Origin of the sequence: Pseudomonas sp. LS.1a, from assembly GCF_022533585.1 — a bacterium.
Classification (GTDB): domain Bacteria; phylum Pseudomonadota; class Gammaproteobacteria; order Pseudomonadales; family Pseudomonadaceae; genus Aquipseudomonas.
The window spans coordinates 660,001-716,179 of sequence record NZ_CP092827.1 but is presented as its reverse complement, the minus strand read 5'-3'; the positions used below and the strand labels follow the sequence as shown (position 1 = coordinate 716,179).

Genomic DNA, 56,179 nt, shown 5'->3' with positions numbered 1-56,179 from the left:
GACCTGGGGGCCCTGCGCATGATTACCTACGGCACCGAGCCGATGCCCGAAAGCCTGCTGGGGGCCTTGCGCGAGAAACTGCCCAAGGTGAAATTCCTGCAAACCTTCGGCACCAGCGAAACCGGTATCATGAACACCAGCTCGCAGTCCTCCGACAGCCTGTTCATGCGCTTCCAGGAAGGCGATACCGAGTACCGTGTGGTCGACGGCGAACTGTGGCTGCGCAGCGCTACCCAGGTGATGGGCTACCTCAACCACAGCATGGACAGCTTCACCGATGACGGCTGGTTCAAGACCGGCGACCTGGTCGAAGTCAATGCTGATGGCTACCTGAAGATCCTTGGCCGCAGCAAGGAGATCATCAATGTCGGTGGCGAGAAGGTGTACCCCGCCGAGGTCGAATCGGTGCTGATGCAGCACCCGCGCATCAAGGACTGCAAGGCCTATGGCGAGCGCAACGGCCTGACCGGGCAGTTCGTCGCCGCCGAGGTGGTACTCGATGGCGACTATGGCGATGCCACCGCCGAGGTCCTGCGGGCTATACGCCAGTACAGCCGCGAACGCATGGACAGCTACAAAGTGCCGGTCCGGCTCAAGGTGGTCGAGGCTATCCGTTACTCGGCGCGCTTCAAGAAGCTGTTGATTGCCTGACCTGCGTGATGCAACGCCAGCTGGTTTGCTCAGCTGGCGTTGGTCATCAGGTCAGTCTCGCCCAAGAAGTCGATGAAGGCGCGTGTTTTGGGTGACAGCAGCCTGGTCGGCGACCAGACGATCCAGAAGTCACCCGGCAGACTCAGTTCACGCATGACCAGAGTCAACTCGTTACTGGCGATGTACTCCTGGATCACAAAGTCGGGAAGGTAGGCCACGCCCATGGCATTTCGGCAGGCCGCCAGCACCGCCTCGACACTGTTCATGACCATCGCCGTTTCTACCTGCACTTGAACCCGCTCGCCCTGCGCCTGCAACGTCCATGGCTGCAGCTTGCCGCTCGACGGCAGCTTGTAGCCGATACCCCGATAGCTGCTCAGGTCCTGAAGGGTGCGGGCGACGCCATAGCGCTGCAGGTATTCGGGTGCCGCGCATAGCACGAAGCGGAAGGTGCAGATCTTGCGGGCGGCCAGGCTCGAGTCCGGCAGCGCACCGCTACGGATTACCGCGTCAAAACCTTCTTCCACCACATCGACCATCCGGTCGCTGAAGTCCAGGTCCAGTTCTATTTCGGGATAGCGCCGGTAGAATTCGCGCATGCTTCCGGAAATCAGACGGTAGCCTACTGCCGGCAGGCTAACCCGTAGCACGCCCTTGGGCCTTTGCTTGGAGTTGGCCAAGGCCGCCTCGGCGTCCTGCAATTGCTGCAGCAGGGTGCGGCAACGGGCGAAGAAGTCCAGCCCCTCGCTGGTCAGGCTGATCTGTCGGGTGCTGCGATGGAACAAACGCACGCCAAGGCGCTCCTCCAGGCGGCTAACGCTCTTGCCCACGGCAGAGGAGGAAATACCCAAACCACGCCCCGCCAAGGTGAAGCTCTGCGACTCAGCCGCACGTACAAACGCGATCAAACCGCTCAAGCTGTCCTTCGACACCATCTAGATCAGATCCTTCTCAATCTAAAGCACTAAGTAAAACACCTAACCGGGCCAAAAGGATATCGCTCAGTTTTGACAGTTATACGCTGTGCCAGCGTTGCTCTGGTTGTTAACCGGGAGCATTTTGCCATACGCTGGAAATGGCAATAAGCCACCACCTGGCCAAGCAAGGAGTAGCCTGATGAAAATCGTTTCGCTGTTGATCGCTGCAGTCCTTTCGTTCTCATCGGTAGGCGCTTTTGCGCACAGTGGCGGTACTGACGCCCGGGGCTGCCACACCAATCACAAGACCGGTGACCATCACTGCCATTGAAATAGCTGAGCCTTGGCGTTCCTGCCCCTGGGACGCCAACGCTTCAGTGGCCTGTTAGACGCCATCTTCGCGCTCAACGTATCGTTCCCGATGGCCGCGCTGGCCGCTGCCCTCATTGGCTATGCGGGCGGACGATTGCTGCCGATCGTGTCCAGGAAGTGGTGTAACTGAACCAGCCGAAGGGTGATATCTCGTCCGCCATTCATCGATGATCTCGCCTAACGCTCAGGGGCCTGGCCGTTTCGCTCCATGACCTTCCCACACTGCTCACTGGCCAGACGGCTGATGATCCGGATCGCCTGATGGATATCGGCAGTGTTGCGAAAGCTCAGGCGAGGGTTGTGTTCGCATTCCAGCATTTCGTCGTGCTCGAGGGACTGGCGCGGTCCTTGTGGGAGCAACTGTCTTGCTCAATTTCTAAAGCTGGCGCGCCCCCTGTGGGAGCGGGCTTGCCCGCGAACATGGGCGAAGCCCGTGCCATCCACCACGAGGCCTTTAGCAGAGGGCCAGCCGCAAGGGTGATATCTGGCCCGCCGCTCATCAATGATCCTGCCTAACTAACAGGGTCCTGGCCGTTTCGCTCCATCACCTTCCCACACTGCTCACTGGCCAAACGGCTGATGATCCGGATCGCCTGATGGATACCGGCCGTGTTACGAAAACTCAGGTGTGGGTTGTGTTCGCACTCCAGCATTTCGTCGTGCTGAACCAGGGCTTCGCCTAGCAATTCGAGGGTCCAGGCGTAGCTTTGGATGGTGGATAGGCGTTCTTGGTCAGTCATGGCGTGCCTCCGTTGTTGCAGAGACGGAGCGAGATTGAGTGAAGGTGAAATCGCTGAGGGCCGCCGAGGAGCGACGGAGGGGAACGGATACGAGGATGCTGGATGGCATTGAGATAAGCATGCATGACACTCCAAGTTTTGGTTGGAGCTGCCACGATCCTTCCTACGGGATTGGGTGGCAGCTGTGCATGGGGTAGGAATACCGGGAAACTTGGAAACCCGGCCAGGCCGAAGCCTGCCCACACACAGCCGCCATGACACAGCATGGCAGGCACAAAAAAAGCGCCAGCTGTGGTGCAGGGGCGCCTAGTGCGTGCGCCAAGTTTACCAACGGGTTCCTACGCCCGGTCACGGAATTTTCCGCGACGGAGGAAATTTAGCCTCACACGTCTCGGCTGGGCAAGTGTAAAAGTTGTAGGAAACGTCTCTGAATAACGTGCGAACAGCGCCGAAATCCGTATTTAAGGCCAAATACAATCATCTGCATCCAAACCCCCATTTAGACTTCGAATGCAGCGACATAGGCTCAGGTGAGATCGCCAAGGTGGGATGAGGTGCACGATAGGAACATTGAAAGTGCTGCCAGGGCAGTTGAGCTAGAGTTTGGTGACACAGGGACTGACGGGGGTTCACCGTGGAGTCGAAACGGATAGCACTGCTGATTGACTGCGACAATGTGAGCCATGCCTCCATCGGGGGCGTGCTCGATGAGCTGGCCAAGTACGGCCTGGTCAACATCAGGCATGCACACGGGAACTGGAGTTCTCCCCTCCTCGCAGGCTGGGTCGAGAAGATCCACCCGTTCGCCATCCGCCCCATGCAGCAATTCGCTTTCACCAAGGGCAAGAATGCTACTGACTCAGCGATGATCATTGATGCGATGGATTTGCTATACAGCAAAAACGTCGATGCCTTTGCGCTCATGACAAGCGACAGCGATTTCACACCGTTGGTGCTTCGGCTGCTGGAAAGCGGCTTGCCGGTCTATGGCTTTGGGGAGAAGAAAACACCGAAGCCTTTTGTAGATGCGTGCTCGCAGTTCATCTACACAGAGAACCTGCTTGGCGATGATCAGGATAAAGCTGTTGAAGGAGAAGCGTCGAAATGCAGTAAACGCACCCGAAACGAGCTTCGCAGTGACACGGCACTAGTGCGCCTGCTGAGAACAGCAGCAGAGAAGACCGCCGATGATACAGGCTGGTCGCGCCTCAGCCAGGTCGGTAATTTTATCCGCAACAACAGTTCGTTTTCAGCCGTGAACTACGGGCATCGGACCCTTAGCGATCTCATCCGAACCTCAGAGTTGTTCGAGATCGATATGCGGCAAGGTGGAACGGCGATGTTCATCAAAGCGGCTCGGAAAGCAAACCCGGTAATGCATTCCCAAACTGAGATATCCATCTCATGAATCCGTGCTTCGGCTGCGGAGACAGGAATCGTATCAACACGAAACGCTCTGAATTCAATGGGTATTATTCTTTATGGTACAACTCTTTATCTCTAAAATTATCCTCAGCCTGTTTCCAGGCTCCCGGCCGCCGTGAAAATGCCTGACAGGATGATGGGAGGTGCTGAGGGGTTCTGCCATCCATTCGCCAAAGTCAGCCACTGGCTCTTCTGGGGGATGGCAGCTATCGACTCAGGCTGTGTGAAACCTCAGCTGAATTTCCAGGATCGCGGTCCTACACGGAATCTGGAAAAGCTTGGCTGCTCAACTAACCCAGAACACTCGTAGAAGCACGATTTTTAGGTTGTTTATTGAACAGCTCTATTACTCGGAGGATTTTCACACAGCCTGGACCCCTAGCGGTCGTTGGCGGTGAAGGCGCTAGCTCATTGGGTGGATTGAAAAGAGCAAAAAGATTTTAACCGTTTAACAATCCAGCGTTATGTCACTTCCGGGTACTGCTGCGCACAGGGATGCATAGCCAGCTTTCGTTATCGGAAAGTCAGTGAGAGCCTGAATTTCTCCGTCCAACACCGCGCACCCGCAGGTTTGGCATAAACCGGCACGACAATGGGCCGGAAGTACGAGCCCTTTGGCTTCTGCGAAGCTGAGGAGAGGGCCATCCGATGGATGCCAAGTCGCCGAAATGCCTGACCTGCTGAAAGTGACCTTGTATGGACCACACTCAGGAATTTTGCGCATCTCAACTGGACTGTCGGGGGTTGCGAAGGTGTCCATGTGCAGCCGATCGGCAGCGTCTGCCTGAATCACGCTGTTCTGTATCTGGCCCTGAAAACCTTCAGGCCCGCAAACATGGATTGCAGCTCCACTATTGGCAGCATCGGTGACCAACGCGGTGATGTCCGGCCTGCGTTGGATCGCGCCTTCTATTCCATTCTTCCCCTGAGTCACATGCAAAGCGATAGTACCTTTGCTTAGCCGCCCCACCAGCGTACTAACCTCATTCCACAGGGCTAGATCATCGCTGTATCTCACGGTGTGCACAACACGTACAGGATGCGGGTAGTTAGCTTCCGCGAGCGCTTTCAGCTTGGTGATCGTCGGGGTTATACCTATTCCCGCTGTAAGAAAGAGATTAGCTGGAGCGTCGAAACTGAAGGTATCTGGGCCTGAGGGGCCTGTCAGATGTATACGCTGCCCTACTTCTAAAGCATGTATAGCTTGGGAGCCGGCACCACTCCCCTGTTTCACCGTGATCCGTAGCCGATCACCCTCAATGCCTGAGACGGTGTAGCGGCGCCACGTGCCATCCTCTGTCAGGTGATGAACAGCAACATGCTGCCCAGCCACAAAGCTATCCAGCGAGCCAAGCACGGCCAGGGGATCTCGGAGCCATACTGAGCGAATGCCCGATGCTTCCTGAGAAATCTCAACGACTTCTGCAGGACGCGGCCAGGAAACCAACGCAGGTGCTCTTGGAACCTTGGCAGCTATTGCCAGCCTTTCGGTGTAATGCGCCTGCGTCGCTGAAATTCTATCCTTAGGTAATAGCGTTCCTGCTTGCTCGACCTGTGCATAGACACCGCAATACATGTGACCGAAATGTCGGTTCAGTTGGGCGGGAATGTTCATGTCCAAGTCGCCCGTCTGCGGGTTTACCGACGTCGCTCGGCAGCGCTTGATTGGCCGGACAATCGAGAGACGGGACTGACCAAAATCTACACCTTTGCCAAGCCATCCGAATTCCGAAAATGGTTCAGCATCGATATAGATGTTGCCTCGAAAACGCATGGGGTCGATCGTTACGCCCATTAGCGTAGCTAGTGCCTGTACTGTCCTCACATTGATAATGGACAGTGCCGAATCGTCAAAGTCCCAATGGCCGAGACAATCGTTTCGATGAACAACGCGTGCTTGCACACCAAAAAATTCGGCCAGTAGTTCTGGATCGGTCAACAAATCTCCACGAGGCACCGGCTGCCTTTCATAGAGCGTCGCTGCGCCCAGGCTTTTGCCAGGTAGAAAATGAACAAGCGCTGGATTTGTCGTGAGCTGTTGATACGGGGCGGCCCCAGCCGCCGTTCCACTTCGTGAAATGGCTACCGCACGGTCGCCTGGAAAACCTTTCCCGTATTCCAGCGAGACACTGTCCAGCTTTTCACCTTCAAAGCCCTTTATTGGATAGCGGAACAGCGAAACGACGTGAGCCATCTGACATGCCCTCTTCACAAATTCGTAGGAACCACTTGAAGCCCAGCGTGACCTGACGGGGCTGAATTGTTCGATACATGCAATGCCGATCACCCAGACGCTCGCCACTGATGCAAAAAAGCCACTGCCCGGAGGGGGCAGTGGCCGGGTCCGCACCGAACTCCGTCAGAACAGCGCGGATCAGGACGCAGGCGATTGCAACACCCGCGTCCCACCAGTCACGAAGCGTTGATCCAAATGGTCTTCAGCTCCGTATACTGATCATGGGCCCAGATGGACTTGTCCCGCCCACCGAAGCCAGACTCCTTGTAACCACCGAACGGCGTAGTCACATCCCCTTCGCCGAAGCAGTTGACCGTGACCACGCCCGCACGGATTTCACGCGACAGGCGCAGCGCATTGCGCAGGCTGCCGGTGTAGGCCGAAGCGGCTAGGCCGTAGACGGTATCGTTGGCCAACTCGATCGCCTCATCGATGGTCTCGAAGCTGGTCACGCTCAGCACCGGGCCAAAGATTTCCTCGACGAACAGCTTGTTACCGCGGCCAACGTTGTCGACGATGGTCGGTTGCACGAACACGCCTTCCTCGGTTTCGCCGCCCTGAACGATGCTGAGTTTCTGCTCGGCCGCGTATTCCAGGTACGACTTCACCTTTTCGAAGTGCGACTTGCTGACCATGGCGCCCAGGCGGTTGTCCGGGTCAAGCGGGTCGCCCAGCTTCCAGTCCTTCAGGTGCTTGGCGATCAGGCGCAGCAGTTCGTCTTTCACGTCCTTGTGGACGATCAGGCGCGACGAGGCCGAGCAGTTTTCGCCCATGTTCCAGAACGCACCGGCGGTGACGAACTGGGCCACCTCGTCGAGGTCTTCGCAGTCGTTCATGACCACGGCCGGGTTCTTGCCACCCAGCTCCAGGACAATGCGCTTGAGGTTGGACTCGGCGGCGTATTTCAGGAACAGGCGGCCGGTGTCGGTCGAACCGGTGAAGCTGACCATCGGGATGTCCATGTGGCGGCCAATGGCTTCGCCCACTTCACGGCCACCGCCAGGCACTAGGTTGAACACGCCCGCAGGAATGCCCGCCTCATGGGCCAGCTCGGCCACGCGCAGGGCGCTGAGGGTGGTTTCCTTGGCCGGCTTGACCACGATCGAGCAACCGGCGGCCAGCGACGGAGCGATCTTCCAGGCCAGCATCAGCAGCGGGAAGTTCCAAGGCAGCACCAGGCCGACCACGCCGATGGCTTCGCGCACGACCATGGTCACGGCAGCGTTGCCGGTCGGGGCAGTGGCGTCGTAGATCTTGTCGATCAGCTCAGCATGCCAGCGGATGGTGTGAATCGTTTCCGGCACGTCGACTGTCTGGCACTCGCTGACCGGCTTGCCGCTGTCCAGCGCTTCCAAGACCGCCAGCTCATGGGCGTTGTCTTCCAGCAGTTGGGCGAACTTCTGCAGCACGTGCTTACGGTCGTTCGGCTGCATCTTCGACCAGGTGCCTTCTTCGAACACGCGCTTGGCCGCGGCCACGGCGATGTTGACATCGTTGACGTCGCAGGCGGCGACTTCAGCCAGTTGCTTGCCGGTAGCCGGGTTGGTGGTGACAAACGTGCGGCCGGAGATGGCATCGCGGAACTCACCGTCGATGAACGCCTTGGTGCGCAGTTGCAGGTCGGCAGCGATGGCCGCGTATTGTGCCTTGCTCAGCAATTCAGCCATGTTCCAGTCTCCTTATTTGATCTGGGCGATGGTGGCTTTCAGTTCGGTGACCACACGCTTGAGTTCCTGCTTTTCGGCCTCGTCCAGGTCGTACAGCGGCTTGCGTACGCCACCGGTTTTCAGACCGTTCAGGGCAACGCCGTTCTTGATGGCCTGTACGAACTTGCCACCTTCGAGGAAGTCCATCAGCGGCATCATGGCGGCCATGATCTTGCGGCCTTTGTCGAAGTCCTTCTCGATCACGCAGGCTTCGTACAGGGCCACGTGCTCACGTGGGATGAAGTTCGAGCCGGCGCAAACCCAGCTCTTGGCACCCCAGGCGAAGAACTCCAGGGCCTGATCGTCCCAGCCGCACGAGAGCTGGATGTTCGGGCGCTTGATGGCCAGGCGGTGGAGCTGGGCCATGTCACCAGAGCTTTCCTTGATGGCAACAATGTTCTTCACATCAGCCACCGCGTCGAAGAACTCTTCACCCATGCTCACGCTCATGCGGCCTGGGTAGTTGTAGAGCATGATTGGCAGGCCGGCGGCGGCGTCGACTGCTTTGACGTGCAGTGCGATTTCCTGCTGGGTCGGCAACGCGTACGGCGGGGTACCGACCAGCAGCGCATCGGCCTTGATTTCCTTGGCGTGCTGGGCGAAAGCCACGGCGTCTTCGGTGCGAATGCCACCGGTACCAACGATCAGCGGCAAGCGACCATTGAGCACATCCTTGGCCTGGGCAGCCAGCTCGATGCGCTCTTGAGTGGTGTGGGCATAGTACTCACCCGTCGAGCCGCCGATGATCACGCCATGAATCTTCGATTCGACCAAGTACTCGAGCACCTCGGCGAAGGCCGCTTTGTCGATCGAGCCGTCCGCTGCCAGTGGAGTGATTGCCGGGGTGTAGATGCCTTCAAATTTCACGGTAGATTCTCCAAGGATACATTTGGTAGTGAAAGCCGCGACACAACGTGCCGCGGCGGCAGAGTTTCAGGTCAGGCGAGTGAGGCAGCCTGTTGCAGGTTCATCGATCGGGTTTCGGGTGCCAGCGCGAAGGAGAACGCCAGGCCTACGAAAGTCACTGCGGCGGCGGCATACATCGTTGCGCCGATTCCGTAGGTATCGAGGGCAATCGGGACCAACCAGGTACCGACCGCAGCGCCGACCCGCGACATGGAGGTGCCCACACCGACCGCGCCAGCGCGGATTTCGGTAGGGAAGAGTTCGTTGGGGTAAACAAGCTGCAGCACTTGGGCACCGCCGATAAACAGTGCATAGGCGCCGAACAAGGCCAGAATCAGCATTTCCGATCCGCTACTGAATGCGCCCAGGCCCAGCAACGCCAGCCCCGACCACAGGAAGCTGTGCAGCAGCGTGGTACGCCGTCCAAGCCCGTTGATCAGGCGTGTAGCAATGATGCAGCCGACTACGAACAGACAGGTGATGGCGACAGAGCCGATCGACGCCCACTCACCTTTGAGGTTGAGCGCGCCCAGAACCCTCGGGGCGAAGGCATAGACGGCGAATACCGGAATAACCGAGCACGTCCAGAACATGGTGACGAACAACATGCGCTTGCCATAGCCGGAGTGCAGCAGGCTGAGGAACGACAGTTTCCGTGTTTTAGGCTCTTCCGGCAGGTTGCGTAGAGAGAAATCATTGCCATACACACGCTTGATAATCTGCTCGGCCTCGGCGCTGCGGCCCTTGCTGATAAGCCAGCGTGGCGACTCAGGCGTACCAAGGCGCAACATGAACAACACGCTACCGACTATCGCTGCACTGGCCAGGACCATGCGCCAGGCATCATCGCCACCGTGATGAAGAATCGCTTCCCCAACCATGTAGGCCACAGCTGCGCCAGCGAACCACAGCACAGTGAGGGTGGCCAGGCGAGGCCCCCGATTCTTCTTGGGCAGGAACTCGACCAGCAGCGAAGTGGCCACCGGATATTCAATGCCGACTGCGATGCCAATGGCAAAACGCAGCAAGAACAGCGCAAGCGCCGACTCCACCCAGAACTGCGCGACTGAAGACAGAATGAACAGGGTCGGGCCGACGAAGAAAACGCGCTTGCGACCAAAGCGATCAGTCAACCAGCCGCCGAAGAAGCCACCGAAAAAAATACCGATCAGCGCCGAGGCCGCGATCATGCCCTGCCAGAAGCTGGACAGGCCAAGCCCGGCGGACATCTGCGCCATGGCCACGCCAACGATGCTAAGCACATAGCCGTCAACGAACGATCCGCCGCCAGAGCGTACCGTCAGAAACTGATGAAAACGATTAATAGGTACGTCTTCGATTGATACATTGGAATTTGTCATTGTTTTCTCCTGCCACGACCAAAGTGCAGCCTGTTTAAGGACGAACGGGTCCGCGAAGCTGAAAACCCTATTCAGCTCCGTCTCGTCGAAGTCCACTTCGCCCCTAAACAGCACGCAATAGAAACCGCAGGCCAAGCAAATTATTGCCCGGCAAATATCAATTAGTTATAGCGCTTTATATTAACTCAGCTTTCTTTTCCGGCGCGGTACTGTCCCCATTTCAGATTCAGGTTCAAACCCAGCGATACCAAGGGCGCCGGTGGGTTCGCGCACGGTCCTGGTGCCTGGCGAACAAAATCGATCAGTTCATTCTTCTCACCGGCCAGCCAGTCAGCCAAAAGTTTGCCGGTAGCGGTGCCGCGAGTAACACCCAAACCATTGCAGCAAAGGGCACCATAAACGTTAGGCGCCAACTCCCCAAAATACCCCATGTGATTTCGCGACATCGCCAGTGCACCGCCCCAGGTATATTCGAAGGGCATGTCTGGCAGCATCGGGAATCGACGTTCGAAGGCGTCACGATGACGAACCACGAAGCGTTCGAGGTATTTGCGATTGGCACGGCCGTCAGGGTTGAAACTGAAACTGTTACGGATCAACAAACGGTTGTCTGGCGTGCGACGCACAGTGGTGCCGAATGGATCAGCGGGAATGACGCCCCAGTATGGCTTGCCGCCTAACCTCGCCTGCTCCTCTTCGTTCATCGGACGGGTCAGGCTGGCATAAGTGAACACAGGCAACATGCGGCCTTTGAGGAAGCCGAAACTCATACCGAAAGCGTTGGTAGTGAGCACCAGCTTGTCAGCCGTGATCGAGCCATTGGCATGCTTGAGCACGGTCTTTGCGCCGTATTCGATATCAGTGATCGGCGTCTGCTCATACAGCGTGACATTCGGCGGCAGATTATCTGCCAACCCTTTTACCAACGCCGAGGGCTGAATAAGGGAAGTACCCGGAGTGAACAGGGCCTTGCGGTAGAAGTGGGTACCGATATGCTCTGGAAGCTGATCGGCGTCAATCATCTCGTAAGGCTGATCGAGCTTGTCCAAACCGCGCCGGTAGGCATCCAGGACGGCAATGCCGCGTGGCTCTACGGCAGCTTGGTACTTGCCGCAATGCTTCATCTGGCAATCGATCTGATAACGTTCCACCAGCTCCTTGAGGGATGACTGTCCGCTGAGATTGAGCTTCAGCGTGGTTCTGGCGATGGCGATGTCACCGATGTAGTCGTCGGCGCCGATGTCATGAGGCAGGTCGATGGCAAAACCAGCATTGCGTCCCGACGAACCGAACCCCACTTCCTGAGCTTCGAGCAGCACGACCTGGTCGTCCGGAAAATTCAACGCCAGCTGGCGTGCAGCGGCTAACCCGGTAAAGCCAGCGCCGACCACAACCCAACGTGCGGCGGTGTGCCCGTGGTGCGGAGCTTTGATCTGCCGTCCTTTGCTCAGGTGGTACCAACCACACGTGGTGTCGTCGGCGGGCAACGAGGTGATCTTTGTCATTTCAGGAACCAGATATTGTTGTTAGCGTCTGTTCCTCATCACGCCTCGCCATACCCGGCATCCTGCCGGATATTGGCGCGCGGTGAGCATTACTTCATAAGGCCAGTGCCACTTCCATCCCTTGGGGCGCCGCGTATTCGGCCATGCGGCGACGGGACAACTCGAAGTGCTCGCGCACAAGCTGTCCGGCAGTTTCAGGATCTCGACGCTCGATGGCCTCGATCATTTGATCGTGCTGCTGGCAGGCGAGCTCTAGGTCGCGCTGCATATCATCAGTGGTCGGATGTCGATAGAAGATCTTGCCCAGCCTTGTGTGGTCGATCAGAAGGCGCCGCAGGCTGGGCAACAAGTAGTCGTTATGCGCCATCCGGCCGATCTCCAGATGGAAGGCATCGTTGTAGAGCACACGGTTTTCTACATCACGCTGTTCAATGGCCTGACGGAACATCGCCTGAATGGCCTTGAGTCCCTCGATCTCACGCGTAGTTGCATGTGTAGCCGCCAACTGAGTGGTCGCTATGTAGATCAACGGCGCAGCCAAGAAAAAGCTATGCAAAGAATCGTGGTTCATCGCAGCCACGCGAGGCGCTCGATTAGCCTCCAATTCTATGTAGCCCTCAGCAGCGATCTGTCTCAGCAGCTCGCGAACCGGCGGGCGAGACAACCCAAACTCTTCACACAAGGCCAGCTCATCCACCACTGCGCCAGGTGCCAGCTCCATGCTCAGGATGCGTCGGCGCAAGGCATCAGCGAGGACGCCCTTGCGGTCCAGCGGCACTTCACCGATCAGTGGATGAGCCTCAGCGATTGCTTTCATGGCGGCTTTCTTGGTTTTCATGTTGTTCTGTCTACAATTTGTATAATGAATATAGGGGCCGTTAGACAATGTGTCTACTGGTTTTTCGACCATCGGTACAGCGTGATCATGATGGCTAAAAGCGCACATTTCTGTCCGCGACAATATCATGCCAACCCACGACCATAGCGATGCCCAACGCGCCCACCGCAAACCCGGATGTTCACTGGGCTCACGCGTATTCTTTTAAAATTATCTAGGTATACACAAAGAATACAATTGCGTTGACGGCGGTCTTGTCCCGTGCCAGTCTGCTTGAAACAGTGATCACTCCGGGTTTTCGTGAACGGTGGGGGGTTCCATGAGAGGCGGCAAAAATGAGCTGTACGAGGATCTGAAAGGCCAGATTCTGACCATGGAGCTCAGCCCCGACCAATTGCTGGACGAGCTGGGGCTAAGCGAACGATACGGGCTATCGCGTACCCCTGTCCGAGAGGTGTTTCGCCGCCTGGCGGGTGAAGGCTACCTGGACATACAGGAACATCGTGGCGCCCGAGTGGCACCGATGAACCACAACACCTTGCGTAACTTTTTCCTGGTGGCGCCCATGGTTTATGCCGCTATCGGTCGACTTGCTGTTCAAAACTACAAGCCCGCTCAACTGCGCGACCTGCATGCCACCCAGGAGCGCTTTCGCACGGCGAGCCAAGTTCGCGACCCTCGGGCGATGGTCGTTGAGAACAACCGCTTCCACGAGATCATGGGCGAGATGTCTGGCAACCCTTATCTCGAACCCAGTCTTGGTCGCCTGTTAATCGACCACGCACGTATCGGCCACACCTTCTTCCGCCCACGCAATAGTGACATGGAGCGCCACCTGTGCTTGGCCGTCGAGCATCACGACAGCTTCATTGAAGCTTTCAGCCGGCATGACGAAGGTGCCGTAGTCGATTTGGTGTTCGAACACTGGGAGCTTTCGCGCTGCAACATGCAGATGTTTATCGCCCCGCAAAGCCTGGTTGAAGACGTTGCACGCGATGTCAACAGCGGCTGACACGCGCTCGTAAGACCGTTTTGCAGTGCCCGCCATGGACGGACGATGACCGACCTGGGATGCACGCAGGTGAATTTCAACAAAAACAGGGCTTAACGCCCAGCCACCACAATGCAGGAGTGCAACATGAATCGTATCCGCAAGGCACTGTGCGCAATCGCGATGATCGGTTTAGGACTGTGTCAGGCCCATGCCGAAGAAAAGGTCATCAACATGGGCACCCTATCCTGGGAGGACCTCACGCCCATCACCGGTATCACCAAGAAAGTACTGGAGGACGCCGGCTACACCGTCAAGGTGACTTCGTTCTCGGAGTGGGGCATCGCTTACGCAGCCCTGAGCAAGGGTGACGTGCAGATCCTCGCCTCGCAGATCGACTACGTGGCCCAGGATTTCTGGAACCGTAACAAGAACCGGCTGGAAAAGATCTCGCCGGTTTCTCACGGGCTGTACCAGGCGATCGCGGTGCCCAAGTACGTGCCAATCGACTCGATTGAGCAGCTCAACGAAAACGCTGACAAGTTCGGCAACAAGATCGTCGGGATTGAACCCGGGTCGGGCTTGATGAGTGATGCCGCCAAAGCGGTCAAGGCTTATGACCTGAAACTCAACCTGCTCGAAGGCAGCACCGCAGCCATGACGGCGGCGCTGAAATCCGCAGTCGACCGCAAGGAATGGGTGGCCGTGACGCTCTGGGAGCCGACCTGGATGGCCCTCAAATACGACACCAAGTTCCTGAAGGATCCGAAAGGCGTGTTCGCTCCAGCGCAAGGCTACTACTGGATTGGTCAGAAAGGCTTCTCAGCGGAGAACCCACAAGCCCGGGAAGTCATCGCCAGCGTTTATGTACCCCTGGCGGACATCAGTGCGATCAACAGCGCAGTGAACGATGGCAAGACAATGGACCAGGCCGTGAAGGAATGGACCGACAGTCATGCTGATCTGCTCAAGCGCTGGGAAAACATCAAAAAATACTGACAGCAGCGTTTCACCTTGCCACTGCCGAACTTGAAACAAGAACACACCAGAAAAACTCTGGTTCGGGTGCACACATGAATACCAAGAATGTTGTTGAAACACTGGTCGATTGCCGCGGTGTCTGGAAGATCTTCGGCGACCGCGCGCCGGCCGCCATGCAGGCCTACCGCGAGCGCGGCCTGACAAAGACCCAAATTCTCCAGGATTATGGCTGCGTTGTAGGCGTCTCCAACGTCAATCTGCAGGTACGCCGTGGCGAGATCTTCTGCATCATGGGTCTCTCTGGCAGTGGCAAATCCACACTGATCCGGCTTCTCAATCGCCTGATCGTTCCTACAAGTGGCGAAATTCTGGTCAAGGGCCGCGACATCGCCCAACTGGACGCTGCCGCACTGCGGGAAGTACGTGCCAAGCATATCGGCATGGTGTTCCAGAGTGTCGCCTTGCTGCCACATCGCACTGTCTTGGAAAACGCAGCCTTCGGGCTGGAAGTGCAAGGCCTGTCCAAGGCCAAACGCCATGAGGTGGCCGGGCGCGCTTTGGCCAAGGTTGGCTTGAGCGATTGGGCCAACCGCTACCCCGCCGAACTCTCCGGCGGCATGCAACAGCGTGTCGGTCTTGCCCGGGCGATCGCTTCTGACCCGGAAGTGATCCTGATGGACGAGCCCTTCAGCGCCCTGGACCCGCTGATCCGTCGGCAGCTGCAGGACGAGTTCAGGGAACTGACCAAATCCTTGGGCAAATCCGCCGTGTTCATTACTCACGACCTGGAAGAGGCCATTCGCATCGGTGACCGTATCGCCATCATGAAAGATGGGGTGATCATCCAGGAAGGCACCGCCGAAGACATCGTGCTAAACCCGGCCGACGACTATGTAGCGGAGTTCGTCGCAGGGATCTCGCGCCTGCACTTGGTCAAAGCCCACTCCATCATGCAGCCGCTTGCCGAATACAGTGCCCGCCACCCGCACGAAAACCCCGAGCTCTTGCAATGTGCGGCCCCCGAAAGTGACCTGGATTCCCTTATCAACCTGTTGATTCGCTCAGGCCACGACGCCGTAGGCGTGCGCGAGAATGGAACATTGCTGGGAGTGATAAGCCAGCGTGACCTGCTGCGCGCTGTCCAAGGTGTCCGGGACGACGAATCCCATGCTCAGGCACGTACGTCTGTGGAGGGTCTCGTATGAACCCCGAAGACTTCGCTTCCGCCTTCGATGAACACGTCGACAATGCCTTGATGTGGCTGTCAGACAATGCCGCTGGCTTGTTCGACCTGTTCAACGACCTGCTGAAAGCTTTGTACCAGGCGGTCTATACGGTACTGGAAGTACCACCTTTTTATGCTGTGGCATTGCTGTTCGCCCTGCTGGCATGGCGCTTGGCAGGGTGGCGCTTTTCGCTGGGTACCTTTTTGGCGCTGCTGATGTGCGCGCTGATGGGATTGTGGCCGCAAACCATGAGCACCTTGGCTCTGGTGCTTACCGCTACCAGCCTTGCTCTGGTAATCGGTATTCCCTGCGGAGTAGCGGCCGGCCTGTCTCCAGCGGTGAATCGCATCTGTGAACCGGCCATGGACCTGGTTCAGACGTTACCGCCATACATCTATCTGCTGCCTGCCATCGCCTTGCTCGGCTACGGCACTGGCACAGCACTGGTGGCAACGGTCATCGTTGCCGTACCTCCAGTGCTACGGCTCACTGCGCTGGGCATCCGCATGACACCGAAAGCGTTTCTGGAACTGGGGAATGCAAGCGGCACAACCGGATGGCAACAATTCGTCAAAATCCGTTTGCCGTTCGCCATGCCAAGCATCATGACTGGTATCAACCAGAGCTTGATGATGGCCTTCGGCATGGTGGTCATCGCAGGGATTGTCGGTTCTGGAGGCCTTGGGGAAGTTATCTACAGCGCCATTCGGACATTGGACATCGCCCGCTCGATCAACGCAGCGATCGCGATCGTGGTCCTCACCCTGATCCTCGACCGGCTGGCACAGAGTGGCATCCGCACTGCCGAGGAGGCACGTCATGACGCTCACTGAAATGAACCTCTCCCCCGGCGCCTACCTCGCCCCCTTGTTCGACTGGCTGAACACCAACCTACATGGGCTGTTCGCCGTCATCAGCCGCTTCGTCGAGGCCATGCTAGGCGCGATCGAGGCGCTGCTGTTGCTACCACCGGCTTACGCCATGATTGCCGGTGTTTGCATTGTGACGGGGCTGTTGATCAACCTGCGCAGCGCAGGGCTTGCAGGCGTGCTACTGGGCTTTTGCTGGCTCAGTGGTTTCTGGACCGCTTCCATGCAGACCATCGCCTTGGTGTCCGTGGCTGTACTGATTGCGGTTGCCGTGGCCTTCCCGCTCGGCATCCTTGCAGCTCGGGTAAAACGTTTCGACAACGCCGTAAGTCCGCTGCTGAACGTGATGCAGACCGTCCCGCCATGGGTGTACCTCATCCCCGCAGTGATCATCTTCAGCCTGGGCAAAGTGCCGGCGATCATGGCGACGATCATTTATGGCATTCCGCCGATGCTGCGCCTGACCACGCTAGGCTTCCGCCAGGTACCCAAAGACCTGCTGGAACTCGGCCAGGCTACCGGTGCAAAACCCAGCACCATCTTGTTCAAGATCGAGCTTCCCAGTGCCATGCCTACCCTGCTAGTTGGCCTCAACCAGTGCATCCTCATGTCGCTGGCCATGGTCGTACTGGCCGGGTTGGTCGGTGCAGGCGGCCTGGGCGCCGAAGTTACCCGCGGCCTGACGCGCATGGAAATGGGGCTAGGCCTACGTGCGGGCTTGGCTATCGTCGCCGTGGCTCTATTGCTCGACCGGCTCTCACGAGGGCTGCTCAGCCGTCGGGCTGGGCCGCAACTTCAGTAAGCCCGGGAAAACACGGCGGGCCGTTCTGGCCCGCCACAACTTTTTGCATGATCAAAGAGAAACACCGTTGCGTCCGACTCGTAGCTTCAGCAATGCCCTGAATGGGCACAATTCGCGTTTCACCCACTCGGTCGAACAGCCCACCCATCAACAGACGCGCGTGGGCTTTCTCTTGCTCGAGCACTTCTCGCTGTTGGCGTTTACTCAGGCCCTGGACACTCTGGTTACTGCCAATCTGATTCAGCCAGAAACCTGTGTGAGTACCACCTTCAGCTTGGACGGCCAGTCAGTAATCAGTGACCTGGGTATCGATATCTCTCCAGCAGCATCATGGGAGAAAAGCCTCAAGCTACCCTTGGATTTGCTGGTGATTTGCGGTGGCCTGCGTACCGCGCTGGTAGCTTCCGCTGACTTGAGCGCTTGTCTGCAGGGCCTGGCAAGAAAGGGAGTTGCATTGGCCGGACTGTGGAACGGCGCCTGGTTCCTGGGGCAATCGGGGTTGCTTGACGGCTACCGCTGCGCGGTTCATCCGGAGCACCGTGGGGCCGTAGCAGAAATCGCCCATCACAGTCACGTAAGCACAGACAGCTTCGTCGTCGACCGTGACCGCTTGAGCGCGGCGAGTCCTGCAGGCGCGTTCAACATGGTGCTTGAGTGGTTGGGACAAAGAAGAGGCACGGCGTTGACCGATGGCGTTACCGCTATCCTGGCTTTCGAGGCGTCCCGCTACCGGCGTACTGTCCCGGCCCCACACACCAACATCAGTGAGCCGCTACGTGAAGCGATCAGCCTGATGGCCGCGAATATCGAAGAGCCCCTGAGCCAGGATCAGATAGCCGAATACGTAGGTCGCTCGAAGCGCCAGATCGGACGCTTGTTCCAGCATCAGCTGGGGACTACTCCTGTGCGCTACTACCTGGAGCTACGCATCACCGAAAGCCGACGGCTGCTGCAGTATTCCGACCTGCCTCTGTTGGGCGTTGCCGTGGCGTGCGGGTTCGTCTCTGCAAGCCACTTCAGCAAGTGTTATGCGTCGTTCTTCGGGTACAGTCCTTCAAAAGAAAAACGCTTTACCTGCGTGAAAAGCATGCAGCGCGAACCCAGTTGACGTAGAGCCCGCGCGCAGACGTTCTGCAAACGGGCTTTCCATGTCACGCAGCTTCTGTCGTCGACAGCGGCATCACCTGCCCATGGCGCCGGCTGTTGATCACACCTATTACCAGGATCACCAAGGCCAAGCCGATGGTTAGCGATACCTCCAATCGATGTTGGGGCATCACGAACATCACGCCCAAGGCGAAAATGATGAAGCCAATCACCCCATAGGTAAGCCATGGGTAGAGCCACATCTTGAAGGCAGTAGCTTGGTTCTGCTTCTCCAGCACGGCTCGCATGCGTAGCTGTGAGAAAGCGATGGCGAGATATACCAGCAGAGCAATTGACCCCGAACTGGCCAACAGAAATGCAAACACCTCGGAAGGTGCGAAGTAGTTGATGATGGTGGTCACCATGCCAATCAGTGTGCTGCCTATCACGGCAGCCCGTGGTACACCGGCTCCCGAAGTACGGCCTACGGCAGCCGGTGCATCTCCGCGCTTGGCAAGAGAGAACAACATGCGCGAAGCGATGTAGATCGACGAGTTCAGGCAGCTGGCCACCGCCACTAACACCACAATGTCTACCATCAGCTTGGCATAGGGAATGTTCATGATCTCCAATGCCCGTTGATAGGAACCATGAAGTGGCAGCAGCGGATCATTCCATGGCACCACCGATATGATGATGAAGATGGAAAGCAGGTAGAACACGCTTATCCGCCAGATCACCGAGCGTGTCGCCTTGGCGATATTTCGGGCGGGGTCGGCAGATTCGGAAGCGGCAATAGTGACCGCTTCGGTGCCGAGGTAGCTGAACATGGTGGTGAGCAAGGCACCAATGATGGCCGTCCAGCCATTAGGCATGAAACCACCATGGGCGCTCATCAGACTTGCCAGACCGCTGACCTCGCGTGCCGGCAGTGCCCCTGCCAAAGCGAATCCGCCAAGTGCGATGAAGGCGACGATCGCGATCACCTTGAGCATTGCGAACCAGAATTCGAACTCACCGTACTTGGCCACGCTGAACAGGTTTGTGGCGGTGAGTAGCACTGTCATCGACAACGCGAAGCACCAGGGTTGAACCCCGGGAAACCAGTTGTTGAGCACGACGCCGGCAGCAATCGCCTCGATCGGAATCACCAGCACCCAGAACCACCAATACAGCCAGCCAATGGTGAAACCGGCCCAGTGCCCGATTGCACGATCTGCATAAGTGGAAAAGGAACCGGTGTCAGGACTCGCCACCGCCATCTCGCCTAGCATGCGCATTACCAGCACTACGAGAGCGCCAGCAAGCGCATAGGCAATGATCGCTGCCGGACCTGCCGCAGCGATCGCTTGTCCGGAACCTACGAATAAACCCGCGCCGATCACACCGGCAATCGACAACATAGTCACATGTCGAGGCTTGAATCCCTGCGCCAACTGATCGCTGGCTTTCCCAGACGTCGTCATAGTCATTATGGTCCCTGCTTTTGCTCTTGTTATGGGTAGGGTGCAGTGCCAGGGCACGTCACCGCCTAACCATAGAGAGCGAAAACAGGGCTCAATTGACTGGTTCGGACACCAAATGGAGTGAGCCGGACATATCCCTGGGCTACACAGCGTCAGTGGGAGGATGATTTGCAGCGGGCGCTCAGTACAGTGGCCAGCACCACCAGCGCTGCTCCAGCGCACATGCGCAGCGAAGGCTGTTCGCCAAACAGCCACCAAGCACAGGCGATGGCATACACCGGCTCCAGCGCGATGATCATCCCAGCCGTGCGCGCCTGCAGGCCATCCAGACTCTTGACGAAAAGAAATTGTGAAAGCCCGGTGCAGAAAATTCCCAGCAGCGCTAGGTTAACCCAGTCATCAGCCCGCAGGCTGGCGTCGGCGAGGTGGCTGAACGCAAATGGCACCATCAGCGCGGCCACCACCACGTTCTGCCAGAATGCGATCTGCAAGGCGTTCATACCCGACGTGTGGCGACGGTTAGCCACCGCCAGCAGAGCGAATGACAACCCCGAAGCCAATCCCCAGACCAAACCGACTGTGCCCTTGTCGAGCAGGTCGAACGAAGGAACCACCAACACCAGCCCGGCTGTCACGATCAGCAGCAGGACGCTTTCGGTTTTCCCGATTCGCTCACGAAACAGGAGCAAGTCTATGAGAGCGATGAACGCGGGGAAGCTGGCGAAGCCAAGAGTAGCCACTGCTACGCCCCCCACTTTCACAGCAATGAAGAACGTAACCCAGTGGGCGGCCAATAAGGTGCCAGTGAGGCCAATAACCGGTAAGTTGCGCCAGCTCAGGGCGTCCAACAAACGAGTGCCTTTGAGACCAGCAACAAAACCAAGGGCAATGAAGGCAAATGCTGCCCGGCCGAAAGTGATTACGCTGGCATCGGCGAGAATCAACGCCCCGAGGATACCAGTAAGCCCAAAGAGCACCGCAGCGACGTGTGCGCAGAGCAAAGCATTACGATGACCGGTGGAAACACCGGCGCTAGAAGCAGAAGTAGCGATCATGGCAGTCAAGTCTTCAATAAGCGCGCGAGCGCGTTCCGCGCGGCGCGGCGCGGCGTTAGATACGTAATAGGTTCTATTTTTATAGGAGTGCTACCGGATTGCCGGTGCAAGGGGCGCCGCAGCATTGGAGTTGTAAGACGAGGCTGCTTACTCGCGAAACTGCAACAGCTGGCCTGTGGCGCGAAGCGAGCCGTTATGTGAATTATTGATGGTGGATGGCTTGATCAACCCTTCGGGTAAGACAGGATCTTGTCAAAATAGGACATTATTTATGTCATACGCCGCCAGTGTGCGAGTCACCCAAATCGAGTGAGCACTGAAGAAACGGTTTTAGCCGCAAAGCAGGCGACGTGATGGGACCATTCGCTGGTAACGCGTCTTCTCAAGGTCACGACTTCCTTCGAAAACTGAGTAAATCAAGGGTCTCGCCAATGACCGCTTTGGATCGAAGCTATGCGGAAACACTGACGGTTCTTTGAAAAGCGCGAGCGTACGTGAAATCTGTAAAAGCTTGGCTATTCAGCTAACCCAGAATTCGCGTAGAAGCGCGAAATTTTGGTTGTTTTCTAACCAGCCGGATCGCGCCAAAGGTTTTCACACAGCCTGGGTCCAAAGCGGTCAGTCGTGAAAATCGATCAGATCTCAGCTTGGAATTTGAAGATCCACGGCTTTTCTAAACGACGAGCTAGCAGCCGCACCGTTAGCAGGTAGTAGTACCGAGTCACCGCGCATCGCCCAGCTACTCGGTGTTCAAGAAACCAAGCCACATGCTTCCTCTGCCAATTCCAAGGTGTCTCTATCTGCCAGCGTTCTGCGATTTCAGCTTGGATAAACATCGCCTGCCGCAAATGCCGTTGCCGCGTCGCGTGCGATCCAGTCAGCGCGCCGGCCAAGAACAATTCCATATCGAATGTCTTGCTCATGTGCGTCCTCCAATGTAGGCACCCACCACGTCGATTCGACCGTGCCCAAGCTCATAGCTGATTTGCCTCCGGGCCTCACGATCAAGGGTCCTATCTACCTGGCAAAAGTGGCCGTCATTGATAGGCGTGCGGTGTTGGGTGATTTGCTCATAGCGCTCACAAGCGTATGCCGCTCGTAGCTCATGGAATCCTCTGAGGTTGTGTGCATGCAGGATGGCCCGCGCAGGGCGAATGACTTCTTGCAGAACATTCAGATAGCTTTCGTGTGGCGCAATTAGGTTGTGGCTAACTGCAGGCGACACCTGCTGTGCGAACCTAAGCGCACCTCGAATATGGCCGTCCACCGCAATCCAACGTGGCGCTGAGGCACCGGCGCGGCCACCTTTGGTGCCGTCCTGAATGTTTATCCTGCCTAGGTCGTTAGCCTCGCGGCTTAGCCGCGGCAGGTCAGCCAAGATGGCCTCACGCAAGCGCATGCCGGTGGCTCGCGCCAGCAGAACAATCGCGGCGGCCCGCATTTGGTGTTGGCTGCAAAGCGCGTCGACTATTTGTTTAACCTGTTCGCGGTCTTGGCCCTGCGGCACAGTGTGGCGAATTCCGGTGCGCTGCATACCCAACGCCTTGCTCGGGCTTGGCAATTTCACACACTGATCACCGCGAAGCGCCGCCATGGTCCTGTTAACGCTGCATAACCGGTTTTGTGCGGTGCTGACAGCGAGGTCACCGCGCCTAACCACGTCGCGCAGGTACGCCGCATAGTCCGCCAATACCTTCCGATCAATTTGCCGCGCATCGTTGATACCCGGTCCCTGTTCGGAGCGGCACCACTTCACGAATGCCTGCCACCGATCACAGTGCGCCTTGACCGTGCCGTAGTGGCCGCCGCCGAACATGTCTTTCAGCGCCTGCGGCCCTGCGTAACTCAATTGCCTGCCGTAGCCGAAATTGCGGCCATCGCGTTTACCCACCAGTCCCATATCGCTCACCTCATCTTTCGATCTCCGATCCTCGCCCCACGTCATCCCGCCAAGAATGCTGAGTGTTATCAGGGATCAAGGCCCCTGCGACCTGTGGGGATGTCCTCTAACGCGGGACGGCGGCTCCTTACGACCAAGAGCAAGGGCATCTCATGATCTGGCCTCCTGAGCACCGTTACCGGTGGGCGGGTGGAGGCTGCATTGGCTGACGAGACCAGTGCCGCGAGATCCTGAGCCAAGTGCAAGCAGCAATGCGATGACCGGGGCACGCCTGACTGTCAGTCAGGTGCAGTCCATTCCCTGGGCTGCGGCACCATCATCTACATGGCTGTTGCTGGTGACATCGGCGTTTGTCACGCCGATTGTCACGAGTTGAGAAGCCGCAAAGCCAAGTGCAATGAGGGCTGCAGCAGTGTTAGAAGCGCCCGTCTCTTTCCAGGAGAAAGAGACGGGCGCAGGTTGGCGCAAGACTCGGCCAAGCGAATAGGTTGCTGCAGGACAGCGAGGTAAGGTGTGTCTGGCGCACGAGGGCCATATGTAGAAGAGCATCCATCACATGGGTAGTGACCGGGCGAGCTGCCGGATGCGAATCGCCCTTGGGTAGAACCACCGCAGGAGCGGCGTGACCTTGAAGGCTCTGTTTGGATGGACCCGCATGGAAAGCGGATCACCGAAATTTCAAAGCCGCGCGCTCACTCGACTGCGCCACGCCTTGCTCTTAGGCTAGAAACGTTTGCACCGGTCTCATTCGCGAACTCATGCGGCGAGATATGCTCCTGCCGGTTCGCTTCGAGGTAACGGCTCCACCAACTCATGATCATTCGCCGTTCCTCCAGGAACTCTGCCTTGTGGATGTACGCCTCCCGAACGTTGTTGCGCTCTCTGTGACTCATCTGCCGCTCAATAGCCGTCTCTGACCACAGCCCGGATTCGACCAAGGCACTGCAAGCCATGGACCGGAAGCCATGCCCGCAGATTTCGGTCTTGGTGTCGTAACCCATTTTCCGCAAAGCGCTGTTGACCGTGTTCTCGGACATTGGCTTCCACGAGCGGGCGTCACTGGTGAATACCAGATCGAAGTACCCCGTGATCGCATGAATTTGTTCGAGCAACGCCACCGCTTGCGGTGACAGAGGAACTAGGTGGATGTCGCCCGCCATCTTCGTTCCTCTGGTCGAATACGGTACGCCGTCCAACGCGGGCCGCGTGTCAGGTATCTCCCATATACCGCGTTTCAGGTCGAACTCACTCCAACGTGCGAAGCGCAATTCGCTGGAGCGTACGAATACATGCAGCGACAGCATGACTGTCAGCCGAGTGAGCGTGCGTCCTTTGTAGTGCTCGATGCGGTCCATCAACTCAGGCAGACGTGACAGCGGAAGTGCAGGTCGGTGCGTAACCCGTGGCGCGCTGATGAAGCCCTCAAGGTCATATGCAGGATTCACCGTGATCAGCCGCTGCCGCTTAGCCTCACGCATGATGCTCTGAAGGTAGTTTTGTACCCTTAAGGCCACATCAATCGTGCCGCGTTTCTTAATCACTTCCAGTGGCTGCATGAGGTCGAAGGTATCCAGATCAACAATGGCGCGTGCGCCTAGCAGCGGAAATACGTGAGTCTTCAAACGACTCAGCACGGTCCTCGAATGGCCAGGCGCCCACTTCACGGACATTTCCTTATGCCAGTCCAAGGCAACGCGTTCGAATGTGTGGCCTCTGACAACCGCCTCGACCTTGGCCTGCTGCTTGGACGCAATCGGATCTATGCCTTCAGCCAGGATCCGCTTAGTCTCCAGACGCTTCTGCCGAGCATCTGCAAGCCCGATGACGGGATAGTTACCAAACGAGGTCAGCCCCTCGCGCCCATCCGGTTTCACATACCGGAAGCGCCAGCCTTTTCGGCCATTGGGGTAAACGAGGAGGTAAAGACCGTCACCGTCGAAAAGCTTGTAGGGGCGGTCAGTAGGTTTGGCCGATCGGCATGCGGTGTCGGTCAGGGGAGCAGTAGTACGAGCCATAAGGGTAAACCCCTTTATCGAATCGACTTTATCCCAAACGTTACCCCTAAATCGGCTGGCAGCTGTCGGATTCCGACGGAGCGCCATAACGAAAAAACCCGCCAGAAGGCGGGTTTTACGGGGATTACAGAGATATTGGTAGCCTTCGCTGGAACCTGAACTGGTGCCGGAGACAGGAATCGAACCTGCGACCTTCGCGTTACGAGTGCGCTGCTCTACCGACTGAGCTACACCGGCGTGTAGCGCAACGTACCACTGCTCGCACCCGTTACGCAAACCCCTGTTTCCCCTGACTTATTGCCCTACCCTCAGGGCGCCTTGCACCCGTTCGGCGCCAGGTCTTCTTCAATGTCGGTCGTGCACGCCCAGCCGCTAGCCGAACGCGTCAGGGTCAGTGCCTTGCCCAGCACAGTCGCCGGCGCATCCACCAGCGTGCAAACGATGCTCCCAGTGCCATCCGCCGCCTTGCCGCTAGCCGTGATCGCACAGTGTGCCGTCGCCGGCTGGCCACCCAGCGCGGCCACATCCGCCACATCCTTGCCGTCATTCAACCGCAGGTCCATCGCCGTCTTCAGCGCGCTGATCTCCAGCAACCCGGCCGCGGCCTTGGAGCGTGACTGGTGGTTGGTGTACATCGGTAAGGCGATGGTCGCCAGAATGCCGATGATCGCGACGACGATCATCAGTTCGATCAGGGTGATACCGCGTTGCCCTTTCATGAACGTTTTCCTTTTTGATACGCGTACTCGTTGAGGTCAGGCTCGACCCCGGCTGGCAGCGGCGCAGTAGGCCTGAACAGACACCTTTTGTCACCCCTGCCTGCTTGGGCGTCGTCTTCGCTGAACTACTCTAGTGAGCATCACGGACGCGCGCCCTTGCATGGACGCGGCAAGCTGTTTCCAGGCTTGTCGCACGGGCAGGAAAAGGACCTTTGCATGACCCCATCCACACGCCTCTACACCTGGCACGGCACCGACGCCAACGGCACGCCGGTCAGCGGCCAAACACCCGGGCGCAGCCCGGCCTATGTGCGCGCCGGGCTGATCCGCCAGGGCATCAGGGTAGCCGGCTTGCGGCCTGCCGGCGGGCTGACGTGCAGTTTGCCGAAACGCCGGGAGAAAGCCGACCCGGCGGGGTTCAGCCGGCAGCTGGCGACCTTGCTCAAGGCCGGGGTGCCGCTGCTGCAGGCGTTCGAGGTGATGGGGCGCAGTGGCTGCGATGCGGCGCAGGCGGTGTTGCTGGAGAGACTGAAACAGGATGTGGCCGCGGGCCTGGGGCTGGCGGATGCGTTGCAGCGCCACCCGGGTTGGTTCGATGCGTTGTACTGCAACCTGGTGCGGGTGGGTGAGCAGTCCGGCACGCTCGACCGGCAGCTTGAACAGTTGGCAAGCATGCTGGAGCAGCGTCGGGTGCTGCACAAGAAAGTGCGCAAGGCGATGATCTACCCGCTGCTGTTGTTGCTGACCGGGCTGGGGGTGTCGGCGATCTTGTTGCTGGAGGTGATTCCGAAATTCGAGAGTATGTTCTCTGGCATGGACGCGGCGTTGCCGGCTTTCACCCAATGGGTGATCGACTTGTCCACAGGGCTGAGCCGGTTTGCGCCGCTGTTGCTGGTGATGGGCGTGGTACTGGGTTTTGCCATGCGCCAGCTCTACCGGCAGCACGCGCCAGCGCGCCTGTGGATATCTCGCCAAGTGCTGGGTTTGCCGGTGTTCGGCAAGCTGCTGGGGCAGGCGGCGCTGGCGCGGTTTGCGCGTAGCCTGGCAACGTCCTACGCCGCCGGGGTGCCGTTGTTGGATGCGCTGGGTACGGTGGCCAGGGTCAGTGGCGGCGACCTGCATGAGCAGGCGGTGTTGCGGCTGCGTCAGGGCATGGCCAATGGGCAGGGGCTGCACCAGGCGATGGCCGCTGAGCCGCTGTTTCCACCACTGTTGGTGCAACTGACGGCCATCGGGGAATCCAGTGGTACGCTGGACCAGATGCTGGAAAAAGCCGCCAGCCATTACGAGGAACAGGTCAGCCAGGCGCTGGACCAGTTGACCAGCCTGCTGGAGCCGGCCATCGTGCTGGTCCTGGGCCTGCTGGTGGGCGGCCTGGTGGTGGCGATGTACCTGCCGATCTTCCAGTTGGGTAGCTTGATCTGAACATGACTCTATGGACTTTACTGGCTGAGCAGCCGGCGTACTTCCTCACCCTGGCCGGCGTGCTCGGCCTGCTGGTGGGCAGCTTTCTCAATGTGCTGGTGTACCGCCTGCCGATCATGCTGGAGCGGCAATGGCAGCGTGAGGCCCAGGAGGTATTGGGGTTGCCGACCACGCCACACGAGCGTTTCGACCTGTGGCTACCCGCCTCGCGCTGCCCGCATTGCGCGCATCGGATTCGCGCGTGGGAGAACATTCCGGTCATCAGCTACCTGGCCTTGCGCGGGCGTTGCTCAGCCTGCAAAACCCGCATCAGCCCGCGCTACCCGTTGGTGGAGGTGGCCAGCGCGCTGCTGTCGCTGGTGGTGGCCTGGCGCTTTGGGGCTTCGCCCGAGGCCTTGCTGGCACTGCCGCTGACCTGGTGCCTGCTGGCCCTGAGCCTGATCGATGCCGAGCACCAGCTGCTGCCGGATGTGCTGGTGCTGCCAATGCTGTGGCTGGGGCTGATCGTCAACGCTTTCGGCCTCTACGTCCCGCTGACCAGTGCGCTGTGGGGCGCGGTGGCCGGCTACCTCAGCCTGTGGACGGTGTACTGGCTGTTCAAGCTGGTCACCGGCAAGGAGGGCATGGGCTATGGCGACTTCAAGCTGATGGCGCTGATCGGGGCCTGGGGTGGCTGGCAGGTGTTGCCGGTGACCCTGCTGCTGTCGTCGGTGGTGGGGGCGCTGGCGGGGCTGTGCCTGCTGCGTCTGCGCCGGCATGCCATGGGCACGGCGATCCCGTTCGGCCCTTATCTGGCGATTGCGGGGTGGATTGCCGTGCTCTGGGGTGATGAAATATACGCTTCATACACACAACTGCTTGGATTCTGATGACCACTGCGGCCTTTACCCCCTGGATTCTCGGCCTTACCGGCGGCATTGGTAGCGGCAAGAGCGCCGCTGCCGAGCGTTTCGTCGAGCTTGGCGTGCACCTGGTCGATGCCGACCAGGCGGCGCGCTGGGTGGTCGAGCCTGGCCGCCCGGCCCTGGCCAGCATCGTCGAGCGCTTCGGTGCCGGCGTGCTGCAGGCGGACGGCCAACTCGATCGTGCCGCCCTGCGCCAGCTGATCTTCGCCGACCCGGCGCAGCGCAAATGGCTGGAGCAATTGCTGCACCCGTTGATCGGGCAGGAAATTTTCAGCTACCTGGCCAAGGCGCAGTCGCCCTATGCGGTGTATGTGTCGCCGCTGCTGATTGAGTCGGGGCAGCACCAGAAAACCCAGCGGGTGCTGGTGATCGATGCGCCGCAGGAGCTGCAGGTGGCGCGTACCCTGGCGCGTGACAACACCAGCGCCGAGCAGGTGCAGGCCATTCTCAAGGCCCAGCTGGCCCGCGAGGAGCGCCTGCGCCATGCCGATGATGTGGTGGTCAATGACGGCGACCTGGCCGCGCTGCATGAGCAGATTGACCGCCTGCACCACTTTTACCTGACTTTACGAGGAGGCCAGCCATGAGCCAGCCATTGACCGTCGATTGCCCGACCTGTGGCGCACCTGTGGAATGGCACGAGAAAAGCCCGTTCCGGCCGTTCTGTTCGGACCGCTGCAAGCTGATCGACCTGGGGGCCTGGGCGGCGGAGGAGCACAAGATTCCGGGGGCGGAAGATTCCGAGGATGAACTGTATTCGGGGGACCTGGAGCCGCGGCATTGAGCCGATAACAAGGTGCCCTTCAGGGCCCTTTCGCGGGTGAACCCGCTCCCACAGGGACCTCACGGCCTTCAAGGCTTGTGCAGTACCTGTGGGAGCGGGTTTACCCGCGAAAGGGCCAGCACAGCCGCCACAAAATCACCGCTAATCCTCCTTCCACGGCGCCTGCAGATACCGCGTGCGGTTGAAGGTTTCCAGCCACTCCAGGCAAAACACTCCCACAGAGACCTCACGGCTTTCAAGGCTGGTGCAGCACCTGTGGGAGCGGGTTTACCCGCGAAAGGGCCAGCACAGCCGCCACAAAATCACCGCTCATCCTCCTTCCACGGTGCCTGCAGATACCGCGTGCGGTTGAAGGTTTCCAGCCACTCCAGGCAAAACACTCCCACAGAGACCTCACGGCTTTCAAGGCTGGTGCAGCACCTGTGGGAGCGGGTTTACCCGCGAAAGGGCCAGTACAGCCGCCACAAAATCACCGCTCATCCTCCTTCCACGGTGCCTGCAGATACCGCGTGCGGTTGAAGGTTTCCAGCCACTCCGGGCAAAACACCACCAGCGCACTGATCACCGTGCCGTTGATGAACGCTTCGGGGAACATCATCAGCCACAGGTAGCCGACAAAGTCGCTGAGCCACTCCGGCATGGCGAAGCGCCCGTCCAGCCACAACAGCCCCAGCCCGACCGACAGGCAGGCCAGCACCGTCAGTGCCGCCGGGAAGAACCCTGAACAGAAGATATACACAAACAGGTTTCGCGGCTGGGCGCGCTCGACCGCTATCGCGCACGCCTCGGCTATCAGCACCGGCAGGCCAACCAGCAACAAGCCATTCACCCCCAGCGCCGCCAGGTCCTGGCGCCCCAGCACCAGCAAGCCAAGCTGGGCCATGAACCCACCCAGCACCGCCAGTGGCCAGTCCAGCAACAGCGTGACCGCCGTCATGCCAATGAAGTGGTACGACACCCCGGTATCGAAATCGCGCCGCACCAGCCACAGCGCAAACAGGCAGAACACCGTGCCAAACAGCAGATGCTGGCGGCGCCGGTCAGTGAACAGCTCAACCCAGCCAACCCGGCTGACCGCCCAGACCAGCAACGGCACATAACCCAGCCAGCCAAGCGTAAGGGTGGTGCCGGACAACACCTGCGCGCTGATCACCTGACGAATACCCCTTGCAGCCATGTGGATAACGCGAGTCTACACCCATTCTCCGTTTCATTCGGTTGCGCTAGGCTAGCGCCTTCATACGATGCAGGAAGCATTGCTCATGCCGGAAGGAATCAACCTCGCCCTGCTGCTGGCAGCAGCCCTCAACGCCATCATCGGCGTACTTCACCTGGCCATCATCGCCGTCGGGCCGCGCTGGTACCGGTTGTTCGGCGCCGGTGAGCGCATGGCCGTGGCTGCCGAAAAGGGCCGCTGGTATCCGGGGCTGATCACGGCAGCCATCGCCTGCGTGCTGCTGGCCTGGTCGGCCTATGCGCTGTCAGCTGCCGGGGCCATCGGACGGCTGCCCTTGCTGCTGCCGGCCATCTGCCTGATCACCCTGGTGTACCTGATGCGTGGCCTGTTGGGGCCCCTGTTGCTGGCGGGCACCGGGCGTTCGCGGCGTTTCATTGTGGTCAGTTCGCTGATCTGCCTGGGGTTTGGCCTGGTGCATCTGCTTGGGGTGGTGCAGCAGTGGCCGGTGCTGAGCTGATTTCTGCGCACAAACAGCATCTTATCGTCATCGATTAGCGGCTAAGCTTGTCTGCATGGATGACTCAGACTACCTGCGCCTGCTTACCATCCAGGCGGAGCAAGCCAATGCCTTTCTCTCCAACGCCCGCAAGTGGGAGCGGGAGCGTTGGGTGTGCCAACGCCTGTTGCAGGGGCTGAACATCCCCTACCGCAGCGAGGACTTCACCCCGGCCGGGCAGGAACCACCAGACGTGCTGTTCCGCGACGCGGCTTTCGAGGTGTTTTTCGTGCTCGACGAGGGCCGCCGGCTCAACGATGAATGGCGCGAAGAACTGCAGCGCCGGCGCAGTGCGTTTTCCCTGGCGCAGCTGGTACGCCGCGAAGCGCGCCCGCGGCGCATCAGTGCCACCGAGCTGCTGGGGCGCCTGGCGCCGACCTTGCGCAAGAAGGCGCACAACTACCGGGAGCGCGGGCTGGAGCTGAACGAGCTGGACATCATTGCCTTCGCCAGCCTCAAGCGCGAAGTGCTCGACCTCAACACCCACTTCCCGCCGCCCACCGAATACCTGCGCCAGGGCTGGCGCTCGCTGTCGCTGGTGGGGCCGACCTTTGCCCGGGTGCTGTTCGCCCACCCCGACGCGCCGGACTTCCTGCGTGGCAACCTGGGCCGCAGCATTGTTTTCGATGTGGGCATCAGTCTTTGATCCACTGCAGCGAGTGTTTGCGATGGCGTACACTCGGCGCCAGAGATAGAAAGCCTTATCATTTGTTTCAAGCGCTTGCGTGAACGCTGTAGCGTTTACGCAGTCACAAACGTCTACCTGACGAGGCCCCACCATGACCAGCCGCCTGAATCCGGAAGATCAGCGTCGTGTCGATGAGTATCTGCGAGCCCCCCAGCACCAAGTCGAGCGCAGGCCCTTCCGGCCGTGGCTGCTCCTTGTGCTGGTGGTGGCCGTGACCATCGGGTTGGGTCTCATCAGCCGCCTGCTCAGTGGACTGGTGCTATGAGCTGCTTCGCGCTCGCCCTCCCCTCGTGCAGTTTGCGGCCGGCCCCCGGGGCCACGAATTCCGTAAACCTTATGAGATATCCCCATGACTCATCGCATCGTGATTGTCGGCGGCGGCGCCGGCGGCCTGGAACTGGCGACCCGCCTGGGTAAAAGCCTGGGCAAGCGCAAGCAGGCCGAAATCACCCTGGTCGACGCCAACCTCACGCACATCTGGAAACCGCTGCTGCACGAAGTGGCCGCCGGCTCGCTGAACTCCTCGGAAGACGAACTGAACTACGTGGCCCAGGCCAAGTGGAACCACTTCAACTTCCAGCTGGGGCGCATGAGCGGCCTGGACCGTGAAGGCAAACAGATTCAACTGGCCGCCACCCTCGATGAAGAGGGCCGCGAGCTGCTGCCTGCGCGCACCCTGGGCTACGACACCCTGGTCATTGCCGTGGGTTCCAACACCAACGACTTCGGCACCCTGGGCGCGGCGCAGCACTGCCTGTTCCTCGACACCCGCAAGCAGGCCGAGCGTTTCCACCAGCAGTTGCTCAACCACTACCTGCGTGCCCATGCCGGTGATGTGGCCAGCGAGAAAATCAGCGTGGCCATCGTCGGTGCCGGTGCCACCGGTGTGGAACTGGCAGCCGAACTGCACCACGCGGCGCACGAACTGGCGGCCTATGGCCTGGACCGCATCCAGCCCAAGGACATGCACATCACCATTATCGAGGCGGGCCCGCGCGTTTTGCCGGCGCTGCCAGAGCGCATCAGCGTACCGGTGCACAAGACCCTGGAAAAACTCGGGGTGAAGGTGATGACCAACGCCGCCGTCAGTGAAGTGACCGAGGATGGTCTGAAAACCAAAGACGGTGAAGTGATCCAGGCCAGCCTGAAGGTGTGGGCCGCAGGTATCCGTGCGCCGGGTTTCCTCAAGGACATCGATGGCCTGGAAACCAACCGCATCAACCAGCTGGTGGTGCGCCCTACCCTGCAGACCACCCGCGACGACAACATCTTTGCCTTCGGTGACTGCGCCGCCTGCCCGCAACCGGGTAGCGACCGCAACGTGCCGCCACGCGCCCAGGCGGCGCACCAGCAGGCTTCGATGCTGGCGCAGAGTTTGAAGGCGCGACTGGAGAACAAGCCGCTGCCGACCTATGAGTACAAGGACTACGGTTCGCTGGTGTCGCTGTCACGCTTCTCGGCGGTGGGCAACCTGATGGGTAACCTGATGGGCAGCGTGAAGCTTGAAGGGTGGCTGGCGCGGATGTTCTATGTGTCGCTGTACCGGATGCACCAGATGGCGTTGTACGGGTTCTTCCGCACGGCGTTGATGATGCTGGGTAGCAAGATTGGCCGGGGTACCGAGCCTAGGTTGAAGTTGCACTGACACTGAAGATTGCCGGGGGCGCTTTGCGCCCCTTTCGCGATACAAGGCCGCTCCCACAAACGACCGCGCGCAATGCAGGCTCACAATTCTGCCAGGCAAAAAAAAGGGCATCTCATTGGAGATGCCCTTTTTTTCATGGTGGGTCGTGTAGGATTCGAACCTACGACCAATTGGTTAAAAGCCAACTGCTCTACCAACTGAGCTAACGACCCGGAAATGGTCGGGGTGAGGGGATTCGAACTCCTGACATCCTGCTCCCAAAGCAGGCGCGCTACCGGACTGCGCTACACCCCGTGATACTTAAAGAAAAAGGGCATCTCGCTTGAGATGCCCTTTTTACATGGTGGGTCGTGTAGGATTCGAACCTACGACCAATTGGTTAAAAGCCAACTGCTCTACCAACTGAGCTAACGACCCGGAAAATGGTCGGGGTGAGGGGATTCGAACTCCTGACATCCTGCTCCCAAAGCAGGCGCGCTACCGGACTGCGCTACACCCCGAGATTGGCTCCGCGACCTGGACTCGAACCAGGGACCCAATGATTAACAGTCATTTGCTCTACCGACTGAGCTATCGCGGAACTGAACTTCGGTACATCTTTACAGCTTCGAAGCTTGTGTTAGCTTCGGTCTCTTTGGCTATCCGCTTTCGCGTTGCAGCTGCTGAGGCCGGCTATTCTACATTCTTCGTTTTGCTTGTCAACCACTTTTTTTCATTCAACTTACTGATTTGTAAGTTGTTTTGCGGTCACCGGTGTTGCTGGTGATTCGCTTAGTGCCTGACAACGCGGCGTATATTAGGGGCACTCGATTTTAGATGCAAGCAAAAATTTCAAAAATTTCAGCAAGTTATCCAGGAAGGCTGGAAAGACCCGGATTTGCTGGGGCTGTGCCGGCCTCTTCGCGGGTAAACCCGCTCCCACAGGTACTGCACAGGCCTTTGAGCGGTAGGTAATCCTGTGGGAGCGGGTTTACCCGCGAAGGGGCCGGCACAGGCAAAAAAAAGCCCCGCAGATGCGGGGCTCATGGTGCAACAAATCAGCCAAAGACGATTTCGTCGCCTTCCACCTTGGCGGTAATCGCCGTCCCCGGCATGAACTTGCCTGCCAGGATCAACTGCGCCAGCGGGTTTTCGATCCAGCGCTGGATCGCACGCTTCAGCGGCCGTGCGCCGTACACCGGGTCGTAACCCACGGCAATCAGCTTGTCCAACGCCTCCGGGCTCAGGCTCAGCGACAGTTCGCGCTCCAGCAGGCGGCTGCGCAGGCGGCCCAGCTGGATTTCGGTAATGCCGGCAATCTGCTCACGGCCCAGCGGCTCGAACACCACCACTTCGTCGATACGGTTGATGAACTCCGGACGGAAGTGCGAACCCACCGCATCCATCACCGCCGCACGCTGTGCCTCGCGGTCACCCACCAGTTCCTGGATCTGCGCCGAGCCCAGGTTGGAGGTCATCACGATCACGGTGTTGCGGAAGTCCACGGTGCGCCCGTGGCTGTCGGTCAGGCGGCCGTCTTCCAGCACCTGCAGCAGCACGTTGAACACATCCGGGTGGGCCTTCTCCACCTCGTCCAGCAGCACCACCGAGTATGGCTTGCGCCGTACCGCCTCGGTCAGGTAACCGCCCTCTTCATACCCGACATAGCCTGGTGGGGCGCCGATCAGGCGAGCCACGGAATGCTTCTCCATGAACTCGGACATGTCGATGCGCACCATCGCCTCTTCGGTGTCGAACAGGAACTCGGCCAGCGCCTTGCACAGCTCGGTCTTGCCCACCCCGGTCGGGCCAAGGAACATGAACGAACCACTCGGCCGGTTCGGGTCGGACAGCCCGGCACGCGAACGGCGCACGGCGTTGGCCACGGCGGTTACCGCCTCGCTCTGGCCGATCACGCGCTGGTGCAGCAGCTCTTCCATCTTCAGCAGCTTTTCACGCTCGCCTTCGAGCATCTTGGCCACCGGAATACCGGTCCACTTCGACACCACTTCGGCAATTTCTTCCTCGGTGACCTTGTTGCGCAGCAACTGGTTCTCGGTCTTGCCGTGCTGGTCGACCATCTGCAGGCTGCGCTCCAGGTCCGGGATCACCCCGTACTGCAGCTCGGCCATGCGGCTCAGGTCGCCTTTGCGACGGGCGGTTTCCAGCTCCTGGCGGGCCTGTTCGATCTTTTGCTGGATCTGCGCCGAGCCTTGCACCTCGGCCTTCTCGGAGGCCCAGATTTCTTCCAGGTCGGCGTATTCACGCTCCAGCCGCTCGATTTCCTCGGTCAGCTTCTCCAGGCGTTTTTTCGCCGCTTCGTCTTCTTCCTTCTTCAGCGCCTGCGATTCCACCTTCAGCTGGATCAGGCGACGGTCGAGGCGGTCGAGCACTTCCGGCTTGGAGTCGATCTCCATACGGATGCGGCTGGCCGCTTCGTCGATCAGGTCGATGGCCTTGTCCGGCAGCTGGCGGTCGGTGATGTAGCGGTGGCTGAGCTTGGCCGCAGCGATGATGGCGCCGTCGGTGATGGCCACCTTGTGGTGCACTTCATAGCGCTCTTTCAGGCCACGCAGGATGGCGATGGTATCTTCCTCGCTCGGCTCCTCGACCAGCACCTTCTGGAAGCGGCGCTCCAGGGCTGCGTCCTTCTCGATGAACTGGCGGTACTCGTTCAGCGTGGTGGCACCAACGCAGTGCAGCTCGCCACGGGCCAGGGCCGGCTTGAGCATGTTGCCGGCGTCCATGGCGCCCTCGCCTTTGCCGGCGCCGACCATGGTGTGCAGTTCGTCGATGAACAGGATGATCTGCCCTTCCTGCTTGGACAGCTCGTTCAGCAGGCCTTTGAGGCGTTCTTCGAACTCACCACGGTACTTGGCACCGGCAATCAGCGCGCCCATGTCCAGCGCCAGCAGGCGCTTGCCCTTCAGGCCGTCGGGCACTTCACCATTGATGATGCGCTGGGCCAGGCCTTCGGCGATGGCGGTTTTACCTACGCCTGGCTCACCGATCAGCACCGGGTTGTTCTTGGTACGGCGTTGCAGCACCTGCACGGTACGGCGGATTTCGTCGTCACGGCCGATCACCGGGTCCAGCTTGCCTTCTTCGGCACGCTTGGTCAGGTCGACGGTGTACTTGTCCAGCGCCTGGCGCGATTCCTCGGCATTGGCGTCGTTGACGGCCGCGCCGCCACGCAGGTTGTTGATGGCGTTTTCCAGGGCTTTCTTGCTCACGCCCTGGCCCAGCAACAGCTTGCCGAGCTTGCTGTTCTCGTCCATGGCGGCCAGCAGCACCAGCTCGCTGGAAATGAACTGGTCGCCCTTCTGCTGGGCCAGGCGGTCGGCCTGGTTGAGCAGGCGCGCCAGGTCCTGCGACATGTTCACGTCGCCGGTGGGGTTCTGGATTTTCGGCAGCTGGTCGAGTTCTTTCACCAGCGCCTGGCGCAGGCTGTTGATGTCGAAGCCCACCTGCATCAGCAGCGGCTTGATCGAACCGCCCTGCTGTTCGAGCAGTGCCTGCAACAGGTGCACGGGCTCGATGGCGGGGTGGTCCATGCCAACGGCCAGGGATTGGGCATCGGATAATGCAAGCTGCAGCTTGCTGGTCAAACGGTCTATTCGCATGGGGTACCTTCCTTTAAAGGGCAGGTCGGAGCGATGGACAGCGCCTGTTTATGAAGAAACCTGCCTGAGATGACTTTATAGATAAGGCTGATTCTGGAAGATTCAAGCGTAGCGGGGTTGACCGAAGTCAACCTGTTGGGTTGGCGCCGGGCCATTCGCGGGCGAACCCGCTCCCACAGGTCCTGCACCGCTCTCAAGGCCTGTGATTAGCCTGTGGGAGCGGGTTTACCCGCGAAGAGGCCGGTACAGGGCTAGCGCGGTTCCAGCCACACCAGGGAAGCAAAACGCCCACCCTGCGGGGTACGCCGATAGGAGAAGAACCGCTCATCGCTGACCGTGCACAAGCCACCGCCATGAACAGCAGTCACCCCACGCGCCGCCAAACGGATACGCGCCAGCTCATAGATGTCGGCCATCAGCTTGCCCGGCCGGGCACCATCGACAAACGCCCTGCCCGCCTCCGGGTGCACCGCCGTAAAGGCGTCACGCACTTCCAGCCCCACTTCGAACGCCTGCGGGCCAATCGCCGGCCCCAACCACACCAGCACCTCTTCGGGCGGCAGTGCCAGGCGATCCAGGGTGGCTTCCAGCACACCACCGGCCAGCCCACGCCAGCCAGCATGCGCCGCCGCCACGCGGGTACCGGCCCGGTCGCAGAACAGCACAGGCAGGCAATCGGCAGTCATCACGGTGCAGGCGATGCCAGGCTGGTCGGTCCAGCTGGCATCAGCCTCGGCCACCACGGCCGGATTGGCATCCGCCACCACCAGCCCGTGCACCTGCTTGAGCCAGGCCGGCTGGATGGCGAATTCGTCGCTCAGGCGACGGCGGTTCTCGGCCACCGCGGCAGGGTCGTCCCCTACATGGTCACCAAGGTTGAAGGTTTCATAGGGCGGCAGGCTGATACCGCCCTGGCGGGTGGTGACACAGGCGCGCACCGAGGCCGGAGCAGGCCAGTCGGGGAACAGCAGCGACTGCGTCAGGCCACTCATCCGATAAAGCTCTCGCGGTCCTGGTTCAGCAGCGACAGCAACCAGACGAAGTCATCCGGCAGCGGCGATTCCCACTTCATGACTTCACCGGTAATCGGGTGAGCCAATGCCAGGAAGCGTGCATGCAGTGCCTGGCGCGGGAAGGTTTTCACCGCCTCGACCATGGTCGGGCTGGCGGCCGGCGGAATGCGGAAGCGCCCGCCGTAGGTCTGGTCGCCGACCAACGGGAAGCCAACGTGAGCCATGTGCACGCGAATCTGGTGGGTACGGCCGGTTTCCAGCTTGACCCGCACGTGGGTGTGCGAGCGGAAGCGCTTGAGCACACGGTAGTGGCTGACCGCCGGCTTGCCGCCGTCAGTGACCGCCATGCGCTGGCGCATGCCGCCGTGGCGGCCGATCGGGGCATCGATCTTGCCGCCGGCAGTGACCACGCCAATCACGATGCACTCATAGATGCGGCTGACCTTGCGCGCCTGCATCTGCTCGACCAGCCGGGTCTGCGCCTGCAAGGTCTTGGCCACTACCATCAGGCCGGTGGTGTCCTTGTCCAGGCGGTGGACGATACCGGCGCGCGGTACGTTGACGATGTCAGGCACGTGGTGCAGCAGTGCATTGAGCAATGTCCCGCTGGCATGCCCGGCGGCCGGGTGCACAACCAGCCCGGCAGGCTTGTTGATCACCATGATATGGTCGTCTTCGTAGACGATATCCAGCTCGATATCTTCGGCGACCCACTCGCCCTGGGCCTCTTGCTCGGCCTCCAGGACAAGTTGCGAGCCACCATAGACGAGGTCTCGAGGGCGCACCACGGCACCATCGACCGTCAGGCGGCCTTCTTTGATCCACGAAGTCAGCCGGGAACGCGAGTACTCGGCGAACAATTGGGCGGCGACCTGGTCGAGGCGTTGACCGCCCAGTTCGGACGGCACCTCTGCGCTAAGTTGAATGATCTCGGACATGCTCGATTCGGCGGGCGCACAGCCTTTGGTTTCGGCTGCGAGCTTGTGGTTAAATACGACTTCTTTTGTCCCGGGGTTGGCCGGGGCGCTCATCATAACAGGACGGCACCGCCCAAGACAGCGGCCGTCAAAGGGACGCAAGCCGCCATGCAAGTGAAACACCTGCTGCTGATCGCCATCCTCGGGCTCACCGCGGCCTGTTCCTCCAATAAAGAAGTGATTGACGAGAACCTCAGCGAGGCCGAGCTGTACCAGCAGGCGCAAGCTGACCTGGACAATTCCAGCTACACCAGTGCCGTGAACAAGCTCAAGGCCCTGGAGTCGCGCTACCCGTTCGGCCGCTATGCCGACCAGGCGCAGCTCGAGCTGATCTACGCCAACTACAAGAACGCCGAGCCCGAGGCTGCCAAGTCGGCCGCCGAGCGCTTCATCCGCCTGCACCCGCAGCACCCGAACGTCGACTACGCCTACTACCTCAAGGGCCTGACCTCGTTCGACCAGGACCGTGGCCTGGTGGCGCGCTTCCTGCCGCTGGACATGACCAAGCGTGACCCGGGTGCCGCACGCGACTCGTACAACGAGTTCGCCCAGCTGACCAGCCGCTTCCCCAACAGCCGTTACGCGCCCGACGCCAAGCAGCGCATGATCTACCTGCGCAACCTGCTGGCCTCGTACGAAATCCATGTGGCCGACTACTACCTGAGCCGCCAGGCCTATGTAGCCGCTGCCAACCGTGGCCGCTACGTGGTGGAGAACTTCCAGGAAACCCCATCGGTCGGCGACGGCCTGGCGGTGATGGTCGAGGCGTACCAGAAGATGCACCTGGACGAACTGGCCGCCACCAGCCTGGAAACCCTCAAGCTCAACTACCCGGACCACCCGAGCCTGGTCGATGGCGAATTCCAGCCCAAGCAGACCGAGTCTGACGGCCGCGGCTGGCTGTCCAAGGCCACCCTGGGCCTGATCGAAACCGACACCCCGCTGCCGCCGGGCGAAACCCGCGCCAACCAGGACGTGGTCAAGCAGTTCCAGGACGCACGCGACGAGATGCCGCGTGAGCTGCTGCCGACAGACGAGAACGGTGACCCGATCGTGCCGGAAGGGCCGAAGGAAGCCGAGAAGGACCGCTCCTGGTTCAGCTACATGACCTTTGGTCTGTTCGACTGATACGCAGCGGTACATGAAAGGGAGGCCTTGGGCCTCCCTTTTTTATTGGCCGCGTCCTAGACTGTCGGCTTCTTCAACCGACAAGCTGGACACCATGGTTCGCCTACTTTTCTGGATCGCCCTGATCGCCGCCGCGTTCTGGCTGTGGCGCAAGTTCAAAGCCAGCCAACAGTCGCACCCCGAGGCCAAGCTGGATGCGCCGCTGAAGATGGTGCGCTGCGCCCATTGCGGCGTGCACCTGCCCAATGACCGTGCGCTGCAGCAGGGCAACGAGTGGTATTGCAGCCAGGCACACCTGCAGCAAGGGCCTGGCCGCCAAGACTGAATTCAGATCTCCACTGGCCTCTTCGCGGGTAAACCCGCTCCCACAGGGATTGCACAGTTTTCGAAACCTGTGATGTACCCGCGAAGAGGCCCTCAGCCCAGCCGCCCGGCTGGCGCATACGGCGCCGGGTCAATGATCGGCGCTGCCCCGGTAAGCAGGTCGGTAAACAGCTGACACGAAGCCGGCGCCAGCACCAGCCCGTTGCGGTAATGCCCGCAGTTCAGCCACAACCCCGCATGCCCCGGCACCGGCCCGATGTACGGAATACCTTCCGGCGAACCTGGCCGCAGCCCGGCCCAATGCGCCACCACCGTGGCCCCCTCAAGTTCAGGCAACAACTCCACCGCCGACGCCTTCAGGCTTTCCAGCGCCTCCTCGGTCGGGGTCTTGTCATAACCGGCATGCTCCAGCGTGCTACCCACCAGAATATGCCCGTCACGCCGCGGGATCGCATAGCGCCCCTTGGCCAACACCATGCTCGGCAGGAAGTCTTCGGCACACTTGAACAAAATCATCTGGCCCTTCACCGGCTCCACCGGCAGCTCAAGGCCAAGCGTGCGCAGCAGGTCGCCACTCCAGGCACCGGCACTGAGCACCACCTCATCCGCCGCCAGCACGCCGTCTGCCGTCTGCACACCGGTCACGCGACCGCCTTCCTGGACGAAGCCGGTAATCTGGCAGTGCTCACGCAAGGTCACGTTGGGCAACGCCAGCAATGCCGCCTTGAGCGACTTCACCAGGCGCGGGTTGCGCACGTTGGCCACGCCAGCCATGTAGATGGCCCGCTTGAAGCCCGGGCCCAGCACCGGCACCGCGTCATAGGCCGCCGAGATATCCACGGCACTCAGCGGCCGCTGCTCACGCTCGGCCCAGGCCAGCGCTTCGGCCTCGTCGTCCAGGTCGAGCCAGTAAAGGCCGGTGGTGTGCACTTCGGGGTCGACGCCGGTGCTGGCGAACAAGCGCTCGCCCAGCTGTGGATAAAAGTCTTGCGACCAGTGTGCCAAGGCGGTCACGGCCGGGCTGTAGCGCCACGGGTACAGCGGCGAGACGATGCCACCGCCGGCCCAGGACGATTCGCGGCCGACTTCACCCTGATCACACACCACCACCTGCCCGACCTTGGCCGCCAGGTTGAATGCCGTCAGCAGGCCGATCACCCCGCCGCCGACCACCACTACTTGCTTGCTCATCTGTCGATCCAACACCTGAAGTAAATCCGCGATGCACCGGGCATCATTCAACCTTCAGCTTCCCCAGCAGTGCTCGCTGCCGGCAACGGCCCCCGGATTGCGCTGCACGCCGGCCTGGTCGAGCTGGAAATCGCCACAGCGGTCCTGCGCCATCAGCCCGCTCGGCAGCCGCCGGGCGCGCAGCGTGAAGGTGTCGCTGTCGCGCCGGGCCTGCAGGCTGTAATAGCGGGTACCGTCGGGCAAGGCCGGGTCGCCCTCGGCGTATTGGCCAGTGCGCAGGCGGTGGCGCTCCAGGCGCAGGGCGGCATCATGCAGCAGGCCAACCACTTCGCTGCGCGCGGCTCGCCGTAGCTGGTCGCTGTAACTGGGGTAGGCAATGGCTGCCAGAATGCCGGTCACGGCCAGCACAATCAACAACTCGATCAGGCTCAAGCCTTGCTGCATGTCAGTCTCCTCGCAATCTTTGCCGCCAGGTGATGCGCCGGGTTGTGTCGCCGGCCACGGCGTAGACGGCTTCCAGTACATGGCGTGACTGGGTTTGCCGGCTGACGGCAGTTATCCGGAACAGGGTGACCTGCTGCCCTTCCGGCATGTGTGCGGCGCGAGTACTGGGTCCCAGGTTCTGTATATGGAAGTAACCGGATGCCGTGTGCTGCCACTGCCCCGGCAGATCATGCGGCCGGGTTGGCGGAAGGCACGCTGTGCATGGATCAGGGGATGCCCGCTCAAGCTCGCTCGCCCCTGTCTGCAAGGTGGCCTCAGCCTCTTCAAATGCCAGCAGGCCATCGTGCATGTCGCCGGCCATGCGTGTTTCAACCACGGCTTCGCGCAGGGCCGAGGTCGTCAGCAAACCTAGCAGCAGGCTCAACACCAACGCCAACAGCAACACGACACCGTGTTGACGCTTCATGGCCCCGGTACCGGGTTGCGCAACGCCACGCTCAGTGCATGACGTTGTTCGATCCTGAGCGTGGGCTCGTATAACGTCAGGGCGATATCCACTCGCTCTCCCTGCGACGTTTGCACACGTTCGAAACGCGCCGCTCGCACATTCTCCACCAACGGCTGAAAGCTTGTTCCTCGCTTGAACTTCAGCACATTGCCCTGAAGCTGATAAACGTACTTGCTGATGGGGTACGCCAACGGGTATCGCTCATCGCGCTCTGCTTGCACGACCACCTTCTCGATACAGTCCGTCTGCAAAAGCCAGTCACTCTTGCCAGCCTGTCCCGGCAACTCCGCCACCACCAGGCTCAGGGTACTGGTATCAACTTCCAGCGGGCGGGCGAATGCCTGCTGTGCGCTCGCGGCCTTGAAGTCACCTGGCGCGATCCGCAGGCAACCAAACATCCCCGCCATGCGGATATCCTGCGCCATGCGCAGCAATGCCAGCCGCGCCTCATCCTGCATGCGCACTGCCGTACGTTGCAGGCGCCAAGCCTGGTGAGCAGAGGCAAAGAGCTGGCTGGCCGCCGCCAGCAACATCACCCCGATGGACAGCGCCAGCGTCAGCTCGAGCAAGCCGAAACCACCCTGGAGGCGCCTCACCGCCTGCTCCGTTCACGCTCACTGTGCGCTGCCAACGCCGCCTGCCCTTCGCGGTGTGCGCTGTCGGTAGCCTGCAATGCCTGCAGTAGCAGCCCTGCCGCTGCAAACACGCCCACGGCCACGACCACCATTGCCAACAGCACCTCCAGCAGCGTCATGCCCCATTGCCTTGCGCGCATCCCTGCACCTCCTGCGACTTTTCCCGCAATTGCATTGAACCCGGGCGACTGGACCGCTGGTCCAACGACCGTGAAGCTACAGCCAAGCACTTCCAGGGAGGAATGCACGGTGAAGCAACGAGGTGTAACACTGATTCAAATGTTGTCGGCCTTGGCGGTGGCCATGTTGCTGACGCAGCTCGGCATGCCGGCCTACGCCAGGTTGAGCGATGACCTGCACAGGGCGGCGGCCGCCCGTGACCTGGCACAGGCGCTGCGCAGTGCGCGCAGCCATGCCGTGCTGCAAAGCCAGCCGGTACTGGTGCAGGCGTTGGACGGTAATTGGGGGAATGGTTGGCGGGTGGTGCTGGAGCATAACCAGCAGGTGCTGCGCGAGCAGCGTCTTTCACGGCCGCTGAAGATCACGAGTAATCGCGGTGTGCAGCTGAAATTCAGTGCGCAAGGGGTGCCGCTGGGGCAAAACCAAAATTGGCTTGCTTCAACGATGGAGGTTTGCGAGCGCTTGACTGCAACCAGCCAGTATCAAGTGGTGATGGCATCCACTGGCAGGGTCAGGGTACTCACGGGAGAGCCAAAAAACTCCCAATGCACTTCCAGCTAGCATGCGCGGTCGCTGTGGGAGCGGCCCCTTCGCGACACAAGGCCGCTCCCACATAAAACAGCCCCCAGGTGCGGGCCGTGTCAGATCAGCGACCGAACCCGCAGCTCTTTGGGCATGGAGAAGGTGATGTTCTCTTCCCGCCCATCCAGCTCTTCAGCGCCGCTGGCGCCCCAGGCCTTGAGCTGCTCGATCACGCCACGCACCAGCACTTCGGGGGCCGAAGCACCGGCGGTGATGCCGATCCGCGCCGCCTGGTCGAACCAGCCACGTTGCAGGTCTTCGGCACCGTCGATCAGGTAAGCCGGGGTGCCCATGCGCTCGGCCAGCTCGCGCAGGCGGTTGGAGTTGGAGCTGTTCGGGCTGCCGACCACCAGTACCACGTCGCACTCGTCCGCCAGTTGCTTGACCGCGTCCTGGCGGTTCTGGGTGGCGTAGCAGATGTCGTCCTTGCGCGGGCCGCCAATGTTCGGGAAGCGTGCACGCAGGGCGTCGATGACGCGGCTGGTGTCGTCCATCGACAGCGTGGTCTGGGTGACGAATGCCAGGTGGTCCGGGTCTTTCACCTGCAGGTTGGCAACATCCTCCTCGTCTTCGACGAGGTAGATGGCGCCGCCGTTGCTGGCGTCATACTGGCCCATGGTGCCTTCGACTTCCGGGTGCCCCTCGTGGCCGATGAGGATGCACTCACGGCCGTCGCGGCTGTATTTGGCCACTTCGATGTGCACCTTGGTCACCAGCGGGCAGGTGGCATCGAACACTTTCAGGCCACGGCCAGCGGCTTCCTGGCGCACGGCCTGGGAAACGCCGTGGGCACTGAAAATGACGATGACATCGTCCGGCACCTGGTCCAGCTCTTCGACGAAGATGGCACCACGGTTGCGCAGGTCTTCCACCACGAACTTGTTGTGCACCACTTCGTGACGCACATAGATCGGCGGGCCGAAGACTTCCAGCGCGCGGTTGACGATCTCGATCGCCCGGTCGACCCCCGCGCAGAAGCCGCGAGGGTTGGCGAGTTTGATTTGCATGCTCGGCTCCAGGCTTACAGGGCCTTCACCTCGAGGATCTCCACCTCGAAGGTCAGGGTCTTGCCAGCCAGTGGGTGATTGAAGTCGATGGTCACCTGGTCGTCATCGAACGCTTTGACCACACCCGGCAGCTCGGTGTTGGCGGCGTCGTTGAAGATGATCAACAGCCCTTCGGACAACTCCATGCCCTGGAACTGGGACCGCGGCATGACTTGCACGTTCTGCGGGTTGGGCTGGCCGAAGGCGTTCTCCGGGGCCACCACGACGGTGCGCTTGTCACCGCCCTTGAAGCCGAACAGGGCGTTCTCGAAACCTGGCAGCAGGTTGCCATCGCCGACCTTGAAGGTGGCTGGGGCCTTGTCGAACGTGCTGTCTACGGTGTCGCCGTTTTCCAGGTGCAGCGCGAAGTGCAGGGTGACTTCGGTGTTCTGGCCGATACGGGTGTCAGTCATGGACCGGATCCTCGGACTTCTTGCTCTTGAACATATCCAGCGCCAGCATCACCGCACCAACGGTGATGGCGCTGTCGGCCAGGTTGAAGGCCGGGAAGTAATGGCGGTTCTGCCAGTGCACCAGGATGAAGTCGACCACATGGCCGAGCACGACGCGGTCGTACAGGTTGCCGATCGCGCCACCCAGCACCAGCGCCAGCGCCACGGCCAGCCAGGTTTCGTTGCGCCCCAGGCGCTTGAGCCACACCACCAGCACGGCACTGACCACCACGGCGATCAGGGCGAACAGCCAGCGCTGCCAGCCGGAGCTTTCCGCCAGGAAGCTGAAGGCCGCGCCCGTGTTGTAGGCCAGAGTCCAGCTGAAGTAGTCAGGGATCACGACAATCTGCTGGTACATGGTCAGGGCGTTGTTGAAATACAGCTTGGTGGCCTGGTCGAGGACCAGTACCACCAGGCTCAGCCAAAGCCATGCAAGGCGCCCGAAGCGCCCCGCTGCAGGGTTAGGCATAGTGGCGCACCTCGCCGGAACCGCTCAGGTTGTCGACACAACGACCGCAGATTTCCGGGTGCTCCGGGTGGCTGCCGACGTCGGCGCGGAAGTGCCAGCAGCGGCCGCACTTGGCGTGACCGGACTTGACCACTTGCAGCTTGAGGCCTTCGACTTCGGTGGCCACGGCTTCGGCCGGTGCCTGTGCGAATGGCACTACGCTGGCGGCCGAGGTGATCAGCACGAAACGCAGTTCGTCGCCCAGCTTGCCCAGGTCGGCGCTCAGGCCTTCGTCGGCGTACAGGGTGACTTCGGCCTGCAGGTTGCCGCCGATGACCTTGGCGGTACGCTGGTTTTCCAGCTCCTTGTTGACCGCGGCTTTGACGGCCATCACGCGGTCCCAGTAGGCGCGGTCCAGCTCGGTACCTTCCGGCAGCTCGGTCAGGCCCTGGTACCAGCCGTTGAGCATCACCGACTCGTTGCGCTCGCCCGGCAGGTACTGCCAGATTTCATCGGCGGTGAACGCCAGAATCGGCGCGATCCAGCGCACCAGTGCCTCGCTGATGTGGTACAGCGCGGTCTGGCAGGAACGGCGGGCGACACTGTTGGCGCCGGTGGTGTACTGGCGGTCCTTGATGATGTCGAGGTAGAAGCCACCCAGCTCCTGCACGCAGAAGTTGTGGATCTTCGAGTAGACGTTCCAGAAGCGGTATTCGCCGTAGTGCTCTTCCAGCTCGCGCTGCAGCAGCAGGGTACGGTCCACCGCCCAGCGGTCCAGGGCGATCATCTCTTCCGGCTTGAGCAGGTCGCGGGCCGGGTCGAAGCCGGACAGGTTGGACAGCAGGAAGCGTGCAGTGTTGCGGATACGGCGGTAGGCGTCGGCGCTGCGCTGCAGGATCTGCTCGGAAACGGCCATTTCACCGGAGTAGTCGGTGGCGGCTACCCACAGGCGCAGGATGTCGGCACCCAGGGTGTTGTTGACCTTTTCCGGCTCGATGGTGTTGCCCAGCGACTTGGACATCTTGCGGCCGTTCTCGTCCACGGTGAAGCCGTGGGTCAGCAGCTCGCGGTACGGCGCGTGGCCGTCAATGGCGCAACCGGTCAGCAAGGACGAGTGGAACCAGCCGCGGTGCTGGTCGGAACCTTCCAGGTACAGGTCGGCACGCGGGCCGGTGGCGTGGCCGATGTCGTGCGAACCACGCAGCACGTGCCAGTGGGTGGTACCCGAGTCGAACCACACGTCCAGGGTGTCGGTGATCTTGTCGTACTGCTCGGCTTCAGCGCCCAGCAGTTCGGCGGCGTCCAGCTTGAACCAGGCCTCGATGCCTTCCTGTTCGACGCGCTTGGCCACGGCTTCCATCAGTTCGACGGTGCGCGGGTGCAGCTCGCCGGTCTGCTTGTGCAGGAAGAACGGGATCGGCACGCCCCAGTTGCGCTGACGCGAGATGCACCAGTCCGGGCGGTTGGCGATCATCGAATGCAGGCGCGCCTGGCCCCAGGCCGGGACGAACTTGGTGTCCTCGATGGCTTTCAGCGCGCGCTCACGCAGCGGCTCGCCAGTGGTCGGCTGCTTGTCCATGCCCACGAACCACTGCGCGGTAGCGCGGTAGATCAGCGGGGTCTTGTGGCGCCAGCAGTGCATGTAGCTGTGGCTGATGGTTTCGGTGTGCATCAGCGCGCCGACTTCGCTCAGCTTCTCGACGATGGCCGGGTTGGCCTTCCAGATGAACTGGCCGCCGAAGAAGGGCAGCGACTCGACATACACGCCGTTGCTCTGCACCGGGGTGAGGATCTCGTCGTTGACCATGCCGTAGCGCTTGCAGGTGACGAAGTCGTCTTCACCGTAGGCTGGCGAGGAGTGCACCACGCCGGTACCGGCGCCCAGTTCGACGTAGTCGGCCAGGTAGACTGGCGACAGGCGGTCGTAGAACGGGTGGCGGAAGTTGATCAGTTCCAGCGCCGAGCCCTGGGCGGTGGCGACGACCGAGCCTTCCAGGCTGTAGCGCTTGAGGCACGACTCGACCAGCTCTTCGGCCAGTACCAGCAGGCGCTCGCCGGTGTCGACCAGGGCGTACTTGAACTCCGGGTGGATGTTCAGCGCCTGGTTGGCCGGGATGGTCCACGGGGTGGTGGTCCAGATCACGATGGCGGCCGGCTTGGCCAGCGAAGCCAGGCCGAAGGCAGCGGCCAGCTTGGCCTCATCGGCAACCGGGAAGGCAACGTCGATGGTCTGCGATTTCTTGTCGGCGTACTCGACTTCGGCCTCGGCCAGGGCCGAACCGCAATCGAAGCACCAGTTCACCGGCTTCAGGCCCTTGAACACGAAGCCTTGCTTGACCATTTCGGCCAGGGCGCGGATTTCGCCGGCCTCGTTGGCGAAGTTCATGGTCTTGTACGGGTTGTCCCAGTCACCCAGCACGCCCAGGCGGATGAACTCGGTCTTCTGCCCTTCGATCTGCTCGGCGGCGTACTCGCGGCACAGCTCGCGTGTGCGGTCGGCGGACAGGTGCTTGCCGTGGGTGACCTCGACCTTGTGCTCGATCGGCAGGCCATGGCAGTCCCAGCCCGGCACATACGGTGCATCGAAGCCGGCCAGGGTCTTGGAACGGACGATCATGTCCTTGAGGATCTTGTTCAGCGCATGACCGATGTGAATCTTGCCGTTGGCATAGGGCGGGCCGTCGTGCAGGACGAACTTGGGACGATCCTTGCCAATTTCGCGCAGCTTCTGGTACAGGCCAATGCTGTCCCAGCGCTGCAGGATCTGCGGTTCGCGCTGAGGCAGGCCGGCCTTCATGGGGAAGGCGGTGTCCGGAAGGTTAAGCGTGGCTTTGTAGTCGGTCATTTCAGGCTCTTCGTTAGCGGTTGAGCGTGCCAATGTGCACGTGCGGCGGCGATATCCGCATCGATCGCCGACTTCAGCGCCTCCAGGGAGGCGAATCGCTGCTCTTCACGCAGCTTGTGGTGGAACTCCACCGTCAGGCGCCGGCCATACAGGTCGCCGGCATAGTCCAGCAGATGAATTTCCAGGTGCGGGCGCCCGTCACCGGTCACGGTGGGACGCACGCCGATATTGCCGACACCCGGCCAGGCCTTGCCGTCGATTTCGATGCTGGCCAGGTAGACCCCGGACAGCGGCACGCGGCGGCGCTTGAGCTGGATGTTGGCGGTAGGTGTGCCGAGCTGGCGGGCCAGCTTCTGGCCATGCAGCACGCGGCCGGTGATGCGGTACGGGCGGCCCAACAGGTGCTCGGCCAGCTCGAAGTTGCCTTCGGACAGGGCCTTGCGCACTTCGGTGCTGCTGACCCGCAGGCCATCCTGGATCACCGTGTTGGCGGCCTCGACGGTGAAACCGTACTGCTCGCCGGCGCCAACCAGGAAGGCAAAGTCGCCGGCGCGGTCGCAGCCGAAGCGAAAGTCATCGCCCACTTCGAGGTGGCGTACACCCAGGCCGTCGACCAGGATGGCCTTGACGAAGGCGTCGGCGCTGAGTTTGCTCAGGCGCTGGTTGAATGCCAGGCACAGCACCCGGTCGATGCCTTCGGCCGCCAGCAGCTCGATCTTGTCGCGCAGGCGGGCCAGGCGGGCCGGTGCGGTGTCGGGGGCGAAGTACTCGCGTGGTTGCGGTTCGAAGATCACCACGCAGGTCGGCAGGCCCAAAGCCTGGCCGCGCTCGCGCAGGCGCGCCAGGATCGCCTGGTGGCCGCGGTGAACCCCGTCGAAGTTGCCAATGGTGGCGACACAGCCCCGGTGCTCGGGGCGCAGGTTGTGAAGACCTCGAACCAGCTGCATAACGCGCTTCTTGCTCATAAAGTGGCCGATTATAACCACACCCGGGCGCCGGTGACAGGCAGCAGCGCCCAAGGGCGGCGTGGAATGCGAAAAACCGACGCCTGACCCGCCCGATGCCTCAGTGCAAGGCCTTGCGGGCGAAATGCCGGGGCCGGAAGCCGCACAGGTACAGGCAGCCGAAATAGGTCACGACGCCCGCCAGCACCAGAGCCCCCAGACGCACCAGGCGCTCGAGCATGTTGCCCTGCTCCCAGGCCGGCAGGAAATGCATGCCGGCCAGCAATACCGCCGACATCAGCCCCACCGCCAGCACCAGCTTGAGCAGGAACATCGCCCAGCCTGGCTGCGGCTGGAACAGCTGCTGGCTGCGCAGCTTCCAGAACAGCAGGCCGGCGTTCAGGCAGGCCCCCAGGCTGATCGCCAGGGCCAGGCCGGCATGCGCGAGCGGACCGATCAGGGCCAGGTTGAACAGTTGGGTGCAGACCAGGGTGAATACCGCGATCTTCACCGGTGTACGGATATTCTGCTGCGCATAGAAGCCGGGTGCCAGTACCTTGACCAGAATGATCGCCAGCAAGCCCACGGAATAGGCGATCAGCGCCCGCTGGGTCATGGCTGCGTCGACAGCGGTGAACTTGCCGTACTGGAACAGCGCCACGGTCAATGGCTCGGCGAGGATGGCCAGGGCCAGGGTGCAGGGCAGCACCAGCAGGAAGCACAGGCGCAGGCCCCAGTCGAGGATCCGCGAGTATTCTTCGCGGTCCTTGTTGGCGTAGGTCTTGGCCAGGGTCGGCAGCAGTATGGTACCCAAGGCAACGCCCAGCACGCCGGAAGGCAGCTCCATGAGGCGGTCGGCGTAGTACATCCACGACACCGAGCCAGCCACCAGGAAGGAGGCAAAGATGGTGTTGATGATCAGCGAGATCTGGCTCACCGACACCCCGAGGATCGCCGGCAACATCTGCTTGAGTACCCGCCACACGCCGGCATCGCGCAGGTTCAGGCGTGGCAGCACGAGCATGCCGATCTTCTTCAACGCTGGCAGCTGGTACAGCAACTGCGCCAGGCCACCGGCCAGCACGCCCCAGGCCAGGGCCATGATCGGCGGGTCGAAATACGGCGTGAGCAGCACGGCGAAGGCGATCATCGCCACGTTCAGCAGGGTCGGGGTAAAGGCCGGCACCGAGAAACGGTTCCAGGTATTGAGGATCGCCCCGGCCAGGGAGGACAGCGAGATCAGCAATATATAAGGAAAAGTCACCCGCAACAGGGCGGTGGTCAGCTCGTATTTCTCGGCGCTGTCGACAAAGCCCGGCGCGGTCGCCCACACCACCCACGGCGCCGCCAGGATGCCTACGGCGGTCACCAGCGCCAGAGCCAGGGTCAGCAGACCGCTGACATAGGCAACGAAGGTGCGGGTCGCCTCCTCGCCTTGCTGGGTCTTGTATTCGGCCAGGATCGGCACGAAGGCCTGGGAAAAAGCGCCCTCGGCAAAGATGCGCCGCAGCAGGTTGGGCAGCTTGAAGGCAATGAAGAAGGCATCGGTGGCGATGCCGGCGCCGAAAACACGCGCCAGGATGGTGTCGCGGACAAAGCCCAGCACCCGCGAAATCATGGTGATCGAGCTTACCGCAGCCAGGGATTTGAGCAGGTTCATCGAAAAGATTCACGCCAAGGGCAGAGGACGCTGCCAGACAGCATCCGAATGTGCGATACTCCCGCGCCTTCGCAGGGGAGCCAAAAATTCCCGAGTTTACAGGTCGCGCAGCAGAAAGGAATATTTCCCTCTTGTTGGCGCACCGCTCGGCGGAACCTTGCAGGTGGCCTTGACATCCGTTCGACTGATCGGCATGATTCGCGGCCTATTTTGTTTGCTATTTACCTAAAGTCTTTCGAGGAGCTCGACGGTGGCCAACACACCTTCCGCCAAGAAACGTGCAAAACAGGCTGAGAAGCGTCGCAGCCACAACGCCAGCCTGCGTTCCATGGTCCGCACCTACATCAAGAATGTAGTCAAAGCCATCGACGCAAAAGACGCCGAAAAAGCGCAAGCCGCTTACGTTCTGGCTGTGCCTGTAATCGACCGTATGGCCGACAAGGGCATCATCCACAAGAACAAGGCTGCTCGTCACAAAGGCCGTCTGAATGGCCACATCAAGGCGCTGAAAGAAGCTGCAGCTGCCTAAGCGACGCGCTAGTCGAAAAGCCGACCCTAGGGTCGGCTTTTTGTTGCCTGCGATTTGTGTTTGCGCCCCCTCGGTGGGGGCGGCCTTCTGTGGGAGCGGCCTTGCGACCCTTTCGCGACACAAGGCCGCTCCCACACAAAAAAGCAGGGCCATGTTTGGTAGCCCTGCCCTATGTTACTTGGCAATCTGAATCTTCGGCGCCCACTGCAGCCATTCATCCTCGGCCTTGTCGAACAAGGCAAAGGTCTGCTGCGGCCGTGCCGGGTTGCCCATCTGCTCGCCATCCGGCGTGGCGAAGGCGATACCGCCGTCGATCAGGGTCTCCACCGACTCGGTACGCACCGTAGCCCCCTTGAACAGTCCCCAGTCGAAACCAAAGCCGCTGCTGTTCCAGAAGCGGCTGCCGCTGCGCACCAAGGCTGCGTAGCGCGGCTCGATCAGGATATGGATCAGCACACGGTCAGCGCTCTGGCCCAACTCGAAGCCCGTCACCTTGCCCACCGCAACCTCACGGTAGGTCACCGGCACACCCGGCTTGATCGAGCCACGGCGCGGGGCGCTTAGCGTCAACGGCAGGCCGACTTCCGGCCCGGCCACCTGCGGGGCGTCGGCCAAGGCGATGAAATCGCGCTGCGGGCCGCGGTCCTTGGCTGCCGGCTGCACTTCCAGGTACTGCCCACCCACCAGGGTGTCGAGGTTCTGCGTGCGCACCAGGCCAAAGGCTGGCTTGACCACCCAGAACTGCGTACCGACGCGGGCGATACGGTCCGCCGCTTCGGTAATGCGCGCCCGCAGCAGCACCGCCTGCAGGTCATCGGTCAGGTCGACGCTCTCGATGCTGCCCACATCCAGGCCACGGAAGCGAATCGCCGTGCCCGGCTTGAGGCCATCGGCCCGGTCCACACGAATGGTGATCAACGTCCCTGCACGGTTGGCCGCCTCCTGGCTGTCATGCAGGCGGAAGCGTGGAATGTGGCGTTTGAGCTGCACATCGGGCCGCGGCGTGTCGAATGCGATACCACCTGCCATCAAGGTCTGCAGTGATTCACTCTTGATCTTGATGCCCGACAGGCCGCCCGTCAGGGTGATACCACTGACGTTCCAGAAGCGCGACGAACCATTGACCAGTTTTTCGTATTCCTTCTCGATATGCACACCGATCAGGATGCGGTTGCTGTGGCGGGCGAACTGGTAACTCTGCACGCTACCCACCTTCACCTGGCGGTACATCACCGGGCTACCGACCTCCAGCGAGCCCAGGGTGTCGGCGAACAACACCATGTGCAGGCCCGGTGCCTTGAGGTCGAGCGGTGGCGCCTTGGCGCGGGCCTCGAACTCACGCTCGGGCCGCGCCCCCTTCTCACCGGGGCGAATGGCGATGTAGTTACCTTTGACCAGCGCTTCCAGGCCGGTGATACCCGCCAGGGAAATAGACGGCTTGACCACCCAGAACTGCGTGCCCTCGACCAGATAGTCCTCGGCCAACGGGTCCAGCGTCAGCTCGGCCGATGCACTGGCCAGGTTGTCAGCCATCGTCAGGGCTTTCAGCGAGCCCACCTGGATACCCTTGTACATGACTGGTGTACGGCCGGCCTGCAGGCCCTCGTAGTCGCTCAGCTTCACCTTTACCCGAATACCGGCCTGGGCCGCATCGAAGTCCTCATACAGACGGAACGGCAGGTTCGAGTCGGTGGGTGGGCTGTCCTTGCGGTGCTCCGGCGTGGCAAAGGCGATACCACCGGCGACAATGCTCGACAGCGACTCGCTACGCACTTTCACGCCCGAAAGCGAGGCATCGATGCTGACGCCGCTGGCGTTCCAGAAACGCGTGTGCTTGCGCACCAGGCTGGCATAGGCCGGCTCGATGAAGACTTTGATCTCGACGGTGCTCTGGTCCTCGGACAGGCGGTAGCTTTTAACCCGGCCAACCTGGATCTGCTTGTAGAACACCGGGCTGTCACGGTTGAGCGAGCCCAGCCGCTCGGCTTTGAGGGTCAGGTGCAGGCCAGGCTCGGTGTCCGACAGCGGCGGCGCCACTTTCAAGGCGGTAAAGCGCTTGGTGCGCTCCCCTTCCCCCGGGCTGACGGCGATGTAGTTGCCTGACACCAGTGTCTCAAGGCCGGAAATACCCGCCAGGCTGACGCTCGGCTTCACCAGCCAGAAACGCGTACCTTTGGTCAGATGAGGCTCGGCAGCCTTGTTCATCTCGATGGTGGCGATCACCCCCTGGTTCTCACCCTTGGCGTCGAGCACCAGGCTTACGACCTTGCCAACCGGCATGCCCTTGTAGATAACCTCGGTCTTGTTGGCGACGATACCCTCGCCCGACTCGAAGCGGACTTCAATTTCCACACCGGCATCACGGTAAGCCTGCCACGCAAGCCAGCCACCAATCATCAAGGCGATCAAAGGCAGGATCCAGATGGCCGACCAGTTCGAGGCTGGGCGGGTTTTAGCCGTTGGCAGGTCACTCATGGTCGTCATCCGACTCCGTGTTATCCCAAATCAGTCGGGGATCGAAAGTTAAAGCGGCAAGCATTGTCAGGATCACCACAGTTGCAAAGGCGACAGCGCCCAGATTGGCTTCGACACTGGCTATTCGGCCGAAATTCACCACCGCCACCAGAATGGCAATGACGAAGATATCGAGCATGGACCAGCGCCCAATGAATTCGATGAAGCGGTACATCAATATCCGTTGGCGCGCCGAAAGCGGTTGCCGACGCTGAACGGAGTACAACAGCAAGCCAATGCCCACCAGCTTGAACGTGGGCACCAGGATACTGGCAATGAACACCACGGCAGCAATCGGCAACATGCCATGCTTGAGCAAGGTGATGACGCCGGACATGATCGTGTCGGGGCTGCCTTGGCCCAGGGTGCTCACGGTCATGATCGGCAGCATGTTGGCCGGGATGTACAGGATCGAAGCGGCAATCAGCAGCGCCCAGGTACGCGCGATGCTGTTCGGCCGACGGGCATGCACGATGGCGCCGCAGCGTGTACAGGTTTGTGAAGTGCTGTCTGGCTGTTGCCTGTTCAGCTCGTGACATTCATTGCAGACAAGAATGCCTGCATCAATCGCCCGCATGCAGGTCCTCCCCTGATAGCGCACTCCAGATCTGGTGCGGTGACATCACCACTTCGAGCCACACCTGGATCAATAACAGGCTGATGAAGCAGAACAGCCCCAGGCCCACGGTCAGTTCGGCCAGGTCCACCAGTTTGACGATGGCCACCAGCACGCCCATGAAATAGACCTCGAGCATGCCCCAGTCACGCAAGTGGTGATAGATGCGGTAGAACAGCAGGCCAAAGTTACGCCCCACGTTCAGGCGGATGCTCAATAGAACGAACAACTGGCAGAGCAGTTTTGCCAGGGGTATGGCCATGCTGCAGAGGAAGACCACCACGGCCACACCGCGCATTTCCGAGTTGTACAGGCCCAGCACGCCACTCCAGACGGTATCGTCCGATGTCTGGCCAAGCAGGTGCAGCTGCATGATTGGCAGAAAATTGGCTGGCACAAACAGCAGCAAGGCGGTGAGTACCAAGGCCAGGCTGCGATTGACCACATTGTGCCGATGGGCGTAGAGCTCGTAGCCGCAGCGCGGGCATTGGGCCTTCTCATCATGCTGGAGTACGGGCTTGCGCAGCAGCAGGTCGCATTCATGGCAAGCGACAAGCTCGTCCAGCGGCAACTGGGCCAGGGTTTCAGGTTCGACAGGATTGGGCATATAGCGCTTCTGGGTAGGTGCGTGGGCCTATTCTAGTGTTCTGGCTCGAATTGTGGGAGTTGTGGAGGTTGTGGGCGAGCACGCGAAACAGGCGACGCGGTGGATGGCACCGGCTTTGCCGGTGTTCGCGGGTGAACCCGCTCCCACAGGGGGCGCGTATGCCCGGGAGTTTTTGCGCCACAAAGACAAAACCCCTACCTGCATGCGCAGATAGGGGTTTTGCGAAATGAATCTTGACGATGACCTACTCTCACATGGGGAAACCCCACACTACCATCGGCGATGCATCGTTTCACTGCTGAGTTCGGGATGGGATCAGGTGGTTCCAATGCTCTATGGTCGTCAAGAAATTCTGTTGCCAGAATGTCCAGATGGACAGCCCAGCGAATTCGGATATGTGATCTTGTGAAGTTGCGAACTTTCGGTTCTTTCGTCTTCACCACCGCAATCTGCGCTAGCAAATTGCTTGGGTGTTATATGGTCAAGCCTCACGGGCAATTAGTATTGGTTAGCTCAACGCCTCACAGCGCTTACACACCCAACCTATCAACGTCGTAGTCTTCGACGGCCCTTTAGGGGATTCAAGATCCCAGTGAGATCTCATCTTGAGGCAAGTTTCCCGCTTAGATGCTTTCAGCGGTTATCTCTTCCGAACATAGCTACCCGGCAATGCCACTGGCGTGACAACCGGAACACCAGAGGTTCGTCCACTCCGGTCCTCTCGTACTAGGAGCAGCCCCTCTCAAATCTCAAACGTCCACGGCAGATAGGGACCGAACTGTCTCACGACGTTCTAAACCCAGCTCGCGTACCACTTTAAATGGCGAACAGCCATACCCTTGGGACCGGCTTCAGCCCCAGGATGTGATGAGCCGACATCGAGGTGCCAAACACCGCCGTCGATATGAACTCTTGGGCGGTATCAGCCTGTTATCCCCGGAGTACCTTTTATCCGTTGAGCGATGGCCCTTCCATACAGAACCACCG

General features: G+C 60.5%; 53 protein-coding genes, 6 tRNA genes, 2 rRNA genes and 1 pseudogene (2 of these 62 running past the window's edge). 21 read left to right on the top strand and 41 right to left on the bottom strand.

Features of this window, described 5'->3' with window-relative positions; all coding sequences use genetic code 11:
• Positions 1-651: the 3' portion of an ANL family adenylate-forming protein gene (locus tag MKK04_RS03265; protein WP_207835607.1), read on the top strand. Its footprint begins 702 nt before the window's first position; only the last 651 of its 1,353 coding nucleotides appear in the window; its start codon lies off the left edge, out of view; it ends in the stop codon at positions 649-651.
• A 29-nt stretch (positions 652-680) separates the two neighbouring features.
• Here the strand turns inward: MKK04_RS03265 and MKK04_RS03260 are convergent, their stop codons facing one another.
• A complete protein-coding gene (locus tag MKK04_RS03260) occupies positions 681-1,568 on the bottom strand; it encodes a LysR family transcriptional regulator (RefSeq protein WP_325175955.1) in 888 nt (295 codons plus the stop codon).
• Positions 1,569-1,767: 199 nt separating this feature from the next.
• Between MKK04_RS03260 and MKK04_RS26575 the strand changes: the two genes are divergently transcribed.
• Positions 1,768-1,899: a YHYH domain-containing protein gene (locus MKK04_RS26575; protein WP_143491658.1), complete on the top strand. Its 132-nt coding sequence runs from the start codon at positions 1,768-1,770 to the stop codon at positions 1,897-1,899.
• Positions 1,900-2,452: 553 nt separating this feature from the next.
• Here the strand turns inward: MKK04_RS26575 and MKK04_RS03255 are convergent.
• Positions 2,453-2,680 carry a hypothetical protein gene (locus MKK04_RS03255; protein ID WP_015268870.1) on the bottom strand — a complete coding sequence of 76 codons (228 nt, stop codon included), beginning with the start codon at positions 2,678-2,680 and terminating at the stop codon, positions 2,453-2,455.
• Positions 2,681-3,314: 634 nt separating this feature from the next.
• Here MKK04_RS03255 and MKK04_RS03250 point away from each other — a divergent pair.
• Positions 3,315-4,088, top strand: a complete 774-nt coding sequence (locus tag MKK04_RS03250; RefSeq protein WP_241106234.1) for an NYN domain-containing protein — start codon at positions 3,315-3,317, stop codon at positions 4,086-4,088.
• A gap of 465 nt (positions 4,089-4,553) precedes the next feature.
• Here the strand turns inward: MKK04_RS03250 and MKK04_RS03245 are convergent, their stop codons facing one another.
• The 6 genes from MKK04_RS03245 to MKK04_RS03220 form a co-directional block, all read right to left on the bottom strand.
• Positions 4,554-6,392 carry an MOSC domain-containing protein gene (locus MKK04_RS03245; RefSeq protein ID WP_241106233.1) on the bottom strand — a complete coding sequence of 613 codons (1,839 nt, stop codon included), beginning with the start codon at positions 6,390-6,392 and terminating at the stop codon, positions 4,554-4,556.
• Between the two features lie 125 nt (positions 6,393-6,517).
• On the bottom strand, positions 6,518-8,008 hold the full coding sequence (locus MKK04_RS03240; protein WP_241106232.1) for an aldehyde dehydrogenase: 1,491 nt from the start codon (positions 8,006-8,008) through the stop codon (positions 6,518-6,520).
• Between the two features lie 12 nt (positions 8,009-8,020).
• Positions 8,021-8,914 (bottom strand): dihydrodipicolinate synthase family protein, encoded by an 894-nt coding sequence (locus MKK04_RS03235; protein ID WP_241106231.1) that lies wholly within the window; start codon positions 8,912-8,914, stop codon positions 8,021-8,023.
• A 71-nt stretch (positions 8,915-8,985) separates the two neighbouring features.
• Positions 8,986-10,314, bottom strand: a complete 1,329-nt coding sequence (locus MKK04_RS03230) for an MFS transporter (RefSeq protein WP_241106786.1) — start codon at positions 10,312-10,314, stop codon at positions 8,986-8,988.
• A 185-nt stretch (positions 10,315-10,499) separates the two neighbouring features.
• Positions 10,500-11,819 (bottom strand): NAD(P)/FAD-dependent oxidoreductase, encoded by a 1,320-nt coding sequence (locus MKK04_RS03225; protein ID WP_241106230.1) that lies wholly within the window; start codon positions 11,817-11,819, stop codon positions 10,500-10,502.
• Positions 11,820-11,913: 94 nt separating this feature from the next.
• On the bottom strand, positions 11,914-12,636 hold the full coding sequence (locus tag MKK04_RS03220; protein ID WP_241106785.1) for a GntR family transcriptional regulator: 723 nt from the start codon (positions 12,634-12,636) through the stop codon (positions 11,914-11,916).
• A gap of 340 nt (positions 12,637-12,976) precedes the next feature.
• Between MKK04_RS03220 and MKK04_RS03215 the strand changes: the two genes are divergently transcribed.
• The 6 genes from MKK04_RS03215 (at position 12,977) to MKK04_RS03190 (ending at position 18,634) form a co-directional block, all read left to right on the top strand.
• On the top strand, positions 12,977-13,669 hold the full coding sequence (locus tag MKK04_RS03215; protein ID WP_241106229.1) for a GntR family transcriptional regulator: 693 nt from the start codon (positions 12,977-12,979) through the stop codon (positions 13,667-13,669).
• A gap of 126 nt (positions 13,670-13,795) precedes the next feature.
• Positions 13,796-14,647 (top strand): glycine betaine ABC transporter substrate-binding protein, encoded by an 852-nt coding sequence (locus MKK04_RS03210; protein ID WP_241106228.1) that lies wholly within the window; start codon positions 13,796-13,798, stop codon positions 14,645-14,647.
• A 74-nt stretch (positions 14,648-14,721) separates the two neighbouring features.
• The gene (locus MKK04_RS03205; protein WP_241106227.1) at positions 14,722-15,834 is read left to right on the top strand and encodes a quaternary amine ABC transporter ATP-binding protein; all 1,113 of its coding nucleotides are present in this window, start codon (positions 14,722-14,724) and stop codon (positions 15,832-15,834) included.
• The gene (locus MKK04_RS03200; RefSeq protein WP_054884807.1) at positions 15,831-16,688 is read left to right on the top strand and encodes an ABC transporter permease; all 858 of its coding nucleotides are present in this window, start codon (positions 15,831-15,833) and stop codon (positions 16,686-16,688) included. The genes MKK04_RS03205 and MKK04_RS03200 overlap by 4 nt, the downstream gene beginning before the upstream one ends.
• Complete coding sequence (locus MKK04_RS03195) at positions 16,675-17,526, top strand: ABC transporter permease (RefSeq protein WP_015268388.1); 852 nt, start codon at positions 16,675-16,677, stop codon at positions 17,524-17,526. The genes MKK04_RS03200 and MKK04_RS03195 overlap by 14 nt, the downstream gene beginning before the upstream one ends.
• A gap of 67 nt (positions 17,527-17,593) precedes the next feature.
• Complete coding sequence (locus MKK04_RS03190) at positions 17,594-18,634, top strand: GlxA family transcriptional regulator (RefSeq protein ID WP_241106226.1); 1,041 nt, start codon at positions 17,594-17,596, stop codon at positions 18,632-18,634.
• 43 nt (positions 18,635-18,677) lie between these two features.
• Here MKK04_RS03190 and gabP read toward each other — a convergent pair whose 3' ends face one another.
• From gabP to MKK04_RS03155, 7 genes are all read right to left on the bottom strand, one after another.
• Entirely contained in the window at positions 18,678-20,084 is a 1,407-nt protein-coding gene (gene gabP / locus MKK04_RS03185) for a GABA permease (protein ID WP_241106225.1), read from the bottom strand.
• Positions 20,085-20,230: 146 nt separating this feature from the next.
• On the bottom strand, positions 20,231-21,133 hold the full coding sequence (locus MKK04_RS03180; RefSeq protein WP_241106224.1) for a DMT family transporter: 903 nt from the start codon (positions 21,131-21,133) through the stop codon (positions 20,231-20,233).
• A 635-nt stretch (positions 21,134-21,768) separates the two neighbouring features.
• Positions 21,769-22,056, bottom strand: a complete 288-nt coding sequence (locus MKK04_RS03175; RefSeq protein ID WP_241106223.1) for a hypothetical protein — start codon at positions 22,054-22,056, stop codon at positions 21,769-21,771.
• Positions 22,053-23,033, bottom strand: coding sequence for an integrase domain-containing protein (locus MKK04_RS03170; RefSeq protein WP_241106784.1), 981 nt, complete (start codon positions 23,031-23,033; stop codon positions 22,053-22,055). The genes MKK04_RS03175 and MKK04_RS03170 overlap by 4 nt, the downstream gene beginning before the upstream one ends.
• A gap of 692 nt (positions 23,034-23,725) precedes the next feature.
• Positions 23,726-25,048 (bottom strand): tyrosine-type recombinase/integrase, encoded by a 1,323-nt coding sequence (locus MKK04_RS03165; RefSeq protein ID WP_241106222.1) that lies wholly within the window; start codon positions 25,046-25,048, stop codon positions 23,726-23,728.
• Between the two features lie 161 nt (positions 25,049-25,209).
• Positions 25,210-25,285 (bottom strand) — tRNA-Thr (locus tag MKK04_RS03160).
• Positions 25,286-25,356: 71 nt separating this feature from the next.
• The gene (locus MKK04_RS03155) at positions 25,357-25,767 is read right to left on the bottom strand and encodes a pilin (RefSeq protein ID WP_233688113.1); all 411 of its coding nucleotides are present in this window, start codon (positions 25,765-25,767) and stop codon (positions 25,357-25,359) included.
• Between the two features lie 216 nt (positions 25,768-25,983).
• On the opposite strand from MKK04_RS03155, the gene MKK04_RS03150 reads away from it, so the two are divergent.
• The 4 genes from MKK04_RS03150 to yacG are packed head-to-tail and all read left to right on the top strand — an operon-like array spanning position 25,984 to position 28,881.
• Complete coding sequence (locus MKK04_RS03150) at positions 25,984-27,192, top strand: type II secretion system F family protein (RefSeq protein WP_241106221.1); 1,209 nt, start codon at positions 25,984-25,986, stop codon at positions 27,190-27,192.
• A 2-nt stretch (positions 27,193-27,194) separates the two neighbouring features.
• On the top strand, positions 27,195-28,061 hold the full coding sequence (locus tag MKK04_RS03145; protein ID WP_241106220.1) for a prepilin peptidase: 867 nt from the start codon (positions 27,195-27,197) through the stop codon (positions 28,059-28,061).
• Entirely contained in the window at positions 28,061-28,684 is a 624-nt protein-coding gene (gene coaE, locus MKK04_RS03140; protein WP_063911153.1) for a dephospho-CoA kinase, read from the top strand. Before MKK04_RS03145 ends, coaE begins: the two co-directional genes overlap by 1 nt.
• Positions 28,681-28,881 carry a DNA gyrase inhibitor YacG gene (gene yacG / locus MKK04_RS03135; protein WP_063911152.1) on the top strand — a complete coding sequence of 67 codons (201 nt, stop codon included), beginning with the start codon at positions 28,681-28,683 and terminating at the stop codon, positions 28,879-28,881. Before coaE ends, yacG begins: the two co-directional genes overlap by 4 nt.
• A 141-nt stretch (positions 28,882-29,022) precedes the next feature.
• Here yacG and MKK04_RS26570 read toward each other — a convergent pair.
• Both MKK04_RS26570 and MKK04_RS03125 read right to left on the bottom strand, forming a co-directional pair.
• Positions 29,023-29,094: pseudogene (locus tag MKK04_RS26570) on the bottom strand (energy-coupling factor ABC transporter permease); the annotation flags it as partial.
• 256 nt (positions 29,095-29,350) lie between these two features.
• Entirely contained in the window at positions 29,351-30,058 is a 708-nt protein-coding gene (locus MKK04_RS03125) for an energy-coupling factor ABC transporter permease (RefSeq protein WP_063911151.1), read from the bottom strand.
• Between the two features lie 85 nt (positions 30,059-30,143).
• Here MKK04_RS03125 and MKK04_RS03120 point away from each other — a divergent pair, with 85 nt between their 5' ends.
• From MKK04_RS03120 to MKK04_RS03105, 4 genes are all read left to right on the top strand, one after another.
• The gene (locus MKK04_RS03120) at positions 30,144-30,575 is read left to right on the top strand and encodes a hypothetical protein (RefSeq protein ID WP_241106219.1); all 432 of its coding nucleotides are present in this window, start codon (positions 30,144-30,146) and stop codon (positions 30,573-30,575) included.
• Positions 30,576-30,630: 55 nt separating this feature from the next.
• Positions 30,631-31,260: a DUF1780 domain-containing protein gene (locus tag MKK04_RS03115; RefSeq protein WP_013970766.1), complete on the top strand. Its 630-nt coding sequence runs from the start codon at positions 30,631-30,633 to the stop codon at positions 31,258-31,260.
• Between the two features lie 133 nt (positions 31,261-31,393).
• Positions 31,394-31,567: a DUF3094 family protein gene (locus MKK04_RS03110; RefSeq protein ID WP_013970765.1), complete on the top strand. Its 174-nt coding sequence runs from the start codon at positions 31,394-31,396 to the stop codon at positions 31,565-31,567.
• Between the two features lie 84 nt (positions 31,568-31,651).
• Positions 31,652-32,947: an NAD(P)/FAD-dependent oxidoreductase gene (locus MKK04_RS03105; RefSeq protein WP_063911149.1), complete on the top strand. Its 1,296-nt coding sequence runs from the start codon at positions 31,652-31,654 to the stop codon at positions 32,945-32,947.
• Between the two features lie 136 nt (positions 32,948-33,083).
• Here the strand turns inward: MKK04_RS03105 and MKK04_RS03100 are convergent.
• From MKK04_RS03100 to rluD, 8 genes are all read right to left on the bottom strand, one after another.
• A tRNA-Lys gene (locus MKK04_RS03100) sits at positions 33,084-33,159 on the bottom strand.
• A gap of 5 nt (positions 33,160-33,164) precedes the next feature.
• Positions 33,165-33,241: transfer RNA gene (locus MKK04_RS03095), tRNA-Pro, on the bottom strand.
• A gap of 47 nt (positions 33,242-33,288) precedes the next feature.
• A tRNA-Lys gene (locus tag MKK04_RS03090) sits at positions 33,289-33,364 on the bottom strand.
• 6 nt (positions 33,365-33,370) lie between these two features.
• Positions 33,371-33,447: transfer RNA gene (locus MKK04_RS03085), tRNA-Pro, on the bottom strand.
• 4 nt (positions 33,448-33,451) lie between these two features.
• A tRNA-Asn gene (locus tag MKK04_RS03080) sits at positions 33,452-33,527 on the bottom strand.
• Between the two features lie 457 nt (positions 33,528-33,984).
• Positions 33,985-36,549, bottom strand: coding sequence for an ATP-dependent chaperone ClpB (gene clpB, locus MKK04_RS03075; protein ID WP_063911148.1), 2,565 nt, complete (start codon positions 36,547-36,549; stop codon positions 33,985-33,987).
• Between the two features lie 251 nt (positions 36,550-36,800).
• The gene (gene pgeF, locus MKK04_RS03070; protein ID WP_241106218.1) at positions 36,801-37,541 is read right to left on the bottom strand and encodes a peptidoglycan editing factor PgeF; all 741 of its coding nucleotides are present in this window, start codon (positions 37,539-37,541) and stop codon (positions 36,801-36,803) included.
• Entirely contained in the window at positions 37,538-38,500 is a 963-nt protein-coding gene (gene rluD / locus MKK04_RS03065) for a 23S rRNA pseudouridine(1911/1915/1917) synthase RluD (RefSeq protein WP_063911740.1), read from the bottom strand. Before rluD ends, pgeF begins: the two co-directional genes overlap by 4 nt.
• Before the next feature lie 147 nt (positions 38,501-38,647).
• Between rluD and MKK04_RS03060 the strand changes: the two genes are divergently transcribed.
• Together MKK04_RS03060 and MKK04_RS03055 are read left to right on the top strand one after the other, a co-directional pair.
• The gene (locus MKK04_RS03060) at positions 38,648-39,667 is read left to right on the top strand and encodes an outer membrane protein assembly factor BamD (protein ID WP_063911146.1); all 1,020 of its coding nucleotides are present in this window, start codon (positions 38,648-38,650) and stop codon (positions 39,665-39,667) included.
• 94 nt (positions 39,668-39,761) lie between these two features.
• Positions 39,762-39,992: a PP0621 family protein gene (locus MKK04_RS03055; protein WP_013970760.1), complete on the top strand. Its 231-nt coding sequence runs from the start codon at positions 39,762-39,764 to the stop codon at positions 39,990-39,992.
• A gap of 92 nt (positions 39,993-40,084) precedes the next feature.
• On the opposite strand, the gene thiO is transcribed toward MKK04_RS03055, so the two are convergent.
• From thiO to MKK04_RS03030, 5 genes are read right to left on the bottom strand one after another with little or no spacing between them, the layout of a single operon-like run.
• On the bottom strand, positions 40,085-41,182 hold the full coding sequence (thiO, locus tag MKK04_RS03050; RefSeq protein ID WP_241106217.1) for a glycine oxidase ThiO: 1,098 nt from the start codon (positions 41,180-41,182) through the stop codon (positions 40,085-40,087).
• Positions 41,183-41,236: 54 nt separating this feature from the next.
• Entirely contained in the window at positions 41,237-41,626 is a 390-nt protein-coding gene (locus MKK04_RS03045) for a type IV pilin protein (RefSeq protein WP_207835480.1), read from the bottom strand.
• Between the two features lies 1 nt (position 41,627).
• The gene (locus tag MKK04_RS03040; protein ID WP_241106216.1) at positions 41,628-42,092 is read right to left on the bottom strand and encodes a pilus assembly PilX family protein; all 465 of its coding nucleotides are present in this window, start codon (positions 42,090-42,092) and stop codon (positions 41,628-41,630) included.
• Entirely contained in the window at positions 42,089-42,730 is a 642-nt protein-coding gene (locus tag MKK04_RS03035) for a PilW family protein (RefSeq protein WP_241106215.1), read from the bottom strand. The genes MKK04_RS03040 and MKK04_RS03035 overlap by 4 nt, the downstream gene beginning before the upstream one ends.
• The gene (locus MKK04_RS03030; protein WP_233693802.1) at positions 42,727-42,909 is read right to left on the bottom strand and encodes a prepilin-type N-terminal cleavage/methylation domain-containing protein; all 183 of its coding nucleotides are present in this window, start codon (positions 42,907-42,909) and stop codon (positions 42,727-42,729) included. Before MKK04_RS03030 ends, MKK04_RS03035 begins: the two co-directional genes overlap by 4 nt.
• A gap of 109 nt (positions 42,910-43,018) precedes the next feature.
• Between MKK04_RS03030 and MKK04_RS03025 the strand changes: the two genes are divergently transcribed.
• On the top strand, positions 43,019-43,510 hold the full coding sequence (locus MKK04_RS03025; protein ID WP_233688123.1) for a GspH/FimT family pseudopilin: 492 nt from the start codon (positions 43,019-43,021) through the stop codon (positions 43,508-43,510).
• An 80-nt stretch (positions 43,511-43,590) separates the two neighbouring features.
• Here MKK04_RS03025 and ispH read toward each other — a convergent pair whose 3' ends face one another.
• The 6 genes from ispH to murJ all read right to left on the bottom strand — a co-directional run bounded on the left by ispH (position 43,591) and on the right by murJ (position 50,926).
• Positions 43,591-44,538, bottom strand: coding sequence for a 4-hydroxy-3-methylbut-2-enyl diphosphate reductase (gene ispH, locus MKK04_RS03020; protein WP_087503395.1), 948 nt, complete (start codon positions 44,536-44,538; stop codon positions 43,591-43,593).
• A gap of 14 nt (positions 44,539-44,552) precedes the next feature.
• Positions 44,553-44,990 carry an FKBP-type peptidyl-prolyl cis-trans isomerase gene (gene fkpB, locus MKK04_RS03015; protein ID WP_207835462.1) on the bottom strand — a complete coding sequence of 146 codons (438 nt, stop codon included), beginning with the start codon at positions 44,988-44,990 and terminating at the stop codon, positions 44,553-44,555.
• Positions 44,983-45,498 carry a signal peptidase II gene (gene lspA / locus MKK04_RS03010; protein WP_233688124.1) on the bottom strand — a complete coding sequence of 172 codons (516 nt, stop codon included), beginning with the start codon at positions 45,496-45,498 and terminating at the stop codon, positions 44,983-44,985. Before lspA ends, fkpB begins: the two co-directional genes overlap by 8 nt.
• Positions 45,491-48,322, bottom strand: a complete 2,832-nt coding sequence (gene ileS / locus MKK04_RS03005; RefSeq protein ID WP_241106214.1) for an isoleucine--tRNA ligase — start codon at positions 48,320-48,322, stop codon at positions 45,491-45,493. Before ileS ends, lspA begins: the two co-directional genes overlap by 8 nt.
• Positions 48,319-49,269, bottom strand: coding sequence for a bifunctional riboflavin kinase/FAD synthetase (gene ribF, locus MKK04_RS03000; protein ID WP_207835440.1), 951 nt, complete (start codon positions 49,267-49,269; stop codon positions 48,319-48,321). Before ribF ends, ileS begins: the two co-directional genes overlap by 4 nt.
• Before the next feature lie 118 nt (positions 49,270-49,387).
• A complete protein-coding gene (gene murJ / locus MKK04_RS02995; protein WP_207835438.1) occupies positions 49,388-50,926 on the bottom strand; it encodes a murein biosynthesis integral membrane protein MurJ in 1,539 nt (512 codons plus the stop codon).
• A gap of 250 nt (positions 50,927-51,176) precedes the next feature.
• Between murJ and rpsT the strand changes: the two genes are divergently transcribed.
• Positions 51,177-51,455 (top strand): 30S ribosomal protein S20, encoded by a 279-nt coding sequence (gene rpsT, locus MKK04_RS02990; protein WP_003247625.1) that lies wholly within the window; start codon positions 51,177-51,179, stop codon positions 51,453-51,455.
• Between the two features lie 174 nt (positions 51,456-51,629).
• On the opposite strand, the gene MKK04_RS02985 is transcribed toward rpsT, so the two are convergent.
• The 5 genes from MKK04_RS02985 to MKK04_RS02965 all read right to left on the bottom strand — a co-directional run.
• On the bottom strand, positions 51,630-53,930 hold the full coding sequence (locus MKK04_RS02985) for a PqiB family protein (protein WP_207835435.1): 2,301 nt from the start codon (positions 53,928-53,930) through the stop codon (positions 51,630-51,632).
• Entirely contained in the window at positions 53,923-54,546 is a 624-nt protein-coding gene (locus MKK04_RS02980) for a paraquat-inducible protein A (protein ID WP_241106783.1), read from the bottom strand. The genes MKK04_RS02985 and MKK04_RS02980 overlap by 8 nt, the downstream gene beginning before the upstream one ends.
• Positions 54,533-55,192 (bottom strand): paraquat-inducible protein A, encoded by a 660-nt coding sequence (locus MKK04_RS02975; protein ID WP_207835425.1) that lies wholly within the window; start codon positions 55,190-55,192, stop codon positions 54,533-54,535. Before MKK04_RS02975 ends, MKK04_RS02980 begins: the two co-directional genes overlap by 14 nt.
• A gap of 231 nt (positions 55,193-55,423) precedes the next feature.
• Positions 55,424-55,539: ribosomal RNA gene (gene rrf, locus MKK04_RS02970) — 5S ribosomal RNA — on the bottom strand.
• 130 nt (positions 55,540-55,669) lie between these two features.
• Positions 55,670-56,179, bottom strand: a 23S ribosomal RNA gene (locus MKK04_RS02965) (it continues 2,382 nt past the right edge of the window).

Bases quoted from the DNA above. Each gene is read 5' to 3' on its own strand.
- ribF (WP_207835440.1), bottom strand. From the start codon at position 49,269: ATGCAGCTGGTTCGAGGTCTTCACAACCTGCGCCCCGAGCACCGGGGC.
- thiO (WP_241106217.1), bottom strand. From the start codon at position 41,182: ATGAGCAAGCAAGTAGTGGTGGTCGGCGGCGGGGTGATCGGCCTGCTG.
- MKK04_RS03210 (WP_241106228.1), top strand. From the start codon at position 13,796: ATGAATCGTATCCGCAAGGCACTGTGCGCAATCGCGATGATCGGTTTA.
- rluD (WP_063911740.1), bottom strand. From the start codon at position 38,500: ATGTCCGAGATCATTCAACTTAGCGCAGAGGTGCCGTCCGAACTGGGC.
- MKK04_RS03175 (WP_241106223.1), bottom strand. From the start codon at position 22,056: ATGAGCAAGACATTCGATATGGAATTGTTCTTGGCCGGCGCGCTGACT.
- pgeF (WP_241106218.1), bottom strand. From the start codon at position 37,541: ATGAGTGGCCTGACGCAGTCGCTGCTGTTCCCCGACTGGCCTGCTCCG.
- MKK04_RS03125 (WP_063911151.1), bottom strand. From the start codon at position 30,058: ATGGCTGCAAGGGGTATTCGTCAGGTGATCAGCGCGCAGGTGTTGTCC.
- MKK04_RS03165 (WP_241106222.1), bottom strand. From the start codon at position 25,048: ATGGCTCGTACTACTGCTCCCCTGACCGACACCGCATGCCGATCGGCC.
- lspA (WP_233688124.1), bottom strand. From the start codon at position 45,498: ATGCCTAACCCTGCAGCGGGGCGCTTCGGGCGCCTTGCATGGCTTTGG.
- MKK04_RS03205 (WP_241106227.1), top strand. From the start codon at position 14,722: ATGAATACCAAGAATGTTGTTGAAACACTGGTCGATTGCCGCGGTGTC.
- fkpB (WP_207835462.1), bottom strand. From the start codon at position 44,990: ATGACTGACACCCGTATCGGCCAGAACACCGAAGTCACCCTGCACTTC.
- MKK04_RS03225 (WP_241106230.1), bottom strand. From the start codon at position 11,819: ATGACAAAGATCACCTCGTTGCCCGCCGACGACACCACGTGTGGTTGG.
- MKK04_RS03155 (WP_233688113.1), bottom strand. From the start codon at position 25,767: ATGAAAGGGCAACGCGGTATCACCCTGATCGAACTGATGATCGTCGTC.
- MKK04_RS03040 (WP_241106216.1), bottom strand. From the start codon at position 42,092: ATGAAGCGTCAACACGGTGTCGTGTTGCTGTTGGCGTTGGTGTTGAGC.
- MKK04_RS03215 (WP_241106229.1), top strand. From the start codon at position 12,977: ATGAGAGGCGGCAAAAATGAGCTGTACGAGGATCTGAAAGGCCAGATT.
- clpB (WP_063911148.1), bottom strand. From the start codon at position 36,549: ATGCGAATAGACCGTTTGACCAGCAAGCTGCAGCTTGCATTATCCGAT.
- MKK04_RS03110 (WP_013970765.1), top strand. From the start codon at position 31,394: ATGACCAGCCGCCTGAATCCGGAAGATCAGCGTCGTGTCGATGAGTAT.
- MKK04_RS03170 (WP_241106784.1), bottom strand. From the start codon at position 23,033: ATGGGACTGGTGGGTAAACGCGATGGCCGCAATTTCGGCTACGGCAGG.
- MKK04_RS02975 (WP_207835425.1), bottom strand. From the start codon at position 55,192: ATGCCCAATCCTGTCGAACCTGAAACCCTGGCCCAGTTGCCGCTGGAC.
- MKK04_RS03195 (WP_015268388.1), top strand. From the start codon at position 16,675: ATGACGCTCACTGAAATGAACCTCTCCCCCGGCGCCTACCTCGCCCCC.
- MKK04_RS03220 (WP_241106785.1), bottom strand. From the start codon at position 12,636: ATGAAAGCAATCGCTGAGGCTCATCCACTGATCGGTGAAGTGCCGCTG.
- MKK04_RS03230 (WP_241106786.1), bottom strand. From the start codon at position 10,314: ATGACAAATTCCAATGTATCAATCGAAGACGTACCTATTAATCGTTTT.
- yacG (WP_063911152.1), top strand. From the start codon at position 28,681: ATGAGCCAGCCATTGACCGTCGATTGCCCGACCTGTGGCGCACCTGTG.
- coaE (WP_063911153.1), top strand. From the start codon at position 28,061: ATGACCACTGCGGCCTTTACCCCCTGGATTCTCGGCCTTACCGGCGGC.
- MKK04_RS03240 (WP_241106232.1), bottom strand. From the start codon at position 8,008: ATGGCTGAATTGCTGAGCAAGGCACAATACGCGGCCATCGCTGCCGAC.
- MKK04_RS03120 (WP_241106219.1), top strand. From the start codon at position 30,144: ATGCCGGAAGGAATCAACCTCGCCCTGCTGCTGGCAGCAGCCCTCAAC.
- murJ (WP_207835438.1), bottom strand. From the start codon at position 50,926: ATGAACCTGCTCAAATCCCTGGCTGCGGTAAGCTCGATCACCATGATT.
- MKK04_RS03105 (WP_063911149.1), top strand. From the start codon at position 31,652: ATGACTCATCGCATCGTGATTGTCGGCGGCGGCGCCGGCGGCCTGGAA.
- MKK04_RS03180 (WP_241106224.1), bottom strand. From the start codon at position 21,133: ATGATCGCTACTTCTGCTTCTAGCGCCGGTGTTTCCACCGGTCATCGT.
- MKK04_RS03045 (WP_207835480.1), bottom strand. From the start codon at position 41,626: ATGCAGCAAGGCTTGAGCCTGATCGAGTTGTTGATTGTGCTGGCCGTG.
- MKK04_RS03150 (WP_241106221.1), top strand. From the start codon at position 25,984: ATGACCCCATCCACACGCCTCTACACCTGGCACGGCACCGACGCCAAC.
- MKK04_RS03055 (WP_013970760.1), top strand. From the start codon at position 39,762: ATGGTTCGCCTACTTTTCTGGATCGCCCTGATCGCCGCCGCGTTCTGG.
- MKK04_RS03145 (WP_241106220.1), top strand. From the start codon at position 27,195: ATGACTCTATGGACTTTACTGGCTGAGCAGCCGGCGTACTTCCTCACC.
- ileS (WP_241106214.1), bottom strand. From the start codon at position 48,322: ATGACCGACTACAAAGCCACGCTTAACCTTCCGGACACCGCCTTCCCC.
- MKK04_RS03115 (WP_013970766.1), top strand. From the start codon at position 30,631: ATGGATGACTCAGACTACCTGCGCCTGCTTACCATCCAGGCGGAGCAA.
- MKK04_RS02985 (WP_207835435.1), bottom strand. From the start codon at position 53,930: ATGAGTGACCTGCCAACGGCTAAAACCCGCCCAGCCTCGAACTGGTCG.
- MKK04_RS26575 (WP_143491658.1), top strand. From the start codon at position 1,768: ATGAAAATCGTTTCGCTGTTGATCGCTGCAGTCCTTTCGTTCTCATCG.
- MKK04_RS02980 (WP_241106783.1), bottom strand. From the start codon at position 54,546: ATGCGGGCGATTGATGCAGGCATTCTTGTCTGCAATGAATGTCACGAG.
- gabP (WP_241106225.1), bottom strand. From the start codon at position 20,084: ATGACTATGACGACGTCTGGGAAAGCCAGCGATCAGTTGGCGCAGGGA.
- MKK04_RS03200 (WP_054884807.1), top strand. From the start codon at position 15,831: ATGAACCCCGAAGACTTCGCTTCCGCCTTCGATGAACACGTCGACAAT.
- MKK04_RS03030 (WP_233693802.1), bottom strand. From the start codon at position 42,909: ATGCGCGCAAGGCAATGGGGCATGACGCTGCTGGAGGTGCTGTTGGCA.
- MKK04_RS03255 (WP_015268870.1), bottom strand. From the start codon at position 2,680: ATGACTGACCAAGAACGCCTATCCACCATCCAAAGCTACGCCTGGACC.
- MKK04_RS03060 (WP_063911146.1), top strand. From the start codon at position 38,648: ATGCAAGTGAAACACCTGCTGCTGATCGCCATCCTCGGGCTCACCGCG.
- ispH (WP_087503395.1), bottom strand. From the start codon at position 44,538: ATGCAAATCAAACTCGCCAACCCTCGCGGCTTCTGCGCGGGGGTCGAC.